The sequence below is a fragment of the Ornithinimicrobium pratense genome, assembly GCF_008843165.1.
Lineage (GTDB): Bacteria > Actinomycetota > Actinomycetes > Actinomycetales > Dermatophilaceae > Ornithinicoccus > Ornithinicoccus pratensis.
The window spans coordinates 1,772,782-1,828,053 of the sequence record NZ_CP044427.1 but is presented as its reverse complement, the minus strand read 5'-3'; the positions used below and the strand labels follow the sequence as shown (position 1 = coordinate 1,828,053).

The following is a 55,272-nucleotide window of genomic DNA, read 5'->3' as shown; positions in this document are numbered from 1 at the left end:
GGGCCGAGCGGATCTGCTCCTCCGTGGGTGGCTCGAGCAGGGTGTCCTGGCCGCGGGAGACCTCGCCCAGCCAGACCCCGGAGAGACAGTCGGCCTGCAGCTCGACCCGGACCGCGCCGGACTCCGGCCCCGTCGAGGACTGCTGTGAGGCCTGCAGGACGCCCGTATAGTTCTGGATGTGGTGGGCGTACTCGTGCCCCAGCACGTAGAGCTCGCCGAGGGACCCGCCCTGGGCTCCCAACTGTCCCTGAAGCTGGTTGAAGAACGTGGTGTCGAGGTAGATCTGCCGGTCCAAGGGGCAGTAGAACGGCCCGACGGCGCTGCTGGCCGCCCCGCACCCGGTGTTGACCTGCCCGGTGAACAGGATGGCCGTCGCCGGCGGCGCCTGCGGGTAGGTCTGGCTCCAGTAGTTCTCCAGGGAGGCCATGCCGCCCTTCATCCGGCACTCCACGAACGCGTTGGCGTCGGCGCCACTGCGGCACTGGGCCAGATCGCGGTCCTGGGCGGTGATCGGTGCCGGCTGCTGGCCGCCGCCCAGCACGTCCTCGGGGTCGCCGCCGAAGAGCAGCACGACCAGGGCCAGCAGCAGGGCGCCGGCTCCTCCACCGACCACCATGCCGCCCCCGCCACGGCCACCTCCGCCACGGCCACCACCGCCCCCACGACGGGTCCGACCACCGCTGATGTTGGCGTTCTCCCGGAAGGTCATCGCGGTCCTCCGCTAGGTCGGTGCCGGTCGGAGACCAGGCGTCTAGCGCGTAGACTAGTCATCTGTCCGCCCGACCGCCGCGTCGAGCCGGGCGCACCGCCTCCCCCCTCTGCAGTCGCATCAGGCTGTTCCCTGCCCCCCGAAGGAGACCGCCCGTGATCACCGCTGCCGGCGTCGAGATCCGCGTGGGCCCCCGCCTGCTCATGGAGGACGTGACCTTCCGGGTGGGTCCGGGGGACCGGGTGGGCCTGGTCGGACGCAACGGCGCCGGCAAGACGACGTTGACCAAGATCCTGGCCGGTGGCGGCCAGCCCGCCGCCGGCACGATCAGCCGGGCCGGGCAGATCGGCTACCTGCCCCAGGACCCCCGCACCGGCGACCTGGAGGTGTTGGGGCGCGATCGGATCCTGTCGGCCCGCGGCCTGGACGAGGTGATCCGAGGGATGCGCGCGGCCGAGGAGGCGATGGGGCAGGCCGACGGGGACGCGCGGGAGAAGGTCATGCGGCGGTACTCGCGCCTGGAGGCGGAGTTCACCAGCCGGGGCGGGTATGCCGCGGAGAGCGAAGCCGCCTCCATCGCCTCCAGCCTCGGGCTGCCGGACCGGGTGCTGGGCCAGCCGCTGAACACGCTCTCCGGTGGCCAGCGGCGACGGATCGAGCTGGCCCGGATCCTGTTCTCCGGTGCGGAGACGCTGCTGCTCGACGAGCCCACCAACCACCTGGACGCCGACTCCATCGTCTGGCTGCGGGATCACCTGAAGACCTACAGCGGCGGGCTGATGGTGATCTCTCACGACGTGGCGCTCATCGAGACGGTGGTGAACAAGGTCTTCTACCTCGACGCCAACCGGCAGGTGATGGACATCTACAACATGGGCTGGAAGAACTACCTGGCCCAGCGTGAGGCGGATGAGCGGCGCCGGCACCGGGAGCGGGCCAACACCGAGAAGAAGGCGTCTGCCCTGATGCTGCAGGCCGACAAGATGCGGGCCAAGGCGACCAAGGCCGTCGCGGCGCAGAACATGGCTCGGCGGGCGCAGCGGATGCTGGCCGGGCTGGAGGGGGAGCGGGCGAGCGAGAAGGTGGCCAAGCTCCGCTTTCCGACCCCGGCTCCCTGCGGCAGGACCCCACTCATGGCGGAGGGGTTGTCGCGCTCCTACGGATCTCTGGAGATCTTCACCGATGTCGACCTGGCCATCGACCGTGGCTCCAGGGTGGTGGTGCTGGGGCTCAACGGTGCAGGCAAGACCACGTTGCTGCGGCTGCTGGCCGGCATCGACCAGCCCGACACCGGGGCGATCCTGCCCGGGCACGGGCTCAAGCTGGGCTACTACGCCCAGGAGCACGAGACGCTCGACGTCTCCCGCACGGTCCTGCAGAACATGAAGTCGGCGGCGCCCGACCTGGACGAGACTGAGACCCGCAAGGTGCTCGGCTCCTTCCTCTTCTCCGGCGACGACGTCGACAAGCCCGCCGGGGTGCTCTCCGGTGGGGAGAAGACCCGGCTGGCGCTGGCCATCCTGGTCGTCTCCGCGGCGAACGTGCTGCTGCTCGACGAGCCGACGAACAACCTGGACCCGGCCTCCCGGGAAGAAGTTCTGGCCGCCCTGCGCTCCTATGAGGGCGCGGTCGTTCTCGTCAGCCACGACGAGGGCGCGGTGCAAGCCCTGGAGCCCGAGCGTGTCCTGCTGCTGCCGGACGGCGTCGAGGACCTCTGGGGGCGGGACTACGCGGACCTGGTCGCGCTCGCCTGAGCGCCCGCAGTGAGGAGCTGACATGACGATGCCCGGTGTCCGGGGCGGGATCCACAGCTTCACCAAGGACCCCAGCGTGCGCTCGCACAAGGTGGTCCGAGGGACCGCCCGGCGCGTGGTCGCCTACGGCCGCCCGTTCGTGCCCGAGGTGGTGGCCTACCTGGTGCTCGCCGTGCTGGGCGGGATGGTCGCGGTCGCCGTGCCGCTGTTGCTGCAGCGGATCATCGACGACGGCGTGGAGCTGGGGGATCGCGGGGTCGTCATCCGGTGGGGCCTGGTCGTGGCCGGGCTCGCATTCGTCGGGGCAGTCACCACGGTCCTCGCCCGGTGGGTCAGCTCGCGCATCGGGGAGGGGCTGATCCTTGACCTGCGCCGGAAGGTCTTCGCGCACGTGCTGCGCCAGCCGGTGGCCTTCTTCACCCGGGCCCAGACGGGCGCCCTGGTCTCCCGCCTCAACTCCGACGTCATCGGGGCGCAGGCGGCATTCACCTCGGTGCTCTCCGGGCTTCTCGGCAACCTGCTCACGATGATCTTCATCGTCGTGGCCCTGTTGTCGATGAGCTGGCAGATCACCGTGCTGGCGCTGCTGCTGGTGCCGCTCTTCCTGGTGCCCGCGCGGCTCATGGGGGCCCGGCTGTCGGCGTTGACCCGGCAACAGATGGTGCTCAACGCCGACATGCAGACCCGGATGACCGAGCGCTTCAACGTGGCAGGGGCGCTGCTGGTGCGGCTCTTCGGCCGCCCGCGCCAGGAGGAGCAGGAGTATGCCGTGCGCGCCCGCGGCGTGCGCGACGCCGGGGTCGCGATCGCGGTCAACCGGACCATCTTCCTGGCCGGGCTAGGGCTGGTCGCCTCGCTGGCCACCGCGCTGGTCTACGGGATGGGCGGGCTGATGGCGATCGCCGGAGAGCTGACCACCGGGACCCTGGTGGCGATGGCGGCCCTGCTAGCCCAGCTCTACGCCCCGCTCACCGCCCTGTCCAATGTGCGCGTCGACATCATGACCGCGATCGTCAGCTTCGAGCGGATCTTCGAGGTGCTCGACCTGCAGCCGCTCGTCCAGGAGGCGGACGACCCCGTCGACACCCCGTCGGGCCCGGTGGGGGTCACCCTCAAGGACGTCGACTTCGCCTACCCGGCCTCGAACGAGGTCTCGCTCGCCTCGCTGGAGAACCGTCCAGAGGGTCGAGAGGCCGTGGACGGAGGCCTGGTGCTCACCGGCATCACGGCCCAGGTGCCAGCCGGGTCGATGGTGGCCTTGGTGGGCCCCTCGGGGGCGGGCAAGACCACGCTGACGGCCCTGGTCGCCCGGCTCTACGACCCGACCTCGGGGACGGTGCGGATCGGCGGCGTGGACCTGCGGGAGGCTTCGTTCTCCTCGCTGCGCGAGACGGTGGGGGTGGTGACGCAGGAGGCGCACATGTTCAACGACACCGTGCGAGCCAACCTGCTCTACGCCCGGCCCGACGCCACCGAGGAGGAGGTCTGGGCCGCCCTCGAGGGTGCCCAGATCGCCGAGCTGGTCCGACGCCTGCCCGACGGGTTCGACACCGTGGTCGGCGACCGGGGGCACCGGCTCTCCGGCGGGGAGAAGCAACGCCTGGCGATCGCCCGGCTGCTGCTCAAGTCACCCGCGGTCGTAGTCCTGGACGAGGCCACCGCGCACCTGGACAGCGAGTCCGAGGCGGCCGTCCAGCTCGCCCTGGACCAGGCTCTGCACGGCCGCACCTCGCTGGTCATCGCCCACCGGCTCTCGACCGTCCGCGCGGCCGATCTCATCCTGGTGCTCGAGCGTGGCCGCATCGTGGAGCAGGGCACCCACCCCGAGCTGCTGGCCCTCGGCGGGCTCTATGCCGCCCTGCACCGGACCCAGTTCGGCGTGGCTCCGGCCGCAGACGGCGGATAGCCACGGACTCCGCTCAGAGAGCGCGGATCGCGCCCCCGTCGACGGTGACCACCGAACCGGTCATGTAGGACGCGGCCGGGCTGGTGACGAACGCGGTCACGGTGCCGAACTCCTCCGGTCGCCCGTAGCGCCGCAGCGGGATCGAGGCCTGCGACTGGCGGCGCGCCTCCTGCGGGTCACCGCCCTTGGCGTCCAGCTCCCGGACCCGGTCGGTGTCGATGCGCCCGGGGAGCACGACGTTGACCCGGTGCCCGTCCGGGCCATGCTCGTCGGCCAGGGTCTTGGCCGTCATCGCCAGGCCCGGCCGCAGCCCGTTGCTGATCGCCAGGCCGGACAACGGTGAGCGCACGGACGAGGAGAGGACGAAGGTGACCGCGATCGGCTCCTTCGCCTCCACCAGCGCGGTGCGGGCCAGCCGTACCGCCCCGAGGAAGACGCTCTCGAAGGCCGCGCGCCACTGGTCGTCGGTGGCCGTGGTCGCCGACCCGGCCGGGGGCCCACCGACGCTGATGACCACGCCGTCGAGCCGCCCGAACTCGGCGCGGGTGACGGCGAGCAGCTCGGCCGCCGCGTCCGGGTCGGCCTGGTCTGCCGCTACCCCGACCGCCCGGCCCGGGCCGACCTCGGCCAGGGCCCGCGCGGCCTCGGTGACCGGGGCCTGGTGCCGACCGGTGATGAGGACGTGGGCGCCGTCCTGCACGAGCGCCTGGGCCGTGGCATGACCCAGCCCGCGGGAGGCTCCGGTGACGAGGTAGGCGCGGTCTTCGAGTCCAAGGTCCATGTGTCCACGCTGCCACACCGCGTGCTCCACCTCGTGCTCATCCGCGCGCTCTGCCGGGGCTTGTGGCACGCCGGCTGGGGCTCTGAGGCGGGCGCTTGCCGCTCAGGGCTCAGTAGTCTTCCTCGTCCCAGATGCGGACCTTCTTCGGCCGCGGCGCCGACCGGGCGGGGGCCGCACCGGGCTGCGCGGCCTCCTCGGCCTCGCGACGGGCCATGACCAGAACGAGGATGAGACCGACGGGGACGGTCAGCCACCACTGCAGGGCGTAGGCAAAGTGGGAGCGCAGGCCGGTGTCGGGCGGGTCCAGGGGCGCGGGCCGGGCCGGCGGAGCGGGGGTTTCGGACTCCAGCACGAGGTAAGCGCCAACCACCGGCTCGTTCAGCGACTCGGACATCCGCGGTAGGTCGATGGAGGCCAGTTGGCTTGCCGGCAGGTCCCGGCCGAGGTCGGGTTCGCTCGGCCGTAGCCAACCCTGGACCTGGACCTGACCTCGAGGGGCCTCGGGGACGTCTGGCAGTTCGGTGGCGGTCGGCGCGTTCTGGACCCAGCCCCGGTCCACGACGAGGACCTGCCCGTCGTCCAGCACCAGTGGCACCAGCACCTCGTAGCCGTACACCCGCTGGTGGGGGCGGTTGCGCACCAGGTGCTGCCCGCCGGTGTCGTAGACACCGCTCACCGAAACCCGGCTCCATTCGTCGCCGGCCGGCAGCTCTTGCCCGCGGGGGAGCACCTCGACCAGGGGCTGGGGCTCGCCGAAGTAGTTGGCCTCGATGATGTCGCGGCGCTCGACCCGGTCCTGGTGCCGGTCGAACTGCCACAGGCCCAGCAGGGCCGTGATGACCCCGAAGACCACGGCCAGCACGAGGTAGAGGAGCCAGCGCGGCTGCCGCAGGATGGTCCACACGCTCAGCCGTCACCCGCTCCAAGCTCATCGACGTCGACCACCTCGAGCAGGAAACCCCGGAGCTGGACGAAGGCAGCCAGGTGCTGCTCGTGCTCCGCGCAGGCCAGCCACACCTTGCGGCGGTCGGCGGTGTGCAGCCTGGGGTTGCGCCACACGACGCCCCGCGTGGCCGTAGCCCGGCATCCCTTCGCGCTGCAGACCAGCTGCTCCTGCGCCCGCACGCTCACTGGCCGTCTTCCTCGTCGTGGGTCGAGGCAGCGCCGGGCACCGGGTATGCCGTGTCCCGGCTGGAGATGACCTTGCCCCGAATCGGGGTCTCATCGGACTCGGCTACCGCCGCGCCGCCGGCGGCGTGCCAGCCCTCCGGCTCACCCTGCGGCTCGGGTCCCGGTGCGGCACTGCGCCCGGGACCGAGTCCCTGGACGGGGGCGATCACCTCATCGGTGGGCACGCTCCGCCGGTCAACCGCGTTGGCCAGCATCACCGCGAAGGTGGGGATGACGGCGGCCCCCACTGCTGCGACCCCGGCCAGGACATAGCGTCCGGAGGCATAGGCCCACACCGCCAGTGGGAAGCAGGCCGTGCGGATGGCCATGGCCAGCAGGTACCGGCGCATCCTCTGGTTGCGGTCCTCGTCCTGGGACCGACGGGCGGTCGTGACCGCTTGCGCGCGGCCGCGCGCGTCGCGGTGGGAGGAGGTTCTGGGCACTCATCCACGATACGGCTACGGTGATCCGATGAGCGACGCAGACTCCATCCCCCAGCCCTTGGCCGTCCTGGTGACAGGGGGCAACCGCGGCATTGGCCTGGCCATCGCCCAGGACCTGTCCGCCCACGGCCACGACGTGATCGTCACCTCCCGTAGCGGCGAGTCCCCCGAGGGGCTGAGGGCCGTCCGGTGCGACGTCACCGACACCGAGAGCGTGGACCAGGCGTTCACGCAGGCCGAGGCGCTGCTCGGGCGGCCCGTCGAGGTGCTCGTGGCCAACGCCGGGATCACCAAGGACACCCTGCTGATGCGGATGAGCGATGAGGAGTTCGACAGCGTCCTGGACACCAACCTCACCGGCGCCTTCCGCTGCGCCCGCCGCGCCTCCAAGGGGATGGTCCGAGCGCGCAAGGGACGGATCATCCTCATCTCCTCCGTCGTCGGGCTCTACGGCTCCCCGGGGCAGACCAACTACGCCTCGTCCAAGGCCGCGTTGGTGGGTCTGGCCCGGTCCATCACCCGCGAGCTTGGAAGCCGCAACATCACCGCCAACGTGGTGGCCCCCGGCTACATCGAGACCGAGATGACCTCCCAGCTGCCGGAGGACCGCCGCAAGGCCTACCTCGGCGCCATCCCGGCCGGCCGGTTCGCCAGCCCGGAGGAGGTGGCCGGGGTGGTGCGCTTCCTGGCCGGCCCGGACGCGGCCTACATCTCCGGCGCGGTGATTCCCGTGGACGGCGGGTTGGGCATGGGGCACTGACCTGAGCCATTAGAGTCTGGCCCATGCTCCTCGACGGCAAGAAGATCCTCGTCACCGGTGTCCTCATGGACACCTCTATCGCCTTCCACGTGGCCCGGCTGGCCCAGGAGCAGGGTGCGCAGGTGGTGCTGACCTCCTTCGGGCGCACCTTCAAGATCACCCAGACCATCGCCAGGCGGCTGCCGCAGGCGGCCCCGGTGGTCGAGCTGGACGTCACGGACGAGGAGCACCTGGCCACCCTCGCGGACCGGCTCGGCGAGCACGTGGACCACCTGGACGGCGTGCTGCATTCGATCGGGTTCGCCCCCAAGGGCGCCTTCGACTTCATGAACGCCTCCTGGCCGGATGTCGCCACGGCGGTCCAGGTGAGCGCCTACTCGCTCAAGTCCCTGGCCGCCGCGGCCCTGCCGCGGATGGGCGAGGGTGGCTCGATCGTGGGGCTGACCTTCGACGCGCAGTACGCCTGGCCGGTCTACGACTGGATGGGCGTGTCCAAGGCCGCGTTCGAGGCGACCAGCCGTTATCTGGCCCGCGACCTCGGTCCCCGGGGCATCCGCTCCAACCTGGTCTCGGCCGGGCCGATCGCGACCACCGCGGCCAAGTCGATCCCCGATTTCGAGCAGTTCGCCAAGTGGGGCGAGCACTCGCCCCTGGGCTGGGACGTCAAGGACCCGGTGCCGGCCGCGCAGGCATGCGTGGCGCTGCTGTCCGACTGGTTCCCCGCCACCACCGGCGAGATCGTCCACGTCGACGGCGGCTACCACGCGACCGGGTTCTGAGACGACCTACTCCCAAGACCGCAGGGGCTAGCGCAGAGGGCTCAGCCCTCGATCACGGTCCCCTTTCCCACGACCACCAGGCCGGAGTCGGTCACCGTGAAGCCACGCTCCCGGTCGTGGTCGTGGTCGATCCCGATGTGGACACCCGCGGGGACGAAGACCCCTTTGTCGATGATCGCGCGGTGGATCTGGCAGGACCGGCCGACCTCGACGCGGTCCATGAGCACCGAGCCGGTGACGTGGCTGAAGCTGTGCACCTTGACGCGCGGGGAAAGCACCGAATCGCTGATGGTGGCACCGGAGACGACGCAGCCGGGGGAGACGGCGGAGTTGACCGCGTGCCCGACCCGGTCCCCGGACCCGTGCACGAACTTGGCCGGAGGGTGGGGACCGTAGTTGGTGTAGATCGGCCAGGACTCGTTGTAGAGGTTGAACACCGGGTGGATCGAGATCAGGTCCATGTGGGCGTCGTAGTAGGAGTCGATCGTCCCCACGTCGCGCCAGTAGCCGCGGTCGCGGTCGACGGCGCCGGGGATGTCGTTGTCCTTGAAGTCGTAGACCCAGCCCTCGCCCTGCTCCACGAAGGCCGGCACGATGTCACCGCCCATGTCGTGCTTGGAGCCCTCGTTGAGCGAGTCCTCGCGGACCGCCTGCTCCAACGCGTCCGCGGTGAACACGTAGTTGCCCATCGAGGCGAGCACCTCCTCGGGGGAATCGGGCAGCCCAACCGGGTTCGTCGGCTTCTCCAGGAACTCGCGGATCCGGCGCGGGTCCTGCGGGTTCACGTCGATGACGCCGAACTGGTCGGCCAGGCCGATCGGCTGGCGGATCGCCGCCACCGTGCAAGGGGCCCCCGTGTCCAGGTGCTGCTGGACCATCTGAGAAAAGTCCATCCGGTAGACGTGGTCGGCCCCCACCACGACCACGATGTCCGGCCGCTCGTCGTGCACCAGGTTCAGGCTCTGGTAGATCGCGTCGGCCGAGCCGGAGAACCAGCTCTTGCCCAGCCGCTGCTGCGCGGGGACCGGCGCGACGTAGTTGCCCAACAGCGTGGACATCCGCCAGGTCTTGGTGATGTGGGTGTCCAGGCTGTGCGACTTGTACTGCGTGAGCACCACGATCTTCAGGTAGCCGCTGTTGACGATGTTGGACAGTGCGAAGTCGATCAGCCGGTAGATGCCTCCGAACGGCACGGCGGGCTTGGCACGGTCAGCCGTGAGCGGCATCAGTCGCTTGCCCTCACCACCGGCCAGGACGATCGCCAGGACCTTGAGCCGTGAGCCGCCATGTCGTGCCATGACCCCAACCTAGACTCATCCAGCACCCCGGCGCGAGGGGTAGTGCCGCAGGCGAGGGCGCACTAGGTTGGTGGCGTGCGCATCGACATCCTGACCCGCGAGTATCCACCGAACATTTACGGCGGAGCCGGAGTGCACGTGGCCGAGCTCACTCGTGCGCTGCGCGCGGTCGAAGGAGTCCAGGTGCAGGTCCGGGCGTTCGACTCTCCGGTCGAGGAGGAGATGACGAGCGGATATGAAGTGCCGCCCGGCCTGGAGGATGCGAACGCGGCCCTGCGCACGCTCGGCGTGGATCTGCTCATGGCCCGGGACGTCGCCGACGGCGGGGCCGACCTGGTCCACTCGCACACCTGGTACGCCAACCTGGGCGGCCACCTCGGTGGGGCGCTGGGCGGGATCCCGCACGTCATCAGCGCGCACAGCCTGGAGCCGATGCGGCCCTGGAAGGCCGAACAGCTCGCTGGCGGGTATGCCGTCTCCTCCATGGCCGAGAAGGTCGCCTACGAAGGCGCGGACGGGATCATTGCGGTGTCGGCCGGGATGCGCCAGGACATCCTCGCCTCATACCCCAGCGTCGACCCCCAGAAGGTGCATGTCGTGCACAACGGCATCGACTCACAGCTGTGGCAACGCGACCGCTCGGAGCCGGCGGCGCAGTTCGTCCGCTCCCACGGGCTGGACCCGCACGCCCGTACCGTGGTCTTCCTGGGCCGGATCACCCGGCAGAAGGGCCTGCCCTACCTCCTGCGCGCGCTGAGCCAGCTGGATGATGACGTGCAGGTCGTGCTCCTCGCCGGCGCCCCGGACACTCCGGAGATCGAGGGGGAGGTCGTGGCGCTGGTCGACGAGCTGCGTGAGGAACGGGGTGAGGGTGCGGCCCCGGTGGTGTGGATCGGGGAGATGCTGCCGCGGGAGAAGGTCATCGCGGTGCTGTCCCGCGCGACCGTGTTCCTGTGCCCCTCCGTCTATGAGCCGCTGGGCATCGTCAACCTGGAGGCCATGGCCTGCGGGGCCGCCGTGGTGGCCACCGCCACCGGCGGCATCCCCGAGGTGGTCGTGAACGGCGAGACCGGGTGGCTGGTCCCGATCGAGCAGGTCAGCGACGGCACCGGGACCCCGGTCGACGAGGATGCCTTCGTCGCCGACCTGGGCAAGACCATCGTGGAGGCGGTCTCGGACCCGCACGAGGCGGACCGCCGTGGCGCCGCCGGTCGTGCGCGTGCGGTCGAGAGCTTCTCCTGGACGACGATCGCCGAGCGGACGCTGGAGGTCTATCGCGCGGTCCTGGCAGGACGCGCCCCCTCCTCCTGACACGGCAGGTGCCGCGCTCAGGAGCGGCGGGACAGATGCAGCGCGCCGACGTTCACCGCGTCCTCCAGCGCGGCGGTGGCCAGGTCCCGCAGCCGGGAGAGCAGGACGCTGCGGCGTCCGGTCGAGCTCGCGTCGATCGACTCCTGACCCGGCTCCAGCCCGGCGTCCGCCAGCGCGAGGACCGTGCCGGCCAGGTCGATGACGCGCAGGACCCGGGGCGGCAGGCCACCGGGCAGCCCCCACGGTCCGTGCCCGGAGGACAGGCGGCGTCGCAGCCCTCGCATTCCCTCCTCGGCTGCGAGCGGAGGGGCCCCCACCCGGGCCAGCTCCTCAGTGAGCACGGCCAGCTCCTGGCGTAGCGAGAGCTCGGTCTGACCCAGGTCGAGAGCCTCGACCCGGTGCACGGGCACCGGGTGGGCGTCGAAGGAGTCCCAGCGGGCTGACCAACCCTGGTCACCCTCCGGCCCATAGGCCTCCAGCCTGGGCACGAGAACTGAGCCCAGGCCCGGGGCCAGGACGCACTCCTGTGCGGCGGTCGCTGCAGCGAACAGCTCGGGCGTGCCCGACGGCAGGGCGCCCAGGGCACCGGGGCGGGGCAGGGCCACCAGGACGGCGGGCTCGCCCAGGTCTCGCCAGGCCGTCAACGGGGCGATGAGCCCTTGGACGAGGTCGATCCCCGGCAGCGCCTTAGGCGGCAGGTGGAGCAGCGAGGAGCCGTCGGCGAACGAGTCGGTCGCCCAGAGGGCGACCCGGACGCTGGCGGGTAGGGCGTGCTCGGACATGCGCCGATGGTAGGCGACACCCTCTCGGCACGTCCGTCCCCTGCGCAGGCGGCGGCCGGGCAAAGACTAGAGTGACCAGCCATGAGCGATGTCCTGGAATTCGCCGGCGTCGGTGTCCGCCGTGGCACCACGGACCTGCTGAAGGATGTCGACTGGTCGGTGGAGGAGGGGGAACGCTGGGTCGTGCTGGGGCCCAACGGCGCCGGCAAGACGACGCTGCTACAGCTCGCGGCGGCCCGTATGCACCCGACGACCGGGGTGGCCGGTGTGCTGGGCGAGGTCCTGGGCACCGTGGACGTCTTCGAGCTGCGCCCCCGGATCGGGGTCTCTAGCGCGGCTGTCGCCGACCGGATCCCCGAGGAGGAGCGGGTCAGCGACGTCGTCGTCACCGCCGCCTACGGCGTGCTCGGCCGCTGGCGGGAGGAGTATGACGAGTCCGACGAGCAGCGGGCCGCTGAGCTGCTCGAGGCGCTCGGGGTGGCGCACCTCGCCCAACGACGCTTCGGGACCCTCTCCGAGGGGGAGCGCAAGCGGGTGCAGATCGCCCGGGCGCTGATGACGGACCCGGAGCTGATGCTCCTCGACGAGCCCGCGGCCGGGCTCGACCTGCGGGGGCGGGAGGACCTCGTCGGCCGGCTCAGCGCCCTGGCCCAGGACATCGAGGCGCCCGCCCTGGTGCTGGTGACGCACCACGTCGAGGAGATCCCGCCCGGGTTCACCGACATCTTGCTGCTGCGCGACGGCGAGGTGGTGGCCGCCGGACCGTTGGAGGTCACGCTGACGGCCGAGAACCTCAGCCAGGCGTTCGGCATACCCCTGGTCGTGGACCAGCACGGAGACCGGTGGTCGGCCCGCGCCGCCGAGCCCACCGGCGAGCCCGCCCGCACCGCCGCCGACCCGGCCCGGTGAGCGTCTTCGAGGTCGTCGCGATCATCCTGGCGGGTCTGGCCGCCGGCACGATCAACACGATCGTCGGCAGCGGGACGCTGGTGACCTTCCCGACCCTGCTGTTCTTCGGCTATCCGCCGGTGGCCGCCAATGTCTCCAACAGCCTGGGGCTGGTGCCGGGTGGGATGGCCGGTGCCTGGGGCTACCGCCACGAGCTGCGCAGCCTGGGGCCGATGGTGCGCAGACTGGCGCCGGCCTCCCTCATCGGGTCGGTCCTGGGTGCGGTGCTCCTGCTCGTGCTGCCGCCGGCCGCGTTCGAGGCGATCGTCCCCATCCTGATCTTCCTCTCCCTGCTGCTGGTCGTCTTCGGCCCACGCCTGTCCCGGTGGGCCGCCAACCAGCACGCGGACCACCTGACCCCCGGACGGTGGGTGGCGCTGATCTTGGGCATCCTGTTCGCCGGGATGTACGGCGGGTACTTCGGCGCCGCGCAGGGCGTGCTGCTGATCGGCGTCATGAGCATCCTGCTTCCGCTGGGCATCCAGCAGATCAACGGGATCAAGAACGTGCTGGGGATGATCGTCAACCTGGTGGCCGCGGTGGTCTTCCTCATCGTGGCGCCCGGCGTGATCGACTGGACGATCGTGCTGCTCATCTCCATCGGCTCACTGATGGGTGGCTTCCTCGGTGCCCGGGTCGGCCGCGCCATGCACCCCAACCTGCTGCGCGCGGTGATCGTCATAATCGGCACCGTGGCGATCATCAACCTGCTGGTCGACTGATGGAGCAGGAACCGAGGAGCGACACCGGCGGCACCGCCGAACTGCCCCCGGGTTGCACCTGGGTGGATGATCCCCGCGCAGAGCACCTGCGCGACTACTTCGCGCTGACCGACGTGGCGCTGCGCCGAGTCGTCGAGCCCGAGCGGGGGCTGTTCATGGCCGAGTCGGACAAGGTGATCCGCCGGGCCCTGTCGACCGGGCACCGCCTTCGCTCGTTGCTCATGACGCCCCGGTGGGTGCACGAGTGGCCCGACCTGCTCGCCTCGGCCCGCGAGCACGCAGCGCCCGTCTATGTTGCGGCCCCTCAGGTCGCCGAGGCGATGACCGGCTTTCACCTCCACCGGGGGGTGCTGGCCGCGATGCACCGCCCTGAGCCGCTGCCCCTGGAGCAGGTGCTCGCGGGCGCCCGGCGGGTGGCGGTGCTGGAGGACATCGTCGACCACACCAACGTCGGGGCGGTCTTCCGCTCGGCCGCGGCCCTCGGGGTCGACGCGGTCCTGGTGACGCCGCGGTGCGCGGACCCGCTCTACCGTCGCGCGGTCCGGGTCTCGATGGGCACGGTCTTCCAGGTGCCGTGGACGCGGATCGACCCGTGGCCCGCCGGCGTCGCGACGCTGCAGGAGATCGGGTTTACCGTGGCCGCCCTCGCCCTGGCGAAGGACGCGGTCACCCTCGAGGACCTCGAGCGGGAGCCGCCGGACCGGCTGGCCCTGGTGCTCGGGACGGAGGGCGACGGGCTCGCGCGGGACACCGTCCGGGCCGCCGACGTCGTCGTGCGGATCCCCATGGGTGGGGGAGTGGACTCGCTCAACGTCGCCGCGGCCTCGGCCGTCGCCTTCTGGGCCGTCCGTCCCCACAACTGACCAAGCGCCTGCTCTTGCGCTGCCGGGCACCCTGTCTGGGGGCCCGAGGCGCCGGGGTCAGGTCTCGAACGCCAGGCCCTCCACCGACCGCGCGCCAGGCAGCCCCGCCGCCAGCGACCCCGGCAGCCGCAGCTTGCTGCGCCGCAGGCCCGAGCCGATGATGATCAACTCCCGTTCACCGACACGGGTGTCGACGAGCACGGGCCAGCCGTCCGGCAGGCCAACAGGGGTGATCGCGCCGTACTCCATCCCGGTCCGCTCGACGGCGTCGTCCGTCGACATGAACGAGGCCTTACGCACGTCCAGCAGCTTGCGGATCGTCTTGTTGACATCGGCCCGCGTGTGACCCTGCACGAGTGCGGCGCAGACGCGCTCCTCACCGGCACGGGTGCCGGAGACGATGATGCAGTTGGCCATGTCCTCCATCGCCATACCGGTCTGCTCGACGAGCACGGCGGTGTCGGCGTGGTCGGGGTCGATCTCGGCGACCTGCAGTTGGGCGCTTAGGTCGGACGGCATACCTCGCACGGCCGCCAGGACCGACGGCGCGAGCAGGTCGGGGCGCTCCAGGGCCGGCGCCCAGCTCAGGCTCACTGCTCGTAGGTGCCGGTCAGGTGGCCGCGGGCCAAGACGTTGCCCAGGGTGGAGAACTGTGCCTTGGCCACCGAGGTCGAGCCGTCCAGCCCCGTCCGGTCAGTGTCCAGGGCCCACACGGTGAAGACGTAGCGGTGGGGTGCGTCGCCCTCCGGGGGAGCCGCACCGCCATAGTCCTTGGTGCCGAAGTCGTTCTCCAGGGTGACCGCGCCCTCGCCGAAGTGGCGGCCGAACTCGCCCGCACCGGCCGGGAGCGAGGTCACGTCGGCGGGCAGGCCCATCACGGCCCAGTGGGTGAAGCCGCCGAGGACCGGGGCATCGGGGTCGTGACACACCAGGAGGTAGGACTTGGTGCCTTCGGGGGCGCCGGACCAGGACAGTTGCGGGGAGGTGTTGCCAAAGCCGAACCCGGCGCTCTTGGGCAGCGGACCGTTGTCCTCGAAGTCTTCGCTGTGCACCTGCAACTGCGCCGGGGCAGCCGGGAGGTGCTCGATCGGGTGCGGGGGCAGGGTGCGCGAAAGATCCATGTCGGCAGCCTAGCCACGGCCAGATAGGCTCACCTCCCGGGCGGCCGACGAGTGGTCACCGGCCGGCGGGGACCATGCCGGGCCCGTGGCACAGTGGCCCCATGCCCTCCGACGAGCAGCGTCGGATCCTGCACCTGGATCTGGACGCCTTCTTCGCCGCCGTCGAGCAGCGGGACAAGCCTTCGCTGCGGGGACGTCCGGTCGTGGTCGGCGGGCTGGGCGCCCGCGGGGTCGTCTCCACGGCCTCCTACGAGGCGCGGGTCTACGGCGCCCGCTCGGCGATGCCGATGCACGAGGCGCGGCGCCGTTGCCCGGCCGGCACGGCATACCTCTCCGGACGGTTCGCCGCCTACCGCAAGAGCTCGGGGGTGGTCATGGGCCTCCTGCGGGAGCGCTCGCCTCTGGTGGAGCAGGTCTCGGTGGACGAGGCGTATGTGGACCTGGCGGCCGCCCCGGACGCGCCCGGGTGGGCAGGGCAGGAGATGGAGCAGTGGTGTGCCGGGCTGCTCGCCCGGATCGAGGAGGAGACCGGCGGCCTGACCGCCTCGGTCGGGGTGGCGACCAGCAAGATGCTGGCCAAGCTGGCCAGCGAGATGAACAAGCCGGCCGGGGCCACCGTCATCCGGCCGGGGGAGGAGCTGGCCGCGTTGTATCCGCTGGCGACGCGAGCGATCCCGGGCATCGGACCAGCGACGGCGTCCCGGCTGCACAGCTTCGGCGTGGACACGGTCGCCGACCTGGCCCGGGTCAGCGAGGCCGACCTGGTCGCGATCTTCGGCCAGGCACACGGGACGGCCCTGCACCGGCTGGCCCGCGCCGAGGACGATCGGCCCGTGGTGGTGGAGCGTGAGGCCAAGTCGATCTCGGTGGAGCAGACCTTCGAGACCGACATCACCGACCGCGCCGTGCTGGAGGGCGAGCTGAGGCAGATGGCGACGGGTCTGGCGAAGCGGCTGGCGAAGGCGGCCGTCTTCGCCCGGACGATCACTGTCAAGGCCCGCGAGGGTGACTTCACCACGCACACCCGCTCCGGCACCTTGCCCTTCGCCACCGGGGACGCGACCGTCATCCTGCGCGAGGGGCGCCGTCTGCTGGGATCGCTCGACGTCAGCCCGGGCCTGCGACTGCTCGGTCTGGGCGTGGCCGGCCTGACTGCACACGCCCAGGACGAGCTCACCCTGGAGGGTCCGCTCTATGCCGCCGAACTGCCCGTGGAGATGCCGGACGCCCTCGGTGCCGCGCCCGAGGCGTCGGACATCGAGGTGCCGCGACCTGCAACCGGGCGCAACGCACCTGGTTGGCGTCCCGGTGACGACGTGGTGCACGAGGAGCACGGGGCCGGGTGGGTCTGGGGCGCCGGCCGGGGCGTGGTCACGGTGCGCTTCGAAGGGCCGTTGACCGGCGCTGGACCGGTCCGCTCGCTGCGCTACGACGACCCTCAGCTGCACCCGTCTGACCCACCGGACTGGCGCTGGGCACCGGTCTGAGCGTGCTACTCTTGTTCGTCGTTGCCCCGCCGCCCACAGGCGGGAAACAGCACCACCTGTCCGGGTGGCGGAATGGCAGACGCGCTAGCTTGAGGTGCTAGTGCCCTTAACGGGCGTGGGGGTTCAAGTCCCCCTCCGGACACAAGCTAGGCCCCCGTTCTGCGGGATGGCGGGCGCTCCGTGAGTCCCACGCCGCTGATTCGGCGGACAGGGGCCCAGTTTGGGAAAGACCAACTGACTAATCTTGCTGGCCTCATGCCCTTTTCGACACGCTTCACGCTTGAGCCGTAGACCTTTGTGTCCTCATTCAATGGTGCATGGTGCGGCAGATCCAGTTGGGGCTGCCCCAGCGCTGCAGGTTGGGTCTGAGCTAGGGTCGCGTTTATGGACATCCTGATGGGCCAACAGATTGCCGAGGCCAGCCTGAACGACTGGCGAAAGCTCGCCCAGGGACTGCATGCCCGGTATGTGGTCGACGACTTCAGCGCCGGCGCACGGTTCGTCGCTGCCGCGGGCGAGGCGGGCGACGCCCTCGGCCACCACCCGCGCGTGTCGATGGGCGAGGGGTACGTTGACCTCGAGCTGGTCACCATCGACGCCGTCTACCACGACCAGGACGGCACCAAACACATCATCGAATGGGTGACCCAGCAAGACGTCGACCTCGCCCGTCGGATCACCGAGATCGCGGCCGACCACAAGGTCGCGGCGGACCCTGCCTCGGTCACCGAGATCGAGCTCGGCCTCGATACGACACGCTCCGCGACGATCGCTCCGGTGTGGGCCGTCCTGCTGACCGGGCGCGCCGAGGCCCAGGGGCACGGGTCCCCCAGCGACGAGATCCGGGACATCACGGGGCGGGTGCCGAACCTGTGGTTCGGGGATGCCGAGGAGTACGAGACCTCGCACCAGCGGTTCCACGTCGAGATCTATGTGGCGCCAGAGGTGGCCGCGCAGCGGATCGCTGCCGCCGTCGCCGCGGGTGGCACCGTCGTCGATGACAGCAACGCCCCTTCGCACACCGTGATCGCCGACCAGGACGGCAACAGGGGAGTCGTGTGCGTCGACGTGTCCGCTGCCACCTGATCCGGTACGTGAACGCGAACCTCCCTCGGCGGAGTTCAGTTTGCGCCTCAGGTTAATCGTGACTGCGGGATTCACACTTAACTCGCCCGAGCCACTAAGTTGCCGGACTACCGCAAGAGGTCTTGAATAATATCGCTCGGGTCCTTGGGTGAGGTCACGTTGATTTATCGCCTTTGGGGTCGTCGCACAAGAGATCGCAGACGATTGCCTTAAATGTCGTGCCATTGCCTTGACCATGGCCACTTGTCCGACGTTATGTGCAGCCCTGTGAGCTACCTGTACCAGCAGCGCCCACGCCGACCTCCTTCGCCGGCGCGGCGTGTGTCGGTGCGGCCGGCGGCGGAGACCAGTCTCTCCTCGACCCCGGACCGCCTGGGATCGAGACGTCACCTCACTGAGCCAGAGCGGCGAAGGCGCCCGTGAGGTGCAGCGCTCGTGCGGCAGCCGGTACCTCGGGTATCTTCTGGGTATGAACGAGCCCTCGACCCCGCCTGAAGACCGCCCTCGAAGTAGGTGGCGCCGGCGACGGCGGACGGCATGAGCGAGGCTGTCCTGCTGCTGCTGGCGGGGGTGGCGGTGATCTTGCTGATCATCGCGGTGAACGGGTACTTCGTGGCCCAGGAGTTCGCCTACATGTCGGTCGACCGCAACCGCCTGGCCTCCCGCGCCCGTGACGGTGATCCGGCGGCGGAGCGGGCGCTGAAGGTCACGAGACGGACGTCCTTCATGCTCTCCGGAGCCCAGCTGGGCATCACCGTGACCGGCCTGCTCGTGGGGTATGTCGCTGAGCCAATGGTCGGATCCGCGCTCGGGGTGCTGCTGGGCGGGGCGGGCGTGCCGGAGTCGGTCAGCATCCTGGTCGGCACCGTGGGCGTGCTGGTGGTGGCGACCGTGGTGCAGATGCTCTTCGGCGAGCTCTACCCGAAGAACCTCGCGATCGCCAACGCCGAGCCGATGGCCTTGTGGATGGCCCGCTCCACCCTGATCTACCTGACCGTCTTCGGCTGGCTCATCGCCTTCTTCGACAAGTCGGCCAACCTGCTGCTGCGCGCGGTGCGGATCGAGCCCATCCACGACCTGGACACCAGCGCCACCGCGGACGACTTGGAGCGAATCGTCGCCGACTCCCGGGACAGCGGTGACCTGCCACTGGAGCTGTCCATGCTGCTGGACCGGATCCTCGACTTCCCCGACCAGGATGTCGAGCACGCCATGGTCCCGCGCGGACGGGTCGACACGGTCCCGCCGGACATGAGCGTGGCGGACGTGCGGGCGCTCATGGCGCAGGCTCACACGCGCTACCCGGTGATCGACGCCGAGGGCCAGCCCGTCGGGGTGGTGCAGCTCCAGGACGTCCTGCGCCTGCCGGCCGACTCCGACGCTCGGGTGGCCATGGTGATGCGCGAACCCGTCATCCTCCCCACGCTGATGCCCCTGCCGGCAGCGGTGGCCGACCTGGACGAGTCCGGTGAGCAGCTGGCTTGCATCGTGGACGAGTACGGCGGCTTCGCCGGTGTGTTGACCATCGAGGACCTGGCCGAGGAGCTGCTCGGGGAGATCACCGACGAGCACGACACGGAGGTGCCAGAGCAGATCGTGGGCGGAGAGGACGACCAGTGGCGCATGGACGGAGACGTTCATGTCGATGAGGTGGAGCGTGCCCTGGGGCACCGCCTGCCCCAGGGTGACTTCGAGACCATCGCGGGCCTGCTCATCGCCGAGACCGGCGATCTGCCGGAGGTCGGGCAGGTGGTGACCGTCGAGCTGCCTCAGGACCCGGCCGAGCTGGTGGCTGACGAGCCTGTGCTGCGCAGCCTGGCGGTGGAGGTGCTCGAGGTCGAGCGGCACGTCCCGAGCGAGGTCCGGGTCAGGCTGCTGACCCGGCCCGCCGACGAGGCCGGTCCGGAGCCCCTGGACCACAATGAACTGACCGAGGAGGAGCTGCGATGAGGGACCCGCTGACCGTGGTCCTGGTGACGACCGCGCTGATCGTCGCGAGCGCCTTCTTCGTCATCATCGAGTTCGCGCTGCTGGGCGCGCGTCGACACCGCCTCGAGCTGGAGGCACCCACCTCTCGGTCGGCCCGGTCCGCGCTGCGCGGGATGAACGAGCTGACACTCATGCTCGCCGGCGCCCAGCTCGGCATCACCGCCGCCACCTTCGCCCTGGGCGCGGTCACCAAGCCGGCCATGGACGCCTGGCTCGGACCCGTCCTCACCAGCCTGGGAGTGCCAGCATGGGTGGCGGGCGGCACCTCGTTCGCGCTATCGCTCCTCTTCGTGACCTTCCTGCACCTGGTAGTGGGGGAGATGGCGCCCAAGTCGTGGGCGATCGCCCACCCCGAACGGGCCGCCAAGCTGGTCTCACCCGCCGGGCGAGCGTTCATCTGGGTGGTCCGACCGCTCCTCCATGGCATCAACGCCCTGGCGAACCGGCTGGTTGCCGCCAGCGGGGTCATCCCCGTGGACCGGGCCGCCGTCGGTGGCCAGGACGCCGCGACGATCCGCCAGCTGGTAGAGCACTCCGCGCAGACCGGGGCCCTGGAGACCGACTTCCAGCGGCAGATCAACCGGGTCATCGACCTGGAGCGGCTGACCCTGGGTGAGCTCGTGCCGCCGGCCCAGCACCCGACGGCGGTGGGTGAGGGCGCGACCGTGGCGCAGGTGCAGGACGCGGCGGCCCGTAGCGGGCACCTGCGCATCCTGCTGGCGGCGCACGACGGCAGCGCGGCCGGTGTGGTGCACGTGCGCGACACGCTCGTCTACGACAGGCATCACCTCGTCCGTCGGCTGGCCCGCGCCCCGTTCGTGCTGGGCCCGGCGACGCCGGTCTATGAGGCGCTGGCCAGGATGCGGGAACGGGGCGAGCAGCTGGCCGTGGTGGCCGAGCCCGACCGCACACACGGAGTTGTGAGCATCTCGGACATCATGCGCCGTGTGCTGCCCAGCCAGGTCCTCGTCGACCCGGCCCCTGGACCGGCCGACGCGACCTGACCTGCTTCAGGGACCGCCTGTGGCACCGGCAGGCATCAGATCGGCAGCGCTCTCCAGCGTTCCGCTGTGAGCGGCCCCCTGAGTGGACACCTCGGTTCTGCCCGGGGGCCACCTTGTCGTCACGTCATTGACAGGTCACTTGGAGAGGGTGCTTGTCAGATCGCCGCGTGTTCACCCCGGACCCTCGGGGTCGCGACCACACCCATCTGGAGTGACGACCTATGCGCTTGAACATCCTGTCCCGTCAGGCACTTGCCGCCGCAGCCGCCGCCTCGCTGTTGACTCTTGCGGCTTGCGGTGGTGAGGACGACACCACGGCCGAGGCTGCGGTGGGCGACGACGGAGCGGTCTGCGGCACCGAGCCGCTCCGCTTCTCGGACACCGGTGTGGAGGGCCTGGAGGAGCTGCGGGTGGAGTTCGAGGACTTCCGCGTGGCCCTCGAGGAGGCCACTGACCTCGACGTTGACTTCCAGCCGATGTCCTCGCGCACCGCGGCTGCCACCGCCCTGGAGTACGACGACCTGGACGTGCTGCTCACCGGCCCGACCGAGTACGTGGTGCTCAAGGCCGAGGCGGACGCCATCCCGTTGGTGGGTGTCACCCGTCAGGAGTACCGCCCGGCGATCTACGTCCGCGCGGACAGCGACGCCCAGTCAATCGAGGACCTGCGCGGCGCCCAGCTCATCACCAAGGAGGTCGGCTCGACCGCCGGTCACCTCGGCCCGCTCGAGATGGTGGACGCCGCCGGTGTCGACCCCAACTCCAACGAGCTGGATGTCGTGCCGCTGTCGGGCACCCACCTCGCCGCGTTCGCCTCCGGCGATGGTGACGCGCTCGGCTCTGGCATCGACGACCTGGGCGAGCTCGAGGAACTCATGGGCGAGGGGAATGTGCGTGTCCTCGCTGAGGGCAACGATCTGCCTAATGACCTCTTCGTCGCCCGGGAGGGCCTCGGCCAGGACTGCGCCGACTACCTGCGCGAGACGCTGGTCGAGAACCAGGACGTGCTGATCGAGGCGATCGTGAGCACCGGCGAGAACGACAAGTACGACCGCTCGGAGTTCGTCGCAGCCTCCGACTCCGACTACGACCCGATCCGCCGGGCGTTCGTCGCCGCCGGCTTCCCGGAGTTCACCGACCTCCCGGACGACGACGAGTGAGCCCTAGGCACACCCCGACCGGTCGTGTCATCGAGGTCTCTGGCCTGACGAAGGTCTTCCCCAACGGCACCCGCGCCCTGGCCGGCGTCGACCTCACCGTCGAGGCCGGAGAGACGGTAGTGCTCCTGGGCGCGAACGGGGCGGGAAAGTCAATTCTGCAGAAGTCGCTGACCAGGCTGGTCGAGCCCACCTCGGGTTCGGTCCGGGTCCTCGGTACCGAGGTGACGACCGCGTCCTCGGGTGAGCTGCGGACCCTGCGCAGGCGCGTCGGCATCGTCTTCCAGCGGATCAACCTGGTCCGCGAGCTCTCGGTGCTCACCAACGTCATCCACGGTGCACTCGGAAGGGCGGGCACCCCGCGGAATTGGATGGCCATCACCGCCCGCTCTCAGCAGCGGGTCGAGGCGATGGAGGCGCTGGAGCGCGTGGGTCTGGCGGGGGTTGCGGACCGGCGGGCCGAGCAGCTATCCGGCGGGCATCAGCAGCGGGTCGCCATCGCCCGGATGTTGATGCAGCGCCCGGAGATCATCCTGGCCGACGAGCCGGTCGCGGCGCTCGACCCCCGTGCCGGTCGCTCTGTGATGGACCTGCTGTGGCAGATCGCTGCGGATGAGGGGATGACCCTGGTCTGCACCCTGCACCAACTGCAGCTGGCGCGCGACTACGGGCAGCGGGTGGTGGCCTTGCGCGACGGCACGGTCGCCTTCGACTCCGTCATGTCGCAGGTGCCTGACTCCTGGCTGCGGGAGCTTTACGCGGACGAGGACGACGGCGACGTCCCGGCGTTCGTCGAGGGTCTGCCGTCATGAGTATCGGCCTGCGCAACGACTATGCCACGGTGACCCAGCCGCCCGCGCGGATGCGACGGCCGCGGTGGTCCACCGTGGCCATCGTGGTGTTCCTGCTCGCGCTGGCCGGTCATGGCCTGTACCGGATGAACATCTCGTTCGACCGGCTTTTGCGAGGTCCGTCTAACCTGTGGAACTTCTTCAACAGCGCCTTCCCGCCGGCGACGGAGCGGGCGCCGGCCCTGGCTTCAGCAATGCTGGAGACCATCGAGATGGCGGTCATCGGCACGGTGATCGGGATCGTGCTGAGCGTCCCGGCGGCACTGCTGGCCGCCGCCAACACCAGCCCTTGGCCCCCGGTGGCGGTGGCCATGCGGTTCGTGCTGACCACTCTGCGTGCCATCCCGGACCTGGTGTGGGCGCTGATCTTCGTCATGTCGGTCGGGATCGGTCCGATGGCGGGGATCTTGGCCATCGCGGTGGACGTCCTCGGCTTCGCCGGTCGGTTCTTCGCGGAGCGGATCGAGGAGGTCGAGCGCGGTCCGATCGACGCGCTCCGCTCGACCGGCGCGGGGTCCCTGGCGGTGATGGCCGGCGCGGTGCTGCCGGCGTCCTTCGCGTCGTTCACCGCCACCAGCCTCTACTGCCTAGAGAAGTCCATCCGGGGTGCCACCGTGCTGGGCATGGTCGGCGCCGGCGGTATCGGCGGGGAGCTCACGACGGCGTTCACGGTCCGGGCCTTCGACACCGCGCTGACGATCATCCTGATGATCCTCGTGGTGGTGCTGCTGGCCGAGCGGCTCAGCAGCACGGTGCGTCGCCGCATGCTCGGCGCGGACCAGCTGGGGCGCTCCATCTGACCCCTGCCCGGTCACCGGCGTAGGAAGCCGCCCTCTCGGCTCGCTGTGTCGGGGCCGCTGAGCCCTGCCTCTTTGCCTGGCGTGAGCCCTTCTCGAACCGGTCAGGGAGAGACCCGTGTGGTGCTTTACCGGCTGCACGGCAGTTGGCCGACGCAGGGAGCGGAATCGTCGCCCAACTGCATGGTCCGCCCTTCAGGATGGGGCAATGACCGTGCGCCCCGCCTTGCCCTCAGACATCGCCCCCTTGACTATTCCGTGGCTCACACCAGATGAGGACCTCGAGAGTGGGGTGAGCCTGGTGGAAGAAGTCGGTGGACGCCTCGTCGCCGCCGGCGTCCGGCATTTCACCCGGACGAAAGCTGCGCAGGACGCTGCCGAGCTCTACTGCGAGGAGGGCCACGGCGCCCCCTTGCTGCGTGAACTCGCCACCGCAGCCAAGAGGCCCATCATGCTCAGGATCATTCCCGGAACCCCGGCCGAGTCAGCCGCTGCCGCGGCGGGGGCGCGAGTGATTCAGAGTGTGCCTGCCGCCTACTTCCCCACGACGCACGCCCAGGTCCAGGACTGGGCCCGCAGGCAGTTGGACCTCGCTGAGAAGGAGGAGACCAAGGTGGCGCCCGGCAGTCACTTCAGCATGGATGTCCTCCTCGACCTGTGGATGGCTCCCTATCTGCGGATGCATGCCTCCTGGGCTCCGACCCAGGATGTCCACGCCACACGGGAGTCCTTCGGTGCGCGGTTCGCCCAAGACTTGGACCTGGAACGCACGAGGATCGCCACCGTGGACGGAGGGCCTGTCGCCGCCGTCTTCACCGTTGGCCCGTTCGACGGGACCTTCATGCCCATCCTCATCGAGATCAAACCTGAGCACCCCGGCCGAGAGCGCGCCGCCCGCGCGGCGATCGCGTCGATGCTCACCGCAACCGCCCCGACCCCGGTCGAGTTCGACGGTCACGCCGACGAGCCCGTCTACATGCGCATACTCAAGGAGATCCCGCAAAGGACAAGAGGGAAGCTCACCCCGATGAATCTGGTCGAGATCAACTGAGCCGGAAACGAGGTTCCGCTCAGGCGAGAATGGTCGCTATGGCTGAGGTCTTGGGGGTAGAGGGCGGCACGGTACGGGTTGGTGGGAAGCCAAGAGGCGCCCTCCTGCACTCTCTTCGCGACTCGGGCGTCCGGCTCAACACCCCTTCCTGCGGCTGGCCACGTTGAATCAGACCAACGCCCCCCCGACTCTGTCTTGTCAGCTGGCCGGGCCCCAGGGGGGCGATCCACATCGTGTCCGAACCGCTCGGTGACGACGCGGCGTACCTCAAGGGCTTCTACCTGCGCGTCGTTGACGGCGAGGCGTGGCTGAGGGGGTACCGCTGCGACGACACCTATGAGTGGGGCCCCGAGCAGAGGTTGACACTCCTGCAGCCGTAGAGCGTACGTGCGACGGCGAGTGGGAGGTCGATGCTGACACAGACGTCAGGCCAGGTGAGGCGGCGGGCCGGTGCCCTACCCCACCACCAGTTCCGCTGCGCGCAGCAAGGGTGTGACAGCCGCGAGGAAATGGTCATCCACGCCATGCCCGCCCCGGCGACAGTGCTGCCATCGGACCAGCTGACCTGGCGGGACCTTCGAGAGCGCATACTGAGGGATGACGACTTCACGGTCCGGACCCCGGCGGCGGCACCTCCCTTCGAGCCCTTTCGCGCCAGAAGTCGTGCCCGAGATCGAGACCTTCCACCTTCACGACAGGGTCTCGCACCAGTCCTACGGGCTCGGGCGCGTGGTCGGCACCGAGAAGGCAGCGGTCACCGTGAACTTCAGCACCTGCACCCTGCGCATCGTCAGCCCCTTCCACAAACTGGAAAAGCTGTAGGGCAGGCCGCCCGCTCATCGCCCATGCGTGGGTTGTCACCCGCGGCAGGGAGCGGCGGGGCCAGCAGCAAGGTGCTGGCAACCCTGCTCGGGGTCAGACCTCTCGCCCCGTTGCCGTCGGCCTCAGCCAGCCCGAAACACTATGCGCGCTACCGGCTGGCCATCAAGGCTCGGTGTGGAGCAGGATCGGCGTCAGGATGCCTGCCCGCTGGCCCGCTGTCGCAACGCATCCTCGAGGAGTGTGACGAGTGCCTCGAGCTGCACGTCGGAGGAATCTGAGATCTCCGTGTCGGCCCCGTCGAGCGCCCGGGCGGCGAGCCCCGCCTTGCTGTCGATGAGCTCGGCGATCCTGGTGTCGAGAGTCTGCGCGGCGATGATCCGCCACGCCGTGACCGGATCCCCCTGCCCGATGCGGTGGACGCGGTCGATGGCCTGGGTTTGCTCGGCGTCGGTCCAGGACAGCTCCGCGAGCACCAAGTTCGAGGCAACCTGCAGGTTGATGCCGACGCCGGCGGCTGTCAACGAGCACACGACGACAGCGACGTCCGGGTCGTTGGTGAACGCGTCAATGTGCTTCTGCCGTGCCGATGCGCTCTGGTCGCCGCGGATGGAGGCGTAACGGATGCCCCGCTTGGCAAAGGTAGCCTCCGCGGCGTCCATCACATCGATGTGCTTGGCGAAGAAGACGACCTTGCCCGCGCTGCGGGCGAGCTGCGCGGCGTAGTCGGCCGCGAGGCCGGCCTTTGCCTGCCCGATGCGCCGCATCATGGTGAACACGTTCTCGTCCGACTTCTTTGCTGTCTTCTTCGTCCGCTCCCACGCGGCCACCTGGCGGACAAGGTCGTGGTCGACGCCCTCGACGACGTCGCCTGCAGGCCGTGCTTGGAGCGCCCGCTCATAGCGCGCGACGAGGCGAGCGGCAAGGCTCTGCTCGGCGGCCCGGATGGACCGCCCGGCCTCATCGTCGATCTCGACCGGGACGTCGGCCACGCGGCGGGCGGGTAGGTCGGCGGCCACGTCCACCTTGCGCCGACGGACGATGCCGCGGTCGATGACGGCACTGCGGGCGGCGGGGGAGAAGCCTCGGTCCGCCGGTGTCAGCCCGATCTCTTCAAGCGCCCCCATCAGCTCACCGACCGGCTTGGTCTCGTCGATCCAGCCGAGGAACTGCCAGATCGCCGTGAAGTCCTCGATGTCGTTGATCAGTGGTGTCCCGGTGAGTGCCATGAGCAGCGGGTTGGCGATCCGCGTGCGGATACGCTCGGAGAGCTGTAGAACGTTCCGGGACCGCTGCGACTTCCTGTTCTTGATGTAGTGCGCCTCGTCGACCACCATCCCGCGCAGACCCAGTTCTCCGAGCCAGCCCACGTGCCGGTCGAGCACCTCGTAGTTGACGATGATGATGTCCGCGAACCCGTCGATCGTGTCGCCGTCTCCGTAGACCACTGTCGCGGGGTGGTTGGGCGTCCACAGCCTGGCTTCCCGCGCCCAGTTCATCTTCACGACGTTCGGCACGACGACCAGCAAGGGGTAGGCGTCCGCCGCCTCTGCCGCGAGCAGCGCCTGTGCCGTCTTGCCCAGGCCGGGCTCGTCGGCGAGCAGGAACGTGCGGTGCCCTCCCGCGGCGGCGGCAACCATCCTCGCCTGGTGCGGCATGAGGTCCAGCCCGCCAGCTACCCGTGCGGCGCCGGGCTCTGGCAGGTCCATGCACGACAACGTGCCGCCGTCCTCAAAGGACTTCAGCAGCGGCTCGATGAGCTCCCAGCCGACGAGGCGGCGAGGCGTGGCCGTTTGCTTGGCGACGGCGGAATAGTCGGGTGCGAGGAAGGGGTTGGCTTGCTGGCGGGAGACCACCGACTGGGGCACCACGCGGCGCTGCTCGGCCGCCGTGGGCTCGGCCGGCGCGGGAGTATCGGCGGGCTCTTCTGGCACCTCGATGCCGGCCGCCTCGAGGAGTTCGCGGCGCAGTGATCGCGCGCGGTCGGGGATGACGGCGTCATCGGCGAGCAGCCCAAGCAGGGAGGTGTCGCGCGCGGCCGTCGTCGCCAGGATGGTGGCGATGCCGTCCAGGCGCTTCAGCTCCTCAGCGCGCAGCGCCGCGGGTTTGGTCACCTCCGCCTTGACGCGGGCACGTTCCTCACGCATGAGGAGCGCCACCACCTGGAACTGGGTCCGCGTCGACGGCAGGGCGCGTCCACGCTTGACTGCGGACTCGACCTCGCGGACGACCATGGCGAGCACCTGGATGATGCCGTCATTGTCGTGGCGGGGTCGCCGCTGGGTGCGCGTGCGAGCGCCGTTCTGACGCTGGGCTCCTCGAGCCACGAACTCCTCCTCGGAGTGGTCGGGTCATGCACCGGCGACGGGACCGAGCCCGCACCGCACCCCCGGGTGATGGACGTACAGCAGCCTCGGCTGAAGGCGTCCCCGGAAGCGAGCTGGTCCAGCGGATCTCTACGAGATCGACGCGTCAGACGTGTCCAGCCGCGATGGCACCTCTAGCGTACCGCGTGTCGGCCGCTGGCCAGCCCTCGGGGAGGTGTTCGCCCGACGACAGGGCTCGGGGGCTAGCGTGACGACCGTGAGATATGCCGTCAGCCTGCCACCCTTCACCGACCCGGACAGGGTCCTCGGCTGGGCCCGTGCTGCCGAGGCGGCCGGCTGGGACGGGTTCTTCCTCTGGGACCACGTGCAGTGGCGCCCCGGCGCCGCTCCGCTCGACCCCTGGGTGATGCTTGGAGCGATCGCGGCGCTCACCGAGCGGGTGCGGCTCGGCACCCTGGTCACACCGCTGTCGCGTCGGCGTCCGTACGCCGTCGCCAAGGCGCTCGTCACCCTGGACCGTCTCAGCGGCGGGCGGGCTGCGCTCGGCGTGGGGCTAGGTGAGCCGCCGGACCGAGATTTCGCCGACCTGGGGGAGGAGGCTGACCCCCGCGTGCGCGCCGCCATGCTCGACGAGAGCCTGCAGGTGATCGACCAGCTGCTGCGCGGCCCGACCGACTTCGCCGGCGACCACTACCGCGTCACGGCCGACCTGCACCCTCGTCCCGTGCAGCAGCCACGACCGCCGATCTGGGTCGCCGGCGTGACCCCGCACCGACGGCCCCTGGCGCGCGCACGCCGCTGGGACGGCGTCGTGCCCATCGGCAGGGGCGAACACCTCTCACCGCAGGACCTGACCGACTACCTCGCACTCGACGGAGGGCAGGCCCGCGAGGGGTGGGACGTCGTCGTCCACCCCGCCCCTGGCATCCCGGTGCAGGAGTATGTCGAAGCCGGCGCGACCTGGTTGGTCCGGTCGGTGATGCCGTCCAGCGGCGAGGACTGGGAAGCGCAGGCCGACGCGGTCGTCCGGCAGCCACCGGGGACGGCGCTAGGTGGGCCCGGCAGCAGCCACGCAGGCTGACGGCGGAGGTAGCCGTCAGTCCAAGCCCTCCACCGTCGGGTTGACCCCACCCGGGGCCTGGTCCTCCGGCACGCCCTCCCATGAGAGGGGCAGCACGTTCATCGCCCGGTAGGTGGTCTCCCCGCGCCAGGAGTGGAAGAGGACGTAGTCCTGCCCGTCTGGTCCAGTGACGACGTCCTGGCCGCCTGGGCCGACGTACTCTGGCGCGGACCCGGTGCTGGCCAGGAGCGGGTCCGGATGCTTGACGTAGGGACCGGTGACATCCTCGGCGGTGGCGTAGCCCACCGCATAGTCCTGGCCACCGTAGTCGTTGGCCGAGTACAGAAGCACGTAGGTGCCCTCGCGCTCCACTAGGGTCGGCGCCTCGATGAGGTTGCCCTCCCACTCCTGGTCTTGCTTCAGCAGGCGCGTCGCGGGGCCCTCCAACGAGAGCCCGTCGCTCGCGAGCGGAGCCAGGTAGAGCCAGGTGTCAAGGCCACAGCAGTTGCCGTCGTTCTTCCAGAGCAGGTAACGGGTGCCGTCCTCGTCGAGGAAGGTCGCCGCGTCGATGGCGCCGCCCTCGTCCTCCGGACAGACCAGCATCCCGTCGCCGACCACCTCGAACGGCCCCTCGGGGGTGGCGGAAACGGCCGTGCCGATGCACTGCAGGGTCGGGCGGTAGTTGGTCGCCGTGAAGTACAGGACGTAGCTGTCCCCGACGGCACTCACCTCGGGGGCCCAGGTCTTGCCCGGGATGACCCACGACGGCAACTCGGGCAGCGCATCCCCCAACTGCTCCCAGGTCAGCAGGTCGGTCGATCTGGCCATCCTGACGTTCTGGCTGTTGCCGTTCGTGGCGTACGCGTAGTAGACCCCGTCCACCTCGAGGACGTCGGGGTCGGGGAAGTCGTCGTTGAGGACCGGGTTCTGGCCCGCCAGCGGGCTCGTGGAAATCGCTGCGGCGTCCTCGGCCGTGCGGGCGGCGGAGTCCCCGGGGGCAGTAGGTGACGAGCAGGCCGTGAGCACCCCCAGCAGGAGCACGCCGGAGACCAACCTCGGGGTGCCCACCTCAACCCTTCAGACCCGAGCGGGCAACGCCCTCGATGAGGTAGCGCTGGAGGAAGACGAACAGGACCAGGACGGGCACGCTGGCCACGACCGCCCCCGCCATGAGGAGGTCGTAGCGGACCGCGTTGGCCGACTGCAACGTCGACAGACCCGCCGGAAGCGTCTGGATCTCCGGGCTGAACAGCACGTAGATCGGCCACAGGAAGTCGTTCCAGTTCGTCAGGAAGGACAGCAGCGCCAGGGTTGCCAGGGCTGGCCTGGACAGCGGCAGGACGACGCGCCAGAAGGTCTGCCACTGGTTGGCCCCGTCGAGGCGGGCGGCCTCCTCGAGCTCGACCGGGATCCCCAGGAAGAACTGTCGCAGGAAGAACACGCCAAAGGCCGAGGCCGCCGTCGGGACGATGACGGCGAGCAATGTGTTCAGCCAGCCGAGTTCTCCGACGATCAGGTAGTTGGGGATGATGAGGATGACCGGTGGGACGAAGAGCGTGGCGATGATGAGGCCGAAGACGATGCGCTGGCCGGCGAAGCGCATCCGCGCCAGCGCGTAGGCAGCCAGGGCCGACGTCGTCACCACGAGGGCAGCGTTGGCCAGTGCGGCGAGCATGCTGTTGCCGAACCAGCGGAGAACGGGTGTGCCCCGGGAGTTCATGATCGTTTCGTACGCCTGGGTGGTGAACGGGTCGGGGACCCACGAGGGGGGGATGGCTCCAGCCTCGGCCCGGGTCTTGAACGAGGTGACGACCATGAAGATGAGAGGGCTGATAAAGATCAGCGCCAGCACGATCAGCACCACGTACGTGAGGATCTTTCGTCCCGGACGACGGCCGTGACCGGCTGAGCGATCCTCGGCCGGTGGCGGCTCGTCGGGTGTGCCGCGGACCTCGCCCGTCTGCAGAGGGTCTGCGTCAGTCTGAAGGCTCATCTCAACCTCTCCTCTCGCGGAACAGCCAGAAGACGCCCAGGCTGAGCAGCATCAGGAAGACAGTCAGCACGTAGCTCATGGCGGAGGCACTGCCCATCTGGTAGTTGCGCAGCCCGGTCTCGGCGATCTGGTAGATGGCGGTGCGGGTGGCCCGACCAGGCCCGCCCTCGGTCATGAGGTAGGACTGGCCGAACATATTCACCGACGCGATGATGGTCACCATCGTCACGAAGGAGAGGACGGGGCGCAGGCCGGGCAGCGTGACATGACGGAACTGCTGCCAGCCGTTGGCACCATCGACCCGGGCCGACTCGTAGAGCTCTCGGGGGATGTCCTGCAGCCCCGCGAGGTAGATCACCGCGTTGAAGCCCAGCGTCCACCACACGGTCACGCCCACCAAAGCCACCCAGGCTGCCGGCACCGAGGTCGTCCAGGCGATGTCACCAGGCAGGCCCACGGCCTCGAGGTAGTAGTTCACCAGCCCGATATTGCGATCGAGCAGGTAGCGCCACAGCACGGCCACGACTGCCACGCCGAGCACGTAGGGGGCGAAGAAGACAGCCCGGAAGACGTTGCGTCCCGGGAACGACCTGTTCATCACCAGTGCGACGAGCAGCGGGATCACCAGCAGCAGCGGGACACTGGTGACGGTGAAGATCGCCGTCGCCTGCATCGAGTCCCAGAAGATGTCGAAGGTGATGGAGCCTGGGGTGAGCAAGGTCAGGTAGTTGTCCAGCCCGACGAACGGCTTGCCCGGCAAGGTGTAGTCATACCGGTGCAAGCTGATCCATGCCCCGTACACGATCGGGGCGATGACGAAGACGACGAAGAGGGTCAGGTATGGGGCGAGGAACAGCCAGGGCGTGACCTTGCCGTGCGTGACCAGGCGGCGTGGTGTGCGCTGCGTGGGGGACTCCCCGGTGTCGACCTCCTCCCTGATCTGGGCTGCGGAGGTCGCCACCTCAGCCCCCGAAGCTCTCGAGGTTTTGCTCCATCAACTCCGTTGCCTGCTCGCTGGCCCGCTCCAGGGCCGTCGACGGGTCGCTGCGGCCAAGGATCGCCTCGCTGAGCGCGGGCTCCAGCGCCTCGGCCTGGACCCCTCCGAGCCCCGGCACGGGCGGCAGGAACCGCATCGAGTCGATCTGTTCGGCGATGACGCCCTGGGTCGTGTCGTCAAGAACGCCGCTGTCGCGCACGGACTGACGTGCGGGGATCATGCCAGAGCCCGCCCACTCGGCCGACTGCTCGCTCATCCAGCCGATGAACACCTGGGCCGCCTGGTACTTGTTCTCGTCCGCGGTTGCCTGCTTGGTGATGAAGAAGTTGTGCGAGTTGGCCCAGATGGCCTCCTCGTCGAAGATCGTCGGGACGGGTGCGATCTCGTAGGGCACCCCCGACTCCTCCAGGTCGTTGATCTGCCAGATGCCGTCCCAGGTGATGGAGTTCTCACCGTTCTTGAAGGCGGCGTACTGGGAGTCGATGGCCACGTCCGAGGGGCTGTACCCCTCCTCGATGATCGACCGCTGCCACTCGGCCGCCTCCAGAGCCTCGGGGGAGGCGAAACTGGCTGCCGAGCCGTCCTCGGCGTAGACCTCGGCCCCGTTCTGCCAGGCCAGGGAGAGGTACATGAGGTGGCCGGGCCACTGGTTGGGCATCCAGAAGGGCTCCTCATGACCGGCCTCCTGCAGCGCGTCGAGCGCCGCCATGAACGACTCCTCGTCGGTGGGGACCTCGGTGATCCCCGCCTCCTCAAAGTGCTCCGGGTTGTAGTACATCGCCAGGGAGTGCACGTCCAGCGGGATGCCGTAGCGCTCATCCTGGTAGACGCCGGCGTCCCAGACCTCTTCGCTGAAGTCGTCGGCGGAAAGGCCCAACCCCTCGGCAATGCTATCGACGGGGACGATGACGCTGCGGGCGGCGTTGGTGGCCAACTGGTCCAGGTGCATGACCCCGACGTCCGGCCCTTCGCCAGCGTTGACCGCCGCCGGCACCCGCTGGTAGAAGTCGGCCCACTGGATCGTGTTGGACACCACGGTGATGTTCTCGTGCTCGGCCATGAACTGCTCGACCAGATCCTGCATGAAGGGGCCGTCACCGCCCGTGAAACCGTTCCAGTAGGCCAGCTCCACAGCCGGGCCGGTGTAGTCGCCGGTGAACTCGGCCGCGTCCCCGGGGGCCTCGTCACCCTGCTGCGCGGCCTCCTCCGGGCTCATCCCGCCTCCGCAGGCAGCCAGGACCAGAGCGAAGCCCGCTGCGCAGACGGTCAGGGTGGTTCGGCGGGCAGGTGCGGCCCGACGGGAAGAATGGGTGAAGCTCATGAGGTGTGCCCCTTTCGCCGGGCCGCTGCGCTGCGCAGACGGCGCTCGTGGTATGGGGTTAGTTGTACTCCTGCTTTCCCGTCCTGTACGTCTCAACCGTCACGTTCTCGTCCCGCGCCTCGCTCCGGCTGTCGAGACCACGGTCCAGACGCACCGCCTGCCAGGTGGGCCCGTCCACCGACGGGCCTGCAGGATTCCACCTGATCGGGTCGATGCACATCCGGCGCGCAGTCCTCTCGGCGTCCCACGCGTGGTAGACGAGAACGTCCTGGTCAGCAGGCCCGCGCACCACGGACGCGTGCCCGGGGCCGAGCACCTTGCCCGGCACTGTGGCCAGCAACCTGCCCCCAGTCAAGGGCTCCTGCCAAGGGCCCAGAGGGTGGTCAGCCACGGCATACCCCATGCCGTATCCCGCACCCTCCCAGGAGCCACCTGAGTACAGGCAGTAGTACCGGCCGTGCCGGTGCACGACCGCAGGCCCCTCAAGGGTGTGCCAGTCGTAGACCCCACCGTGGATCGTGCGCTGCCGCTGGAAGACCTGCCAGTCGGCGCTGGGCTCGAGGACAGTGCGCGGCCGGCCTTGCAGGCGGGTCATCGTCTCCAGGACGTCGACGGCCAGCATGGTCCCGACCCGTTGACCCTCCAGGACGTCCCTGGCGTAGAACAGGTACCACGTGCCGTCCCGGTCGCGGAAGGGGTGACCGTCGATGGCGAACCGCTCGTCGGGGGTGAGGTCGCCCCCGCAGTCGTGGAAGGGACCGAGAGGGTTGTCCCCAACCGCCACCCGCATGGAGTGACCCACGTCCCCCATCCCGACGGAGTAGTACATCCACCAGCGGCCGTCGGCCTCGGCCACCTCGGGGGCCCAGTAGTCGGTTCCGGCCTCGGGGGCCAGGGTCCGCAGCGCACCGCCGGCCAGGGTCCAGGAGTGGAGGTCGGGGGAGGTCAGCACGTCGAAGACGAGTTCACCGTGGCGCCTTCCGGTGCCGTACGCGACATACCGTGGCAGATCCGGGTCGGAGGTCCGGAGCACGAACGGGTCCGCGAAGTAGTCGGCGTGGACCGGGTTGCGGTAGTGCCCGGCGGGCACCTCCGGCCGATCCGGCGGTGCCTCGTTCATGCCTGGCTCATGGTTGGTCGGCTCACAGACTGGCCGCGTGCCCGACGCTCGTCGAGGCGTGCTCGCCCGCACGCATCATCGGGAGCCGCTCGACCCTGCGTGCTGCCCTGCCCAGCCGGTGGTCGAGGACGGCCAGGCGGTCGGCGATCGATGGCGCGCTGCGCAGTGCGACGCGCTCCAGCATGTCCCTGCTCCGGTCGATGACGGTCAACGGCAGCGCAGCCACCACGTTGCCGGGAGGTCTGCGGGCCACGACGGGGTGCGCGCGGGTCGGGGACACCCGCCGCACCACCTCCCACAACAACCCAAGGCGACGCAGCTGACCCAGGGTGAGCTTCTGCTGCAGCCCGGGCAGCAGCTCGTCCTCCTCGTCGCGGACGTCTTCGCGCAGCAGGTCGGCCAGACGCTGCAGCAGCGGTCCGCGCCCGGGATCCGCGACGTCCAGGTCTTCCAACCGAGACACCACCTCGTTGACCTCCTGATGCTCCTGCTCCACCTGCAGGGTCAGCTCTTTCCCCTCGGGCAGCACTCGACGCAGCACCGGCCACAGGACGGACTCCTCGGCGAAGGCGTGCGGGAAGACCAAGCGGTACAGGTCGAGCAGGACCGGCCGTTGCTTCGCCAGCGGAGTGGCGTCCAGCTGACGAAGCAGTTCCTCCAGGCGCACGTGGTCGGCGCGCTGCCGGTAGAGCACGCTGAGCCGGCCCCCCAGGGAGGCAGGGTCCTGCTTCGCGAGGGACAGGGGCGGCTGCTGGGTAGGCAGCGTGGTCATGGGTCCTCCTCGGGGTGGTCTTCGAACCTTCAGGGTGGTACGCGGCGGGCAGGCTTGTCCTGGCGAGTCGGTGCGACCCCGTGTGGCCATCACGCTGGATCGGTATGCCGTTCCGTCGCCGAGCTGCAGGGTCCGCTCATGCGCTCTCGTCGGCCTCGGGCACCACGATCTCGGCGACCTCCCTGGCGAACGTCCGCAGGCACTCCCGGATTGCCAGGGCCAGGGCCCCGAAGAGGATCTCGTCCAGGCCGTCGCTGGAGGGCATGGACTGGGACTGTTCCAGCACCCGCTGGAGGCTGTGCCTGCTCCGCTGCACCACCTCGGGCTCCGCACGCGCGGCACCGGGCTGGGTGAAGACGTCCGCGGCCTGATCCAGGGCGGTGGCCGAGCGTCGACGCAGGACGATCCCCTCCTCGCTCAGGGCGGGGGCCGACTGTCCCAGCACCACCCCCACGGCCATCAGCGTCGCGGCACACCGGCTGAGCGCCTCGGCGCGGTCCAACTGGCGAGTGGTCTTGTCCCGACGCAGGCGAATCCTGGGGTTGCCTCGCATGGCTCGTCGCGCCTCGACGATCGCCGACCGGAGCCGGGCCTGCGCCTGCTCCAACTCTACGACGTTGTCATGCACCACGTCCCCCGGCGGGCCGCTGCCTCGGTCTCCTCCGGGACCTCGTCCTCGGTGCCACTGACCCGCCCCTGTCCCTGGGTTGCCGTCCCCTCCTGGAGCCCGTCACCGCTCTGGTCGCGCAGGATCTCGGCGTAGCTGCGCATCTGCACCGCAAGCCGCTGCTGCACTGCCGCGGCGGCCGGCTCGAGGTCATCGTCCCCGAGCGGCGTGAACAGCACGACGTTGACCAGGACGCCGACCAGGGCACCGAGCGGGATCTGGACGACATACCCCAGGGCCATCGGCTCGGGGTCCTGGCCCCCGGTGGCCAGGACGAAGAGCGCGGCCAGGGGCGCCCAGGTGCGCTGCGCCCCGAACAACCGGGAGGAGCCGAGCAGCACGCCGATGGCGATGGTGAGGGCGACGGTGACGGGGTTGGCGATGGTCAAGGCCTGGACCGCCACCGCGATGGTCACTCCCAGGCCCACCGCGCCAAAAACCTGCAGCGACTCCTTGACCGAGTCCACCAGGACCAACCCGACCACGGTGAAGGCGCCCAGCGCGGCGTAGTAGCTGTACCCATCAACAGGCTCGGGCAGGAGCGAGCCCAGGTGGTAAGCGATCCCGCTGGCCAGGGCGGCCTTGACCGCGACGATCGGGGCCCGCCAGCGCGGGAGCTGCTGCAAGCGCCACATGGTTCCTACGGTATGCCCGCGCGGCACCGACGCGACCGCACGGTGACCGCCCCTCGCCGGCCACACGGGGCACCTCCTCTTGAGGATGAGAGCCGCGACGCACCCGCCTAGCCTGAGGATATGACCGAGATCGTGCTCATCGCCAACGCCGGAGACGGCACCATCAGCACCCTGCGTCTGCACCGCGGGGACCGACCCCGGTTGGAGGTGCTGGCCACCACCGGGGGCCTGGAGGGATGCGGCTCCTTCGCGGTGGACCGTGAGCGCGACCTGGTCTACGCCGCGTACAAGGGTGAGCACGCCGGGATTGCGACCCTGAGCCTGGACCGTGAGTCGGGGGAGCTGGCCGAGCGTTCACGCACCGAGGTCGAGGACTCGATGACCTATCTGGAACTCTCGCACGGGGGGACGCTCCTGCTCGGGGCCTCCTACGGCGGGGGGGTCGGCCTGGTGTGGCCGGTCCAGGAGGGAGTCGTGGGGGAGCCCACCGCACGGACCGAGAACGCCAACCTGCACTGCGTCATCGCCCGTGCCGGCCACGCCTGGTTCGTCTCGCTGGGCGACGACCTGGTCTCCCAGCACGCGCTCTCACCCGACGGCGCGCTCAGGCCTCTTGACCCCCCCACCCTGGCGATGCCCGAGGGCTCAGGGCCACGGCACCTCATCCTCAACGGGGACGGCAACAACGCCTACCTGGTCACCGAGTTCTCCGGCGAGGTGTTCCGGCTCACCGTGCAGAGCGACGGCACCCTGCAGCCGCACGAGGCGGTCCACTTTGTCGACCCGTCCCAGGGCCTGTCACACAGCCGGATGGACGCCGACCCCCTCGAGGAGCACCTCATCTGGGGCGCGGACGTCGGCATCGCGGGTGACCTGGTGCTGGCCTCGGAGCGCACCTCATCCCTGATCACCTCCGTGCCACTGCAGGACGGGCGTCTGGGCGAGCCGGTGGGCTTCACCCCGGTGCCCACGCAGCCGCGCGGCTTCAGGGTCAGCGACGACGGCAGGTATGTCGTCTCCGTCGGCGAGCGCGCGACCGAGGCAGTGCTGCTCGACGTCGGGCAGGACGGCACCCTGACCCAGGTGGACGTCGCCGAGATCGGCAACGGGGCGAACTGGGTCCGCTTCGTCTGAGAAGCAGACGAGCGTGACCGGTCGCTAGCGTCCGGCGCGGATGGCGTGCCGCTCGTTGAGAGCGGCCAGACCGGCCAGGGCCTTCTCCACGGTCGCGACGTCGCCCGAGCGCAGCTGTGCCACCAGACGCACCAGCTCACCGGTGGGGACACCCGCCGAGCGTGCTTGTCGCAGGTTGGCCGAGCCGGTCAGGTCCATCGCCAGGACCGCATCGGCCTGGGCCCGCACCTGCTGGGCGCGGGACGCGGATGTCTGGTCGGTTGAGGCAGTGCCCGTGTCGGTGGTGGTCCGCGTTGTCGTGCTGCCGGAGGTGCCCGGCCAGAAGATGTCGGCGTAACCGATGTTGCCGTCCCGGTTGGGGTGGTAGGACTCCTGGATCGGCCAGCTCAGCCCGTTGACCCACTCCGGTGAGTCGCACACGGCATGGCCCTGGAAAGCGGGGCGGGCATCGACATACCGGAACCCGGCCGCCTGCGTCCGGTCCGCGATGACGTCGGCCAGCTGGTCGGTCGCACCGTTGAGGGCCCGCATCTCGGCGGCGGTGAAGAAGGTGGCGAGGTTGCAGTTACGCCCGCTGAACAGGTGGGGGTAGGTGCCGATGACGACGTCCGCGGCCGGGGCCCGGACGCCGATCTCGGCAAAGAGCACGTCGTAGCGCTGCGGCATCTGGCTGTGCAGGAGCTCGAGGGCGTCGTTGATCCGGCCCTCACAGTTGGACAGCCATCCGGGCAGGGCGCACTGGGTGATCACCCCGGCGTACCCGAGGTCGTTGCCGCCGATCGTCATCGTCACGTAGTCGGTGGCGGGGGAGAGGGCGTCTAGCTGATCACGGTGCACGTCTTCAGTGTCGGCGCTGGAGCAGGCCTGGTAGTCCAACTGCAGGCCGTGCGCGTCCGCCAGCAGGGCCGGGTAGCCGTGGGGCGAGCGGTAACAGTCGTCGACCTTCGCGCGGGTGCCGGTCCCGGCGGAGAAGGAGTCGCCCAGGGCGACGTAGTGCACAGGCTCCTCCGCCTGGACGGGCAGCGCGGCCCCGGCCAGCAGACCGAGCGTCGAGAGCGAGGAGATGGAGGTGAGTGCGGTCCTGGGTCGGAGGCTCATGTCCATGACGCTCCCGCTCCTGCCCGACGCCGCGCAAGGCGTCCGGACCGGATTTTGCCCAACCTTTACCTCGACCGGTCCTGCGCCGGCCTCACCGCAACGTTGTGAAGCCGGTCAGTCCGGCTCCACGACAGCTCCCAGCGAGGTGCTCAGGGCGACGGCGCCCAGCAGGTCGAGCCGGGCGCCACGCACCGCCGCACCGGTTAGGTCGGCACCGGCCAGTGTCGTCCCGCGCAGGTCTGCCCGGTCCAGGCGGGCAGAGCGCAGGACGCTGCCCGACAGGTCGCTGCCGCGAAGGTCGACGTCGCGCAGGTCGGCCTCGGACAGGTCTGCGTCGACGAGCCGTAGGTCGCGCAGCACCTGTTTGCGCAGGTCGGCACCCACCAAGCTCACGCCCCACCACGAGCCGCCCTGGACGGTCAGGGCCGACAGCGAGCACCGGACGAAGCTGCTGCCGTCGAACCGGCAGCCCTCCAGCGTGGCGTCGAAGAACGAGGTCGTGCCGAAGGTGCAGGCGGTGAAGGAAGACTGTCGATGGATGGAGGCGTTGAGCCTGACCTGTTCGAAGGAGCACCCCTCGAAGCGGCAGCCGCTGGTCTCGGCCTCCGTAAGGTCAACGTCGACGAAGGCGCAGTCCCGGTAGGTCCGCGAGGAGAGCTCGGCGGCATACCAGTCCTCGTCGACGAACCGCTGGCCCACGACCTCCTTTGTCATGACAGCGGTTGGCAGTCGCCCTCGCAGGCGGTCGCCGACGGCGGGGAGTCGGGACGTGGCCGGCGGTGCAGCACGGCATGGCTAGGGGTGATTCGCACCTGCTCGTCGACCAGCTCGGCCGATCCGTCGACCACCAGGCTGTAGCCGTCCGGCTCGTGCGGTGGCAGGAGCAGGGTCACCAGTGGCCGCGCGGGCAGGACCCGGCGGGCCGTCCGGCCAGGTCGCGGCACGATGAGCACGCCGTCACCCACCTTGACCTCAACCTCGCCGACGTGCGGCCGGTCCTCGCCGGCGATCAGCAGGTAGGCGGTGGGGTGCCTCGCCACCACCCCGGCCAGCTCGGACAGGTCCACCAGGATGCTCATCCCCCCATCCTGGCGCACCGGACCGACAGGCAGACTGGCGGACATGAGCATGCCGTCCCCGCCGCGGAGCGACCGCCCGCCCGCCCGCGCGTCCGCCCGGACCACCGGGTTGCTTCTGGCTGCGGGAGCGGGACGCAGGTACGGAGGGCCCAAGGCCCTCGCGGACGACGGTTCCGGCCCCTGGGTCGTCCGCGCCGTGCGGACGTTGCACGACGGAGGGTGCGGCGACGTCCTCGTCGTCACCGGTGCCGCGGCGGAGGAGGTCGAGACCCTGCTCGCCGACATGACCGACACCCGGGTCTCAGCAGTGCGGTGCGGGACGTGGGAAGAAGGGATGGGTGAGTCGCTGCGGGCGGGCCTGACCGCGCTGGCGACCCGCGGCCGCTCCATACCAACCCAGGCGCTCGTGCATCTCGTCGACCTGCCCGACGTGGGGCCCGACGTCATCGCGCGGCTGCTCGACGCCCGCCCGGCCGGTGCCGGAGGGGTGGGAGGAGACGCCCTGGTGCGGGCGGCATACCGGGGCGTCCCGGGCCACCCGGTGCTGCTCGGCCAGGACCACTGGCAGCCGGTGCTCGACGTCGCGCGCGGCGACGCCGGCGCACGGGCCTACCTGCGCAGGACCCGGCCGGGGCTCGTCGAGTGCGGCGACCTCGCCTCCGGGACGGACGTCGATACGCCGTAGAGGAGCGGGCCGGGACCCGCTCTGTGCGCCCTGTCGCGGACTGCGCGGGCATCGACCGGCGTCACCAGGTCCGCCGGAGCAACCCGATAGCCTGCTGAAGGTCCAGGCCCGCCTGGCGTGCCGTCTCAGCGAACTCTTCCGCCGCGGTCCGGCTCGGCAGGGCGGGGGCCAGCTCGTCGCGAACCAGGGTGCCGCCCCGGCCGCGGGTCTCGACGTGCCCCTCCTCCTCCAGCTGGCGGTAGGCCTTCGCGACGGTGTTGGCCGCGAGCCCCAGGTCGCTGGCCAGCTGCCGCACCGAAGGCAGCTTGTCGCCAGGCACCAGCTGACCGGTGCGGATCCCCTCGACCACCTGCTCGACGACCTGCTCGTAGACCGGCGTGGGCAGCTTCGGGTCGGCCTCTATCAGCATGATGCATCCTGGGTGCTCGAGCGGGCGGGGACGATCACCGGGCGTCCGAAGACGGGCAGGGTCATGCCGAGGAGCGTGGCGGCGAAGCCGAGCAGTACGGCGACGTTCGTCCAGGCGGGTGCCGGCCACTCCGCAGTGGCTGACCACAGGCTCAGGACCGCGAGGAGCGAGGAGGTGCCTAGCAGCTGGACGAGGTCCCGCACGATGACCGAGCGCCAGGCGTCCTGCCACCGCAAGGCGTCCCGGGTGTTCGCAGCCAGAGCGGCGCGGGCCATCAACTGGGCCGCGACCAGCGGCACCAGGCCCCACGCCACGGCGCTGCCCAGGAGAAGCAGTGGCCAAGGATCAGCCGCCCCGCCCGTCGTGGCGAAAAGCCCCGCAACGAGGGCCACCGAGCCCGCCACGACGGCAAGGTGGATGCTCACCGCAGAGCGGTCCTCCGGCGGCAGGTAGTCCCAGGCGTGTCGCTCCCGCAGCTCGGCCACCCGTCGACCGGTCCGCAGCCGGCCGGCACGCGCGTGGACCGCGAGGCGGCCGGCGTACATGCCGATCACCAACCCCAGGGCCCAGCCCCACCCCAGCCGCGCTGGCGGCAGGCCGGCGAGGGCCAGCACGAGGACCCCGGTGAGCGACCCCACGACCCCGGTCAGGTTGGCGACGTGCCCCTCCCGGGCCACCTGGCCCACGGCGGACGCGTGGACGTCCGGGGACGGGGCCCACCCCGCCTCCACCAGCCGGTGCACCTGCTTCTCGGCGCGGGCCCGGACCCCGCCACGGTCAGCGAGGGCCACCAGCGGCAGCAGACAGAGGAGGAGCACCGACCAGGTGACCCAGTTTGTCCCATCCACAACTGGGACAATATGCCTGGGGTCGACCGTCGTCAACCCTTGCTCACCTGCGTCTCGCAACTGCTCGTCTGGACGAGCGGGGAGTGGGCGAGCAGACTGCGAGGAGGGCCGCCCATGTCGGACGGCCACGCCGATCGACGGACAGGAAGGACAGGCCCATGAGCGAACAGTCGGGTATGGAGCGCGGCCAGCAGGAGCATGATGGGCAGCGGGAGGAGCCGCTGAACGAGGAGGGGGCGGGCATGGGCATGGACGACGAGCCCAACAGTTTCGAGCCGGAAGAGGACCCGGACGCCACCGAGGAGCCGGAGGGCGAGTAGATCACCGGGCGGGGCGGCCGCCCGGGCACCCGGGATCCTGCGCGGGCCAGCGCCCTAGACTCCACGAGCATGGAGCCCAGCGCCGCGTTCGACAGCCCGCAGGCACTCGCCGACGCCCTGACCGGCACGGCATACCTGGCCGATGAGGGGTTAGCGACAGTGACCTGGCTGGCACACCGGCTGGAGCGTCCGCTGCTGCTCGAAGGCGAACCCGGGACCGGCAAGACCGCCCTCGCCGAGGCGTTGGCGCAGCTGCAGGGCGTGCCGCTGATCCGGCTGCAGTGCTACGAGGGGATCGAGGCCAGCCAGGCGCTCTACGACTGGGACTTCCCTCGGCAGATCCTGCACCTGCGCGCGGTGGAGACCGCCGCGGCGGCCAACCGCGACGGCCACTCCGTCGGGTCCAGCGAGGACCTGGAGGCCGAGCTGTTCGATGAGCGCTTCCTGCAGGCCAGACCGGTGCTGCGGGCGTTGCAGGAGGCGCCGTGCGTGCTGCTGGTCGACGAGGTGGACCGGGCCGACGACGAGTTCGAGGCCTTCCTGCTCGAGGTGCTCTCCACCTGGGCGGTGACCATCCCCGAGCTGGGGACGGTGCGGGCAAGGACCCCACCGTTGGTGGTGCTGACCTCGAACCGCACCCGGGAGCTGCACGACGCGCTCAAGCGGCGGTGCCTCTACCACTGGATCGAGCACCCCGGCCTGGAGCGAGAGCTGGCGATCGTGCGGGCTCGGCTGCCCGAGGTGGCAGAGACGCTGGCCCGGGAGGTGGTCGAGGTGGTCCAGCAGCTGCGGGCCGACGAGGGCATGGTCAAACCCCCGGGCGTGGCCGAGACGCTCGACTGGGCCCGGGCGCTGGCGGCGCTGGGGCACAGCCGCCTGGACCCCGAGGTCGCGGCGGCCACGATGGGGGCCGCAGTGAAGTACCGCGAGGACGCCGAGCGGGTCCGGGTCGCGCTGGACCGCATCCTGACCCGCTGAGGAATGGTTGATGAGCGCCACCGACCCCGGAACGGCAGACCGAGCCACGGCAGGCCAGACGACACCCGACACGGCCGCGACCTCGACCTTGACCTGGGACGCCGGGCAGACCCTAGGCGGTTTCGCGCGGGCCTGCCGGGCTGCGGGGCTGTCGGTCACGGCCGACCGGGAGCGTGGCTTCCTGCGCGCCTGTGCGGAGGTGGGCCTGCGCTCGCGCGAGGCCGTCTACTGGGCCGGGCGGGCCACGCTGACCGCGTCCCCGGCGGACGTGGCGCCCTACGACCGGATCTTCAACGGCTGGTTTGGCGGGCAGCCGATGCATGCGGTCACGCCCCAGGAGACCCCGCGGACCAGCACCGTCCAGGCCAGCCTCGAGGACCCGGGCGAGGGCGTCGGGCCGGACGGGCCCGACGGCGAGGAGCTGGTGAAGGCGGCGGCCTCAGCGCAGGAGGTGCTGCGCCATCGCGACGTCGCCGGCCTCTCGCCCAAGGATCGAGCCGCGCTGCGCCGGCAGTTCGCGCTGCTCAAGCCCCGCCCGCCCAGCCGCCGGGGCCGACGGCATACCCCCAGCCACCGCGGCGCGGTTGACGGCCACGCGACGGTGCGGGCACTGCTGCGGCAGATGGGCGAGCCTAGCCGGATCCGGCGCCGCCGACGGGTGCACCGCCCGCGCCGGGTGGTGCTTCTGGTCGACGTCAGCGGATCGATGAGCGCCTACGCCGACGCCCTGCTGCGCCTGGCGCACACCATGGTGCAGGCCGGGCCGCGGACGACTGAGGTGTTCACCGTCGGCACCCGACTGACCCACGTGACTCGCGCCCTGGGCGAGCGTGATCCGGACCGGGCTCTGCTCGCCGCCGGGGAGGTCGTCCCGGACTGGTCCGGCGGGACCAGGCTCGGGGAGTCGCTGGCGGTCTTTGTGCGCCGGTGGGGCCGACGGGGGATGGCTCGCGGTGCCGTGGTGGTGGTGTTCAGCGACGGCTGGGAGCGGACCGCGCCGGAGCTGCTGGGGGAGCAGCTGCGCGCCGTGCGGTCCTTGGCGCACCGCGTGGTGTGGGTCAACCCGCACCGCGGCAAGGAGGGTTACGCGCCGGTGCAGGCCGGGATCGTCGCGGTCCTGCCCCACGTCGACGAGTTCATCGCCGGCCACTCGCTGGCCGCCTTCGAAGAGGTGCTCTCCGTCGTGGCCGGCGCGGCGGGCGTGAGAGCCTAACCGGTATGCGCGACGTGCTTGAGAAGCTGCTGGACTGGTGGCGTTCCGGGGAGCAGGTTGCCATGGGGACCGTGGTCGGGACGTGGAAGTCCGCGCCGCGGCAGCCCGGGGCGTCCATGCTCGTCGGGTCCGACGGTGAGGCCGTGGGGTCGGTCTCCGGCGGGTGCGTAGAGGGTGCGGTCTACGAGCTGGGTCAAGAGGTCATTGCCTCCGGCTCGCCAGTGCTGAGGCGGTATGGCGTGTCCGACGACGAGGCCATGGGGGTCGGGCTGACCTGCGGGGGCATCCTTGACATCTTCGTGGAGAGGGTTTCCCAGCAGGACTTTCCCGAGCTGGGAGAAGTGGCGCAGGACATCGATGCCGGCCGCCCCGTCGCGGTCGCGACCGTGGTCGCCCACCCCGACCCAACCTCCCTGGGCCGGCACCTGGTCATCCGTCCCGAGGGCCAGCGCACCAGCGGCACGCTGGGCACCCACCGGATCGACCACTCGGTGCTGGACGACGCCCGCGGGATGCTCGCGCAGGGCCGCACAGCCACCCTGGAGTACGGCCCCCAGGGCGAGCGACGGGGCGAGGGCTTGCGGGTCTTCGTCGCCTCCTATGCGCCGCGCCCGCGGATGCTGGTCTTCGGGGCCATCGACTTCGCCGCCGCCGTGGCCCGGATCGGCTCCTTCCTTGGCTACCACGTCACGGTCTGCGACGCCCGCCCTGTCTTCGCCACCCGCAGCCGGTTCCCGGACGTAGACGAGGTCGTCGTCTCCTGGCCGCACCGATACGTTGAGGAGCAGGTCGCCCTGGACGCCCTGGACGAGCGCACGGTGGCGTGCGTGCTCACCCACGACCCCAAGTTCGACGTGCCCCTGCTGACCACCCTGCTCGGGCCCGACGGGCCACCGCTGGCCTACGTGGGGGCCATGGGCTCCCGGCGCACCCACGAGAACCGGCTCGCGCGGCTGCGCGAGGAGGGGCTGACCGATGAACACCTGGCGGTGCTGCGCAGCCCCATCGGGCTCGACCTCGGCGCCCGGACCCCCGAAGAGACCGCCATCTCGGTCGCCGCGGAGATCATCGCCCTGCGCTGGGGCGGCGGCGGCGCACCCTTGCGCAGGATCGACGGCCCGATCCACCGGCACGATGTGGATTGAACCGACGGTGGACTGACCGGCGGAGGGCTGAGCCTCAGCCGAGACGGCGGCGCGCGGAGCGCTCGGTCAGGGCGGTGGCGACGAAGAGCAGCGCGGCCAGCCAGACCGGGAAGAGAAAGGGCAGCGCGAAGACCCGGTCCGGGAAGGCCGCCATGCGAGACAGCAGGGTCATCGCGACGAAGCCGAAGAAGGCGAGGCCGACGATTCCCACCCGCGCGGCCACCGACCCGAAGCTGCGGTGCAACGCCCGCCACAGCAGGACGGCGATGAGGCTGACGATGACGACCCCGACCCGCAGGGTCACGGTCGCCCGGTCGGAGGCTTCGACCAGGTCACCCAGGACTGCGAACGGTACGACCGCGAGCGCACCTGCGAGGACGACCAGCCAGGACGGGGGGGTGGGATGAGGTCCGGCAGGCATGCCCACCACGGTAGCCCGGGGGGTCGGTGACGGTGCACCCGCGGCTGCCTAGCACAAGAGTAATAAAAAGGAAAAGCAATCCGAAGGGCGCTTAAAATATGCTGAAGACTGCATTCAGGGGCGGCTCAACAAGGGGCCTGTCTCAGATACTGTGCCTTCGCATCCAGCAGCACGGGCTAGGCCAGAGACGGGTATTTCTGGCGCGGAGAAAGGGTCGGTTCCACGATGGTGATGATCGACAACCGGCACCATGATTCATCGCCGCGGTCGGAAATATCGATCAGCAAGGGATGGGTGCAGGGCGTTGCTCTTGTCTTAATCTTCGGTTTCTTCGTCATGGGGATCCTGGCCTACCGGACCTATACCGCGTCCATGCCGCTGCCCCAGGAGGTGGTCAGCGAGGAGGGGCAGGAGGTCTACACCGGCGAGCAGATCACCAACGGACAGAACATCTTCCTGACCCGCGGTCTGCAGCAGTACGGCTCGGTTGTCGGGCACGGGGCCTACCTCGGGCCCGACTTCACGGCCGAGTACCTCCGGCTGAGCAGCGAGCACATCTACGACCGGCTCGTCCAGGAGGGGGTGCAGGACCCCCAGGCCGCCACCGCGGAGATGCAGCGGACCAACCGGTACGACGAGGCGAGCGGCACCCTGGTCCTCACCCCCCAGCAGGTCACTGCCTTCGAGTCGATCAGGGAGTACTACGCGGACTTCTTCGGCGAGCCGACCACGAGGCACGGGCTGCTCCCCAACAAGATCACGGAGCCGGAGCACATCCACGACCTGACCGCGTTCTACGCCTGGACGGCCTGGGCGAGCGCGGCCGAGCGGCCAGGGCTGGACTACTCCTACACCAACAACTGGCCCCCAGAGCCCCGCGTCAACAACCAGCCCACGGCCGACATCCTGGTCTGGTCGGGGATCTCGTTGGTCGCGCTGCTGGCCGGCCTGGGCATCCTGTTCGCCGTCTACGGGCGCTGGAGCGCCAACCTGGGCTGGAAGGGCAACGACACGACGAGCCTGCGGTTCCTGCAGCCCGGGGAGGTGGGGATCACCAAGGCGCAGAAGTCCACCGCGTGGTTCTTCCTCGTGGTCTCCATCCTGTTCCTGATCCAGGCCACGGTGGGAGCCTCCGTCGAGCACTACCGGGTCGAGCTGGAGGGCTTCTTCGGCTTCGACCTGGCCCAGATCTTCCCCTTCAACCTCGCCCGGACCTGGCACGTGCAGCTCTCGCTGCTGTGGACGGCGGCCGCCTTCCTGGCTACGGCGATCTTTCTCGCCCCGATCATCTCCGGTCGTGAGCCCAAAGGTCAGCACCTGCTGTCCTACGGCCTGCTGGGCGCCCTGGCGCTCGTCGTGGTGGGGATGTTCGGGGGCACCGCCATCAGCATCTACGGCCCAGACTGGGCCGCCGGATCGCCGTTCTTCTCCCAGCAGTGGGAGTACCTCGATCTACCCAGGTTCTTCCAGATACTCCTGGTGATCGGGTTGTTCCTCTGGTTCCTCATCATCGTCCGGGCGATCCGGTCCCGGTTGCGCACCGAGTCGAAGTTCAACATGCCGTGGCTGTTCACCTACGCGGCCCTGGCGATCCCGGCCTTCTATGCGGTGGGCCTGCTGGCCATGAACACCACGCACCTGACCGTCGCCGAGTTCTGGCGCTTCTGGGTGGTGCACCTGTGGGTGGAGGACTTCCTCGAACTGTTCACCACCGTCATGGTCGCTTATGTGTTCGTCATGCTCGGCGTGGTGCGCCGCAAGATCGCGATCCAGATCATCTTCCTGGACGTCATCCTCTACTCGGCTGGCGGCGTCATCGGCACCATGCACCACCTCTACTTCTCGGGCACCCCGGTCGAGCACATGGCGCTCGGTGCGGTCTTCTCCGCCATGGAGGTCATCCCGCTGACCTTCCTGACCATCGAAGCGTGGACGTTCCTGCAGCTCGGGGCGCGACAGGAATCGCGCTCCAGCGCACCCTTCCCGCACCGCTGGGCGGTCATGTTCCTGGTCGCCGTGGGCTTCTGGAACTTCCTGGGGGCGGGGGTCTTCGGCTTCCTGGTCAACCTTCCCATCGTGTCCTACTACCAGATCGGCACAGCGCTCACCGCGAACCATGCGCACGGCGCCATGATGGGCGTCTACGGGATGTTGGCCGTCGGCCTCGCGTTCTTCGCACTGCGCTACATCATCCCCCCGCAGCGCTGGCCCGACCGGATGGCCCGGCTGTCCTTCTGGTCACTCAACATCGGTCTGGCCTGGATGATGTTCGCCACCCTCCTACCGCTTGGCACGCTGCAGTTGTGGGCGTCGGTGAACCAGGGCTACTACGAGGCCCGCACCCTCGCCTACATCACCCAGCCCGGCAACCTGGCCCTGGAGTGGCTGCGGATGCCTGGTGATGTCATCTTCCTGGTCGGTGGCATCCTGCCGTTCATCTACATCACCTGGCTCGGCGTGCGGTATGGCGTGCGGCCCACGGTCACCCGGATGGAGCCAGAGACCCTCTTCGTCGTGGAGAGCGCGGAGGCGCGGGCGGACCGCACCGGGCACGCGGTCGAGCCGGTCCCCACGCCGGTGACGGGTGGGGACCCGGTCCGCCCGCCACGCAGCGGGTACGCCTCGGATCGGCGTGAGCACGGGGAGGCGCCCTCGTGAGCGCCGCGACGAGCTCGGTCGAACTGCCCACTTGGCTGGCCAGCGGTTATGCCCTCGTCCTCCTGCTGGTGGCCTATGGGATCGACCTGCTCGCCAGACGGGCCCACACGGCCAACGACCAGCACCAGACCCGGGGTTTTGTCTATCACGAGGATCACGACGCCTGGCTGTGCCCGGAGGACCAGTGGCTGTGGCCACAGTCCTTCGACCCCGAGAACCGGCTGATGCGCTACCGCGGCAGTCCCAGCGTCTGCAACTCATGCCCGGTCAAAGACAGCTGCACCTCCACCGACGACGGACGTGAGCTGGGTCGGCCGGTCGATGCCTGGCCGTCCTCGGAGTCTGCGCGCTTCCACCGCGGCATAGCCTGCGCCGTCCATGTCCTGGCCGTGGTGTTCCCGGTGGTCACGACCTTCACGGTCGAGCACTGGGCCAGCCAGGTCATCCTGCTCTCGACCGCCCTGCTGGTCACGATCGGCGGACTACCCCTGTGGTCGCACCTGCGGAACAGCCCGGTGGCCCCCGAGGGGGTGCTGTTCAGATCGCTGGATGAGAACCTGCAAGAGCGTGAGCAGGTGGTCCAGACCCTCCGACGTCGGCGGACCACCTACGCCTCCGATCGACGGTCTGACGCCGACGCGCCGGGCGCGCCCGTCGATCTCGTGCTCGGACAGACCCGGTATGCCTCGCAGCGAAGGGAAGCACAGGAGAATGCCTAGCCCCGTGATCGCCGCCCTTGTAGCGGTCGCCGTCCTGGTGGCGGTGCTCCTCGCCTCGATGAAGGTGGTACGTGAATACGAGCGGCTGGTCGTCTTCCGTCTCGGCCGGCTGCGCGGAGCTCTCGGGCCGGGCCTGGTGTTCATGCTGCCGTTCCTGGACCGTTCGGTGCGGGTGGACCAGCGGGTGGTGACCCTGACGATCCCGCCGCAGGAGGTCATCACGCGCGACAACGTGACCGCCCGGGTGAACGCCGTGGTGATGTTCAAGGTGGCCGATCCGGTGCGTTCGGTCATGGCGGTCGAGAACCACGCGGTCGCCACCTCCCAGTTCGCCCAGACCACCCTGCGCTCCGTGGTGGGGCGTGCCGACCTGGACACCCTCCTGGCCCACCGCGCCGACCTCAACGAGGACCTCTACCAGTCGATCGCCCACCAGGCCGTGCCGTGGGGCGTCGACGTCGACGTGGTGGAGATCAAGGACGTGGAGATCCCCGAGATGATGCAGCGGGCGATGGCCCGCCAGGCCGAGGCCGAGCGCGAGCGCCGGGCCAAGGTGATCAGCGCCCACGGCGAGCTCGAGGCGTCCGAGGAGCTGCGCGACGCGGCGAAGACGCTCAGCGAGGCGCCGGCGGCGTTGCAGCTGCGCTATCTGCAGACTCTGCTCGAGCTCGGTGCGGACCAGAACTCCACGGTGGTCTTCCCGCTGCCGATGGACATCATCGGGCCACTGATGGGTGCTCTGGACCGGTTCTCACCCGCAGCGGACACCAACCGGGCCAACATCCGCGATGAGCCGCCGACCCCCCGCACCTCGTCGACCCGCAACGGCGTGGCCGTCGTCGACGACCACGCAGAAGGGCGATCACGATGACGAACTCCGAACCCAGCAACGGACCCGACCGCCGGGCCGAGGCCGACCCGACCCGCGCGGACACCACCACGGCGACGGCCACCCGCCCCGACGGCGACGCGGACCCGGTGTATGACGAGACCCCCGCACCCTCCGGCCGCCCGGTGCGCCTCGAGCCGACGCCGCCCGGCTTCTGGCGCGTGCTGGGCGGCGCCATCGTGGCGGTGCTGGCTCCCTTCTTCGGCATCCTCACCGGCAGCACCCTGGGGGCCGACGAACCTTCGACTCGGATGGACCCCCTGTACTGGGGATTCTTCATCGGGTGCGTCATCGGCGCCCTGGGCCTGGTCTCGGTGGGCCTCGGGGCCCGGCAGCTGATGCGCAACCCACGGCCGAGGAAGCTCGAGGAGGAGGAAGGCCCGTGAGGACGTCCCACGCGCCGGCCGGGGTTGGGGCCCGGGACGCCGCTGGCCCCGGCCCGGACGTCGCCGGGCCCGCTCCGACCCGCAGCGGTTACCGGTCGGACAGGACCGTGGACCGGTGGGCGCGGCGGCTCCTGCGAGTCCACGATGTGGACCTCAGCTCCGGCAAGGGCGCGCACCACACGTTCCGGATCTCCGTGGTGGTCTCCGCCGTGCGCTGCATCGTCACCTATGTGGCGGTCCCTGTCCTGGTGCCCATCCTGAGCCTCTCGGGTCGAGTGGCCGCCCCCATCGGCCTGGCGCTCTGCGCGGTGGCGGCGGTCACCGGCGTGATCAGCCTGCGCAGGTTCTGGCGTGCTGACCACTCGCACCGCTGGACGTACACCGCCTTCATCACGGTGGTCTTTGTGATCCTGACCGTCGCCACCATGACCGAGCTGAGCCGACTAGGAGCGACCCCATGAGCATGCACGACCCGCGCCCCCGCCCGAGCCGACCCGCCGTGGCCGCCGGGGACGACTGGGTGCCCGAGGACCGGGCGCCGAGCGCCGCGGAGAACAACTTCATGAGCTTCGTCCTGTTTGCCTTCCTGATCCTCTTCGGGATCAGCTGCTTCATCCTCTTCTGACCGACTCCTGGAGTCTCCGACACCAGTCGTCGGGGGTATTGCGGTGTGACCTGCGACACGGCAGGATCAAGGACGACATCGAAGTCCCTGCTCCGGCGAGGAGAACCGCATGACGAAAATCACCGTGAAGGTCGACGGCACGAGCTACACCGACGAGGTCGAGCCCCGCACCCTGCTCGTGCACTATCTGCGGGAACAGCTGGGCAAGACGGGCACCGTCATCGGCTGCGACACCAGCAACTGCGGTGCCTGCACCGTCCACCTCGACGGGCGCAGCGTGAAGTCCTGCAATGTGCTGGCCGTGCAGGCCGACCGGCGCGAGGTGACCACGATCGAGGGCCTAGCCGGCCCCGGTGGGGAGCTGACCCCCTTGCAGGAGGCATTCCGCGACTGTCACGCCCTGCAGTGCGGTTACTGCACCCCGGGGATGATCATGCAGGCCACCGACCTGCTCGCCGAGAACCCCCAGCCCACCGAGGACGAGGTCCGGCACGGCATGGAGGGCAACCTGTGCCGGTGCACCGGCTACCACAACATCGTCAAGGCGATCCTGCAGGTGGCCGGCGCCTCCAGCAGCGCCAGCACCTCTGGAGGTGGACAGTCGTGACCACGACCACCGAGAGCACCGAGAGCACCGAGCAGACCTTCGACCACGCCATGAGCGCCCCGGAGCGGACCCTGGAGGTCGGCCGGGACCGCCGGCGAAAGGAGGACCAGCGGCTGATCACCGGCCGGACCCGGTGGACCGACAACCTGCAGATGACCGGCATGCTGCATCTGGCCCTCGTCCGCAGTCCCTACGCCCACGCCCGGATCACCGGCATCGACACCACCGCGGCCCGTGAGTCCGAGGGCGTGGTCGCGGTCCTGACCGGCGAGGACCTGAAGGACCAGCAGGGCTCGCTGCCCTGCGCCTGGCCGATCACCGAAGACCAGAAGGCGCCATCCCACCCGGCGGTCGCCGTGGACCGGGTCGCCTTCTCCGGCGAAGTCGTCGCGGTCGTCGCAGCCCGCTCCGCCGCCGCTGCTCGGGACGCGTCCGAGCTGGTCGAGGTCGACTATGAGGAGCTGCCCGCCGCGCTCGAGCTTAAGGCCGCCGCGGCCGACGAGACGCTGGCCCATCCCGACCTCGGCACCAACAAGAGCGCGACCTGGGTCTTTGACTCGGCCGAGGCCGACACCGGCACGGACGTCGAGGCCGCGATCGAGCAGGCCCGTCAGGACGGCGTCGTCATCGAGCGCGAGTTCCGCCAGCAACGGCTCATCCCCTCCTTCATGGAGCCCCGCTCGGTGGTGGTCGACCCCACGGGGGAGCAGTTCGTCATGTGGTCCTCCACGCAGGTCCCGCACATCCTGCGACTCATGCTGGCGCTGACCCTGGGCGTGCCCGAGCACAAGATCCGGGTCATCGCCCCGGACGTGGGCGGTGGCTTCGGCGGCAAGCTGCAGGTCACCCCGGAGGAAGTGCTCACCTTCCTGGTGGCACGGCATACCGGCAGGCCGTGCAAGTGGACCGAGACCCGCAGCGAGTCGCTGCTGGCCGCGCATCACGGCCGCGACCAGTGGCAGAGGCTGACGCTGGCCGCGACCAAGGACGGCACGGTCACCGGGCTCAAGGTTGACCTCCTCGCGGACATGGGCGCCTACCTAGGTCTGGTCACCCCGGGGGTGCCGATCCTGGGGGCGTTCATGTTCAACTCCATCTACAAGTTCCCCTCCTACCGCTTCACCTGCACCAACGTCTTCACCAACAAGACCTGGACCGATGCCTACCGCGGTGCGGGCCGGCCAGAGGCGACCTTTGCGATCGAGCGCATCATGGACGAGCTGGCCGTCGAGCTCGGCCGCGACCCGATGCAGGTGCGGGAGCAGAACTGGATCACCCACGAGGAGTTCCCGTTCACCACCGTCTGCGGGCTGGAGTACGACTCCGGCAACTACGAGGCCGCCACGGAGCGCGCCAAGGAACTGTTCGGGTATGAGGAGCTGCGGGCCGAGCAGGCCCGTCGCCGCGAGAGAGGCGATCGGGTGCAGCTGGGCCTGGGGATCTCCACCTTCACCGAGATGTGCGGTCTGGCTCCATCGCGGGTCCTGGGCTCGCTCAACTACGGCGCGGGCGGCTGGGAGACCGCCTCGATCCGGATGCTGCCCAGCGGCATGGTCGAGGTCATCACCGGTGCCTCCGCCCACGGTCAGGGGCACGAGACGGCCTGGAGCCAGATCGTCGCCGACCAGCTCGGGGTGCCCTTCGAGGACGTCGAGGTGCTGCACGGCGACACCCAGATCAGCCACAAGGGACTCGACACCTACGGCTCACGCTCTCTCGTCGTCGGTGGGCAGGCGGTGATCAACGCCGCGCAGAAGGTGATCGAGAAGGCCAAACCGCTCGCGGCGCACGTGCTCGAGGCCAACGTCGATGACCTGGAGTTCAGCCAGGGCAAGTTCACCGTCCGGGGTGCCGGTGAGGACCAGGAGGGCATCGGGCTGGCCCAGCTGGCGCTCAACGTCTTCGCCGCGCACGACCTGCCGGATGGCATGGAGCCCAGCCTGGACGCCGACGCCACCTTCGACCCGGTCAACTTCTCCTTCCCGCACGGCACCCACCTGTGCGCGATGGAGGTCGACACCGAGACCGGCGCCACCTCGATGCGCTCCTACGTCTGCGTCGACGACATCGGCAACGTCGTGAACCCGCTCATCGTCGAGGGTCAGGTCCACGGCGGCCTCGTCCAGGGCATCGCCCAGGCGCTGTGGGAGGAGGCGGTCTACGACGACCAGGGGACGTTGGTCTCCGGCTCGTTCGTCGACTACACCCTGCCCACCAGTGCCGACACGATCAGCTTCGTCACCGACCGGACGGTTTCGCCCGCCACATCCAACGACCTGGGTGCCAAGGGCGTCGGTGAGGCGGGGTGCATCGCCTCCACGCCGGCCGTCGTCAACGCCGTCCTGGACGCCGTCCGGCACCTGGGCGTGGCCGACATCACCATGCCGTGCACCCCGGAGCGGGTCTGGCGGGCCATCCACGACAGCCAACAAGGCGGCCAGACCCCCACCGAGGATTCGGCCGAGCCGCACTTCGCACCGGGCGCGCCCAACCAGGACCCACCAGGCGGCGAGGACCGCCCCACCAGTGACCACTCCGCCTCGACCCACGGGAGCTTGTCGTGATCCCCTCACAGTTCGACTACGTCGCACCCACGTCCGTGCAGGAAGCGCTGACCCTGCTCTCCGAGAACCCCGACGGCGCCAAGCTGATGGCCGGTGGGCAGTCGCTGCTCCCGGTCCTGCGGATGCGGCTCAACGCGCCGGAGCTGGTCATCGACATCTCGGGCCTCGAGGAGCTCAAGGGCATCACGGACGAGGGTGACGCCATCCGGATCGGCGCCGCCGCGACCTACCAGGACGTGCTCGAGTCCGGGCTGGTCCGGGAGCACCTGCGGCTGCTGCACCAGGCGGTGGAGACGATCGCAGATCCGCAGATCCGCCACCGCGGCACGATCTGCGGCGCCCTGGCGCACGCCGACCCCGCCGGCGACGTGGGCGCGCCCGTGCTCGCCCTGGACGCGACGATGATGGTCCAGAGCCGCGGGGTGGTCGGCCCGCATCCGGTGCCCGCCTCCGAGTTCTTCGTCGACCTCTTCGAGACCGCCGTCGGCGAGAACGAGCTGCTCACCGAGGTGCGCCTGCCCAAGCACACCGGCTGGGGCAGCCACTACGAGAAGTTCGTCCGGGTCTCCCACCAGTGGGCCATCCTGGGCATTGCCGCGACCGTCCGGACCGAAGGCAGCACCATCGCCGAAGCGAGGGTGGGCCTGACCAATATGGGCTCGACCCCGCTTCGGGCCCGCGCCGTCGAGCAGGCCCTGGTCGGGCAGCCGGCGACCGAGGAGGCCCTCGCCGAGATCTGCGCCCAGGTCGGAGAGGGCACCGACCCGCCGTCCGACCTCAACGGCCAGGCCGACTACCGCCGCCACGTCGCCGGGGTGCTCACCCGTCGGGCCGTGCTTGCGGCAGCGGCAGGCTGACGGCATGGAGCTGCACCACACCTTCACCGTGGCCGCCTCGCCCGAGCGGACCTGGGAGCTGCTCACCGACCTGGGCCAGGTCGGTGGGTGCTTCCCGGGTGCAAAGGTGACCTCGTTTGACGAGGACAACTTCGAGGGGGAGGTCAAGGTCAAGCTG

59 protein-coding genes and 1 tRNA gene (2 of these 60 cut by a window edge) are annotated in these 55,272 nt (G+C 70.1%); 36 read left to right on the top strand and 24 right to left on the bottom strand.

Features of this window, described 5'->3' with window-relative positions; genetic code table 11:
* Nucleotides 1-709, bottom strand: partial view of a KPN_02809 family neutral zinc metallopeptidase gene (gene ypfJ / locus FY030_RS08360; RefSeq protein ID WP_158061112.1) — the 5' portion only. Its footprint begins 182 nt before the window's first position; 709 of the gene's 891 nt are visible here — the first part of the coding sequence; the start codon lies at nucleotides 707-709; its stop codon lies beyond the left edge, outside the window.
* A 155-nt stretch (nucleotides 710-864) separates the two neighbouring features.
* Here ypfJ and FY030_RS08355 point away from each other — a divergent pair, with 155 nt between their 5' ends.
* A complete protein-coding gene (locus tag FY030_RS08355) occupies nucleotides 865-2,463 on the top strand; it encodes an ABC-F family ATP-binding cassette domain-containing protein (protein WP_158061111.1) in 1,599 nt (532 codons plus the stop codon).
* 22 nt (nucleotides 2,464-2,485) lie between these two features.
* A complete protein-coding gene (locus tag FY030_RS08350; RefSeq protein ID WP_158061110.1) occupies nucleotides 2,486-4,369 on the top strand; it encodes an ABC transporter ATP-binding protein in 1,884 nt (627 codons plus the stop codon).
* Nucleotides 4,370-4,382: 13 nt separating this feature from the next.
* Here the strand turns inward: FY030_RS08350 and FY030_RS08345 are convergent, their stop codons facing one another.
* The 4 genes from FY030_RS08345 to FY030_RS08330 form a co-directional block, all read right to left on the bottom strand.
* On the bottom strand, nucleotides 4,383-5,150 hold the full coding sequence (locus tag FY030_RS08345; protein ID WP_158061109.1) for an SDR family oxidoreductase: 768 nt from the start codon (nucleotides 5,148-5,150) through the stop codon (nucleotides 4,383-4,385).
* Nucleotides 5,151-5,259: 109 nt separating this feature from the next.
* Complete coding sequence (locus tag FY030_RS08340) at nucleotides 5,260-6,054, bottom strand: SURF1 family cytochrome oxidase biogenesis protein (RefSeq protein WP_158061108.1); 795 nt, start codon at nucleotides 6,052-6,054, stop codon at nucleotides 5,260-5,262.
* 2 nt (nucleotides 6,055-6,056) lie between these two features.
* Entirely contained in the window at nucleotides 6,057-6,281 is a 225-nt protein-coding gene (locus tag FY030_RS08335; protein ID WP_158061107.1) for a hypothetical protein, read from the bottom strand.
* Nucleotides 6,278-6,763 carry a DUF3099 domain-containing protein gene (locus FY030_RS08330; protein ID WP_158061106.1) on the bottom strand — a complete coding sequence of 162 codons (486 nt, stop codon included), beginning with the start codon at nucleotides 6,761-6,763 and terminating at the stop codon, nucleotides 6,278-6,280. Before FY030_RS08330 ends, FY030_RS08335 begins: the two co-directional genes overlap by 4 nt.
* A 28-nt stretch (nucleotides 6,764-6,791) precedes the next feature.
* Here FY030_RS08330 and FY030_RS08325 point away from each other — a divergent pair, with 28 nt between their 5' ends.
* Both FY030_RS08325 and fabI read left to right on the top strand, forming a co-directional pair.
* On the top strand, nucleotides 6,792-7,523 hold the full coding sequence (locus FY030_RS08325) for a beta-ketoacyl-ACP reductase (protein WP_158061105.1): 732 nt from the start codon (nucleotides 6,792-6,794) through the stop codon (nucleotides 7,521-7,523).
* A 23-nt stretch (nucleotides 7,524-7,546) separates the two neighbouring features.
* Nucleotides 7,547-8,302 carry an enoyl-ACP reductase FabI gene (fabI, locus tag FY030_RS08320; protein ID WP_158061104.1) on the top strand — a complete coding sequence of 252 codons (756 nt, stop codon included), beginning with the start codon at nucleotides 7,547-7,549 and terminating at the stop codon, nucleotides 8,300-8,302.
* Between the two features lie 41 nt (nucleotides 8,303-8,343).
* Here fabI and glgC read toward each other — a convergent pair whose 3' ends face one another.
* Entirely contained in the window at nucleotides 8,344-9,600 is a 1,257-nt protein-coding gene (gene glgC, locus FY030_RS08315) for a glucose-1-phosphate adenylyltransferase (protein WP_158061103.1), read from the bottom strand.
* Between the two features lie 75 nt (nucleotides 9,601-9,675).
* Here glgC and glgA point away from each other — a divergent pair, with 75 nt between their 5' ends.
* Nucleotides 9,676-10,911: a glycogen synthase gene (gene glgA, locus FY030_RS08310; RefSeq protein ID WP_158061102.1), complete on the top strand. Its 1,236-nt coding sequence runs from the start codon at nucleotides 9,676-9,678 to the stop codon at nucleotides 10,909-10,911.
* Nucleotides 10,912-10,928: 17 nt separating this feature from the next.
* Here glgA and FY030_RS08305 read toward each other — a convergent pair whose 3' ends face one another.
* On the bottom strand, nucleotides 10,929-11,693 hold the full coding sequence (locus FY030_RS08305) for a hypothetical protein (RefSeq protein ID WP_158061101.1): 765 nt from the start codon (nucleotides 11,691-11,693) through the stop codon (nucleotides 10,929-10,931).
* Between the two features lie 81 nt (nucleotides 11,694-11,774).
* Between FY030_RS08305 and FY030_RS08300 the strand changes: the two genes are divergently transcribed.
* The 3 genes from FY030_RS08300 to FY030_RS08290 are packed head-to-tail and all read left to right on the top strand — an operon-like array spanning nucleotide 11,775 to nucleotide 14,226.
* Nucleotides 11,775-12,602, top strand: coding sequence for an ABC transporter ATP-binding protein (locus FY030_RS08300; RefSeq protein WP_158061100.1), 828 nt, complete (start codon nucleotides 11,775-11,777; stop codon nucleotides 12,600-12,602).
* The gene (locus FY030_RS08295; protein ID WP_158061099.1) at nucleotides 12,599-13,363 is read left to right on the top strand and encodes a sulfite exporter TauE/SafE family protein; all 765 of its coding nucleotides are present in this window, start codon (nucleotides 12,599-12,601) and stop codon (nucleotides 13,361-13,363) included. Before FY030_RS08300 ends, FY030_RS08295 begins: the two co-directional genes overlap by 4 nt.
* Complete coding sequence (locus tag FY030_RS08290) at nucleotides 13,363-14,226, top strand: TrmH family RNA methyltransferase (RefSeq protein ID WP_158061098.1); 864 nt, start codon at nucleotides 13,363-13,365, stop codon at nucleotides 14,224-14,226. The genes FY030_RS08295 and FY030_RS08290 overlap by 1 nt, the downstream gene beginning before the upstream one ends.
* 57 nt (nucleotides 14,227-14,283) lie before the next feature.
* Here the strand turns inward: FY030_RS08290 and FY030_RS08285 are convergent, their stop codons facing one another.
* Entirely contained in the window at nucleotides 14,284-14,820 is a 537-nt protein-coding gene (locus FY030_RS08285) for a YbaK/EbsC family protein (protein WP_238348190.1), read from the bottom strand.
* Nucleotides 14,817-15,347, bottom strand: coding sequence for a YbhB/YbcL family Raf kinase inhibitor-like protein (locus tag FY030_RS08280; RefSeq protein ID WP_158061097.1), 531 nt, complete (start codon nucleotides 15,345-15,347; stop codon nucleotides 14,817-14,819). The genes FY030_RS08285 and FY030_RS08280 overlap by 4 nt, the downstream gene beginning before the upstream one ends.
* Nucleotides 15,348-15,448: 101 nt before the next feature.
* On the opposite strand from FY030_RS08280, the gene FY030_RS08275 reads away from it, so the two are divergent.
* From FY030_RS08275 to FY030_RS08230, 11 genes are all read left to right on the top strand, one after another.
* Nucleotides 15,449-16,834 (top strand): DNA polymerase IV, encoded by a 1,386-nt coding sequence (locus FY030_RS08275; protein WP_158061096.1) that lies wholly within the window; start codon nucleotides 15,449-15,451, stop codon nucleotides 16,832-16,834.
* 58 nt (nucleotides 16,835-16,892) lie between these two features.
* Nucleotides 16,893-16,976: transfer RNA gene (locus FY030_RS08270), tRNA-Leu, on the top strand.
* A gap of 242 nt (nucleotides 16,977-17,218) precedes the next feature.
* On the top strand, nucleotides 17,219-17,920 hold the full coding sequence (locus tag FY030_RS08265; protein ID WP_158061095.1) for a 4a-hydroxytetrahydrobiopterin dehydratase: 702 nt from the start codon (nucleotides 17,219-17,221) through the stop codon (nucleotides 17,918-17,920).
* Nucleotides 17,921-18,457: 537 nt separating this feature from the next.
* Nucleotides 18,458-19,870 (top strand): hemolysin family protein, encoded by a 1,413-nt coding sequence (locus FY030_RS08260; protein WP_158061094.1) that lies wholly within the window; start codon nucleotides 18,458-18,460, stop codon nucleotides 19,868-19,870.
* Nucleotides 19,867-20,913: a CNNM domain-containing protein gene (locus FY030_RS08255; protein WP_158061093.1), complete on the top strand. Its 1,047-nt coding sequence runs from the start codon at nucleotides 19,867-19,869 to the stop codon at nucleotides 20,911-20,913. Before FY030_RS08260 ends, FY030_RS08255 begins: the two co-directional genes overlap by 4 nt.
* A 221-nt stretch (nucleotides 20,914-21,134) precedes the next feature.
* Nucleotides 21,135-22,073 carry a PhnD/SsuA/transferrin family substrate-binding protein gene (locus FY030_RS08250; RefSeq protein WP_158061092.1) on the top strand — a complete coding sequence of 313 codons (939 nt, stop codon included), beginning with the start codon at nucleotides 21,135-21,137 and terminating at the stop codon, nucleotides 22,071-22,073.
* On the top strand, nucleotides 22,070-22,882 hold the full coding sequence (gene phnC / locus FY030_RS08245) for a phosphonate ABC transporter ATP-binding protein (RefSeq protein ID WP_202879684.1): 813 nt from the start codon (nucleotides 22,070-22,072) through the stop codon (nucleotides 22,880-22,882). Before FY030_RS08250 ends, phnC begins: the two co-directional genes overlap by 4 nt.
* A complete protein-coding gene (gene phnE / locus FY030_RS08240; RefSeq protein ID WP_158061091.1) occupies nucleotides 22,879-23,721 on the top strand; it encodes a phosphonate ABC transporter, permease protein PhnE in 843 nt (280 codons plus the stop codon). Before phnC ends, phnE begins: the two co-directional genes overlap by 4 nt.
* 205 nt (nucleotides 23,722-23,926) lie before the next feature.
* Nucleotides 23,927-24,769 (top strand): hypothetical protein, encoded by an 843-nt coding sequence (locus FY030_RS08235; RefSeq protein ID WP_158061090.1) that lies wholly within the window; start codon nucleotides 23,927-23,929, stop codon nucleotides 24,767-24,769.
* A 233-nt stretch (nucleotides 24,770-25,002) separates the two neighbouring features.
* Nucleotides 25,003-25,149 (top strand): hypothetical protein, encoded by a 147-nt coding sequence (locus tag FY030_RS16370; protein ID WP_192498537.1) that lies wholly within the window; start codon nucleotides 25,003-25,005, stop codon nucleotides 25,147-25,149.
* Nucleotides 25,150-25,432: 283 nt separating this feature from the next.
* Nucleotides 25,433-25,591: a hypothetical protein gene (locus tag FY030_RS08230; protein WP_238348189.1), complete on the top strand. Its 159-nt coding sequence runs from the start codon at nucleotides 25,433-25,435 to the stop codon at nucleotides 25,589-25,591.
* Between the two features lie 191 nt (nucleotides 25,592-25,782).
* Here FY030_RS08230 and FY030_RS08225 read toward each other — a convergent pair whose 3' ends face one another.
* The gene (locus FY030_RS08225; RefSeq protein ID WP_158061088.1) at nucleotides 25,783-27,915 is read right to left on the bottom strand and encodes a DEAD/DEAH box helicase; all 2,133 of its coding nucleotides are present in this window, start codon (nucleotides 27,913-27,915) and stop codon (nucleotides 25,783-25,785) included.
* Nucleotides 27,916-28,171: 256 nt separating this feature from the next.
* Here FY030_RS08225 and FY030_RS08220 point away from each other — a divergent pair, with 256 nt between their 5' ends.
* Nucleotides 28,172-28,996: an LLM class flavin-dependent oxidoreductase gene (locus FY030_RS08220; protein WP_192498536.1), complete on the top strand. Its 825-nt coding sequence runs from the start codon at nucleotides 28,172-28,174 to the stop codon at nucleotides 28,994-28,996.
* Nucleotides 28,997-29,011: 15 nt separating this feature from the next.
* On the opposite strand, the gene FY030_RS08215 is transcribed toward FY030_RS08220, so the two are convergent.
* The 8 genes from FY030_RS08215 to FY030_RS08180 all read right to left on the bottom strand — a co-directional run bounded on the left by FY030_RS08215 (nucleotide 29,012) and on the right by FY030_RS08180 (nucleotide 36,480).
* The gene (locus FY030_RS08215; protein WP_158061086.1) at nucleotides 29,012-30,043 is read right to left on the bottom strand and encodes a glycoside hydrolase family 43 protein; all 1,032 of its coding nucleotides are present in this window, start codon (nucleotides 30,041-30,043) and stop codon (nucleotides 29,012-29,014) included.
* 1 nt (nucleotide 30,044) lies between these two features.
* Nucleotides 30,045-30,968 carry a carbohydrate ABC transporter permease gene (locus tag FY030_RS08210; RefSeq protein ID WP_158061085.1) on the bottom strand — a complete coding sequence of 308 codons (924 nt, stop codon included), beginning with the start codon at nucleotides 30,966-30,968 and terminating at the stop codon, nucleotides 30,045-30,047.
* Between the two features lies 1 nt (nucleotide 30,969).
* Entirely contained in the window at nucleotides 30,970-31,929 is a 960-nt protein-coding gene (locus FY030_RS08205) for a carbohydrate ABC transporter permease (protein ID WP_202879683.1), read from the bottom strand.
* Between the two features lies 1 nt (nucleotide 31,930).
* A complete protein-coding gene (locus FY030_RS08200) occupies nucleotides 31,931-33,286 on the bottom strand; it encodes an ABC transporter substrate-binding protein (protein WP_158061084.1) in 1,356 nt (451 codons plus the stop codon).
* Nucleotides 33,287-33,344: 58 nt separating this feature from the next.
* Nucleotides 33,345-34,406 (bottom strand): glycoside hydrolase family 43 protein, encoded by a 1,062-nt coding sequence (locus FY030_RS08195; RefSeq protein ID WP_158061083.1) that lies wholly within the window; start codon nucleotides 34,404-34,406, stop codon nucleotides 33,345-33,347.
* Between the two features lie 22 nt (nucleotides 34,407-34,428).
* Nucleotides 34,429-35,178: a hemerythrin domain-containing protein gene (locus FY030_RS08190; RefSeq protein ID WP_158061082.1), complete on the bottom strand. Its 750-nt coding sequence runs from the start codon at nucleotides 35,176-35,178 to the stop codon at nucleotides 34,429-34,431.
* A gap of 136 nt (nucleotides 35,179-35,314) precedes the next feature.
* Nucleotides 35,315-35,785 (bottom strand): hypothetical protein, encoded by a 471-nt coding sequence (locus FY030_RS08185; protein WP_158061081.1) that lies wholly within the window; start codon nucleotides 35,783-35,785, stop codon nucleotides 35,315-35,317.
* 2 nt (nucleotides 35,786-35,787) lie between these two features.
* Complete coding sequence (locus FY030_RS08180) at nucleotides 35,788-36,480, bottom strand: aromatic acid exporter family protein (RefSeq protein WP_158061080.1); 693 nt, start codon at nucleotides 36,478-36,480, stop codon at nucleotides 35,788-35,790.
* A gap of 120 nt (nucleotides 36,481-36,600) precedes the next feature.
* Between FY030_RS08180 and FY030_RS08175 the strand changes: the two genes are divergently transcribed.
* Complete coding sequence (locus FY030_RS08175) at nucleotides 36,601-37,614, top strand: lactonase family protein (protein WP_158061079.1); 1,014 nt, start codon at nucleotides 36,601-36,603, stop codon at nucleotides 37,612-37,614.
* A 24-nt stretch (nucleotides 37,615-37,638) separates the two neighbouring features.
* Here FY030_RS08175 and FY030_RS08170 read toward each other — a convergent pair whose 3' ends face one another.
* The 3 genes from FY030_RS08170 to FY030_RS08160 all read right to left on the bottom strand — a co-directional run bounded on the left by FY030_RS08170 (nucleotide 37,639) and on the right by FY030_RS08160 (nucleotide 39,791).
* Entirely contained in the window at nucleotides 37,639-38,712 is a 1,074-nt protein-coding gene (locus tag FY030_RS08170; protein ID WP_238348188.1) for an SGNH/GDSL hydrolase family protein, read from the bottom strand.
* A 114-nt stretch (nucleotides 38,713-38,826) separates the two neighbouring features.
* A complete protein-coding gene (locus FY030_RS08165) occupies nucleotides 38,827-39,426 on the bottom strand; it encodes a pentapeptide repeat-containing protein (protein ID WP_158061078.1) in 600 nt (199 codons plus the stop codon).
* On the bottom strand, nucleotides 39,423-39,791 hold the full coding sequence (locus FY030_RS08160; RefSeq protein ID WP_158061077.1) for a zinc-binding metallopeptidase family protein: 369 nt from the start codon (nucleotides 39,789-39,791) through the stop codon (nucleotides 39,423-39,425). The genes FY030_RS08165 and FY030_RS08160 overlap by 4 nt, the downstream gene beginning before the upstream one ends.
* A gap of 43 nt (nucleotides 39,792-39,834) precedes the next feature.
* Here FY030_RS08160 and FY030_RS08155 point away from each other — a divergent pair, with 43 nt between their 5' ends.
* Nucleotides 39,835-40,476, top strand: coding sequence for a nucleotidyltransferase family protein (locus FY030_RS08155; protein WP_238348187.1), 642 nt, complete (start codon nucleotides 39,835-39,837; stop codon nucleotides 40,474-40,476).
* 61 nt (nucleotides 40,477-40,537) lie between these two features.
* Here the strand turns inward: FY030_RS08155 and FY030_RS08150 are convergent, their stop codons facing one another.
* A complete protein-coding gene (locus FY030_RS08150) occupies nucleotides 40,538-40,885 on the bottom strand; it encodes a GntR family transcriptional regulator (protein ID WP_158061076.1) in 348 nt (115 codons plus the stop codon).
* A complete protein-coding gene (locus FY030_RS08145) occupies nucleotides 40,879-41,733 on the bottom strand; it encodes a hypothetical protein (RefSeq protein ID WP_158061075.1) in 855 nt (284 codons plus the stop codon). The genes FY030_RS08150 and FY030_RS08145 overlap by 7 nt, the downstream gene beginning before the upstream one ends.
* A 158-nt stretch (nucleotides 41,734-41,891) precedes the next feature.
* Here FY030_RS08145 and FY030_RS16365 point away from each other — a divergent pair, with 158 nt between their 5' ends.
* The 4 genes from FY030_RS16365 to FY030_RS08130 all read left to right on the top strand — a co-directional run bounded on the left by FY030_RS16365 (nucleotide 41,892) and on the right by FY030_RS08130 (nucleotide 45,389).
* Nucleotides 41,892-42,053: a hypothetical protein gene (locus tag FY030_RS16365; RefSeq protein WP_192498535.1), complete on the top strand. Its 162-nt coding sequence runs from the start codon at nucleotides 41,892-41,894 to the stop codon at nucleotides 42,051-42,053.
* A 69-nt stretch (nucleotides 42,054-42,122) separates the two neighbouring features.
* Nucleotides 42,123-43,031, top strand: a complete 909-nt coding sequence (locus tag FY030_RS08140; protein WP_158061074.1) for an AAA family ATPase — start codon at nucleotides 42,123-42,125, stop codon at nucleotides 43,029-43,031.
* A gap of 10 nt (nucleotides 43,032-43,041) precedes the next feature.
* Entirely contained in the window at nucleotides 43,042-44,244 is a 1,203-nt protein-coding gene (locus FY030_RS08135; protein WP_158061073.1) for a vWA domain-containing protein, read from the top strand.
* A 5-nt stretch (nucleotides 44,245-44,249) separates the two neighbouring features.
* Nucleotides 44,250-45,389 (top strand): XdhC family protein, encoded by a 1,140-nt coding sequence (locus FY030_RS08130; RefSeq protein ID WP_158061072.1) that lies wholly within the window; start codon nucleotides 44,250-44,252, stop codon nucleotides 45,387-45,389.
* Between the two features lie 34 nt (nucleotides 45,390-45,423).
* On the opposite strand, the gene FY030_RS08125 is transcribed toward FY030_RS08130, so the two are convergent.
* Nucleotides 45,424-45,810: a hypothetical protein gene (locus FY030_RS08125; protein WP_158061071.1), complete on the bottom strand. Its 387-nt coding sequence runs from the start codon at nucleotides 45,808-45,810 to the stop codon at nucleotides 45,424-45,426.
* A 225-nt stretch (nucleotides 45,811-46,035) separates the two neighbouring features.
* On the opposite strand from FY030_RS08125, the gene FY030_RS08120 reads away from it, so the two are divergent.
* The 10 genes from FY030_RS08120 to FY030_RS08080 form a co-directional block, all read left to right on the top strand.
* A complete protein-coding gene (locus FY030_RS08120; protein ID WP_238348186.1) occupies nucleotides 46,036-48,468 on the top strand; it encodes a nitric-oxide reductase large subunit in 2,433 nt (810 codons plus the stop codon).
* On the top strand, nucleotides 48,465-49,187 hold the full coding sequence (locus FY030_RS08115; RefSeq protein WP_158061070.1) for a hypothetical protein: 723 nt from the start codon (nucleotides 48,465-48,467) through the stop codon (nucleotides 49,185-49,187). Before FY030_RS08120 ends, FY030_RS08115 begins: the two co-directional genes overlap by 4 nt.
* Complete coding sequence (locus FY030_RS08110; RefSeq protein ID WP_158061069.1) at nucleotides 49,180-50,058, top strand: slipin family protein; 879 nt, start codon at nucleotides 49,180-49,182, stop codon at nucleotides 50,056-50,058. The genes FY030_RS08115 and FY030_RS08110 overlap by 8 nt, the downstream gene beginning before the upstream one ends.
* Entirely contained in the window at nucleotides 50,055-50,462 is a 408-nt protein-coding gene (locus FY030_RS08105) for a hypothetical protein (protein ID WP_158061068.1), read from the top strand. The genes FY030_RS08110 and FY030_RS08105 overlap by 4 nt, the downstream gene beginning before the upstream one ends.
* Complete coding sequence (locus FY030_RS08100) at nucleotides 50,459-50,923, top strand: hypothetical protein (RefSeq protein ID WP_202879682.1); 465 nt, start codon at nucleotides 50,459-50,461, stop codon at nucleotides 50,921-50,923. Before FY030_RS08105 ends, FY030_RS08100 begins: the two co-directional genes overlap by 4 nt.
* Nucleotides 50,920-51,087, top strand: coding sequence for a hypothetical protein (locus FY030_RS16360; RefSeq protein WP_192498534.1), 168 nt, complete (start codon nucleotides 50,920-50,922; stop codon nucleotides 51,085-51,087). Before FY030_RS08100 ends, FY030_RS16360 begins: the two co-directional genes overlap by 4 nt.
* Before the next feature lie 109 nt (nucleotides 51,088-51,196).
* A complete protein-coding gene (locus tag FY030_RS08095) occupies nucleotides 51,197-51,694 on the top strand; it encodes a (2Fe-2S)-binding protein (protein WP_158061067.1) in 498 nt (165 codons plus the stop codon).
* A gap of 50 nt (nucleotides 51,695-51,744) precedes the next feature.
* Nucleotides 51,745-54,258 (top strand): xanthine dehydrogenase family protein molybdopterin-binding subunit, encoded by a 2,514-nt coding sequence (locus tag FY030_RS08090; protein ID WP_158062714.1) that lies wholly within the window; start codon nucleotides 51,745-51,747, stop codon nucleotides 54,256-54,258.
* On the top strand, nucleotides 54,255-55,115 hold the full coding sequence (locus FY030_RS08085; protein WP_158061066.1) for an FAD binding domain-containing protein: 861 nt from the start codon (nucleotides 54,255-54,257) through the stop codon (nucleotides 55,113-55,115). Before FY030_RS08090 ends, FY030_RS08085 begins: the two co-directional genes overlap by 4 nt.
* A gap of 4 nt (nucleotides 55,116-55,119) precedes the next feature.
* Nucleotides 55,120-55,272 carry the start of an SRPBCC family protein gene (locus tag FY030_RS08080; protein ID WP_158061065.1) on the top strand. 297 nt of this gene lie beyond the right edge of the window, so only the first 153 of its 450 coding nucleotides appear in the window; its start codon is at nucleotides 55,120-55,122; its stop codon lies beyond the right edge, outside the window.

Coding starts and splice junctions, on each gene's coding strand:
- FY030_RS08135 (WP_158061073.1), top strand. CDS start 43,042: ATGAGCGCCACCGACCCCGGAACGGCAGACCGAGCCACGGCAGGCCAG.
- FY030_RS08325 (WP_158061105.1), top strand. CDS start 6,792: ATGAGCGACGCAGACTCCATCCCCCAGCCCTTGGCCGTCCTGGTGACA.
- FY030_RS08195 (WP_158061083.1), bottom strand. CDS start 34,406: ATGAACGAGGCACCGCCGGATCGGCCGGAGGTGCCCGCCGGGCACTAC.
- FY030_RS08345 (WP_158061109.1), bottom strand. CDS start 5,150: ATGGACCTTGGACTCGAAGACCGCGCCTACCTCGTCACCGGAGCCTCC.
- FY030_RS16360 (WP_192498534.1), top strand. CDS start 50,920: ATGAGCATGCACGACCCGCGCCCCCGCCCGAGCCGACCCGCCGTGGCC.
- FY030_RS08120 (WP_238348186.1), top strand. CDS start 46,036: ATGGTGATGATCGACAACCGGCACCATGATTCATCGCCGCGGTCGGAA.
- FY030_RS08190 (WP_158061082.1), bottom strand. CDS start 35,178: ATGACCACGCTGCCTACCCAGCAGCCGCCCCTGTCCCTCGCGAAGCAG.
- FY030_RS08290 (WP_158061098.1), top strand. CDS start 13,363: ATGGAGCAGGAACCGAGGAGCGACACCGGCGGCACCGCCGAACTGCCC.
- phnE (WP_158061091.1), top strand. CDS start 22,879: ATGAGTATCGGCCTGCGCAACGACTATGCCACGGTGACCCAGCCGCCC.
- FY030_RS16365 (WP_192498535.1), top strand. CDS start 41,892: ATGAGCGAACAGTCGGGTATGGAGCGCGGCCAGCAGGAGCATGATGGG.
- FY030_RS08155 (WP_238348187.1), top strand. CDS start 39,835: ATGAGCATGCCGTCCCCGCCGCGGAGCGACCGCCCGCCCGCCCGCGCG.
- FY030_RS08165 (WP_158061078.1), bottom strand. CDS start 39,426: ATGACAAAGGAGGTCGTGGGCCAGCGGTTCGTCGACGAGGACTGGTAT.
- FY030_RS08255 (WP_158061093.1), top strand. CDS start 19,867: ATGAGGGACCCGCTGACCGTGGTCCTGGTGACGACCGCGCTGATCGTC.
- fabI (WP_158061104.1), top strand. CDS start 7,547: ATGCTCCTCGACGGCAAGAAGATCCTCGTCACCGGTGTCCTCATGGAC.
- FY030_RS08140 (WP_158061074.1), top strand. CDS start 42,123: ATGGAGCCCAGCGCCGCGTTCGACAGCCCGCAGGCACTCGCCGACGCC.
- FY030_RS08275 (WP_158061096.1), top strand. CDS start 15,449: ATGCCCTCCGACGAGCAGCGTCGGATCCTGCACCTGGATCTGGACGCC.
- FY030_RS08105 (WP_158061068.1), top strand. CDS start 50,055: ATGACGAACTCCGAACCCAGCAACGGACCCGACCGCCGGGCCGAGGCC.
- FY030_RS08175 (WP_158061079.1), top strand. CDS start 36,601: ATGACCGAGATCGTGCTCATCGCCAACGCCGGAGACGGCACCATCAGC.
- FY030_RS08265 (WP_158061095.1), top strand. CDS start 17,219: ATGGACATCCTGATGGGCCAACAGATTGCCGAGGCCAGCCTGAACGAC.
- FY030_RS08250 (WP_158061092.1), top strand. CDS start 21,135: ATGCGCTTGAACATCCTGTCCCGTCAGGCACTTGCCGCCGCAGCCGCC.
- FY030_RS08125 (WP_158061071.1), bottom strand. CDS start 45,810: ATGCCTGCCGGACCTCATCCCACCCCCCCGTCCTGGCTGGTCGTCCTC.
- FY030_RS08180 (WP_158061080.1), bottom strand. CDS start 36,480: ATGTGGCGCTTGCAGCAGCTCCCGCGCTGGCGGGCCCCGATCGTCGCG.
- FY030_RS08300 (WP_158061100.1), top strand. CDS start 11,775: ATGAGCGATGTCCTGGAATTCGCCGGCGTCGGTGTCCGCCGTGGCACC.
- FY030_RS08090 (WP_158062714.1), top strand. CDS start 51,745: ATGAGCGCCCCGGAGCGGACCCTGGAGGTCGGCCGGGACCGCCGGCGA.
- FY030_RS08170 (WP_238348188.1), bottom strand. CDS start 38,712: ATGAGCCTCCGACCCAGGACCGCACTCACCTCCATCTCCTCGCTCTCG.
- FY030_RS08160 (WP_158061077.1), bottom strand. CDS start 39,791: ATGAGCATCCTGGTGGACCTGTCCGAGCTGGCCGGGGTGGTGGCGAGG.
- FY030_RS08110 (WP_158061069.1), top strand. CDS start 49,180: ATGCCTAGCCCCGTGATCGCCGCCCTTGTAGCGGTCGCCGTCCTGGTG.
- FY030_RS08200 (WP_158061084.1), bottom strand. CDS start 33,286: ATGAGCTTCACCCATTCTTCCCGTCGGGCCGCACCTGCCCGCCGAACC.
- FY030_RS08150 (WP_158061076.1), bottom strand. CDS start 40,885: ATGCTGATAGAGGCCGACCCGAAGCTGCCCACGCCGGTCTACGAGCAG.
- FY030_RS08260 (WP_158061094.1), top strand. CDS start 18,458: ATGAGCGAGGCTGTCCTGCTGCTGCTGGCGGGGGTGGCGGTGATCTTG.
- FY030_RS08280 (WP_158061097.1), bottom strand. CDS start 15,347: ATGGATCTTTCGCGCACCCTGCCCCCGCACCCGATCGAGCACCTCCCG.
- FY030_RS08305 (WP_158061101.1), bottom strand. CDS start 11,693: ATGTCCGAGCACGCCCTACCCGCCAGCGTCCGGGTCGCCCTCTGGGCG.
- FY030_RS08235 (WP_158061090.1), top strand. CDS start 23,927: ATGACCGTGCGCCCCGCCTTGCCCTCAGACATCGCCCCCTTGACTATT.
- FY030_RS08210 (WP_158061085.1), bottom strand. CDS start 30,968: ATGAGCCTTCAGACTGACGCAGACCCTCTGCAGACGGGCGAGGTCCGC.
- glgC (WP_158061103.1), bottom strand. CDS start 9,600: ATGGCACGACATGGCGGCTCACGGCTCAAGGTCCTGGCGATCGTCCTG.
- FY030_RS08350 (WP_158061110.1), top strand. CDS start 2,486: ATGACGATGCCCGGTGTCCGGGGCGGGATCCACAGCTTCACCAAGGAC.
- FY030_RS08095 (WP_158061067.1), top strand. CDS start 51,197: ATGACGAAAATCACCGTGAAGGTCGACGGCACGAGCTACACCGACGAG.
- FY030_RS08130 (WP_158061072.1), top strand. CDS start 44,250: ATGCGCGACGTGCTTGAGAAGCTGCTGGACTGGTGGCGTTCCGGGGAG.